A 54,232-nucleotide genomic window follows, 5' to 3' on the forward strand; every position below is an offset into this window, starting at 1 on the left:
ATGGCGCTCGACGGGCAAATTGCGTCCTGAGCGCGGGAAATGGGGCGAAAAAGGGCTGAAAAGCACGGATTCAGGGGGAAAAATCGGAAAATTGACCGATAATTTGCTTAAAAAATAGGCAATCGCGAAATTTGCGAGGCTCACCGGCTCAGATTGGCGCTTTATTCAGCGTTTCCCTAGTCTCATTACGCCAGGGATAGGTAAATGCGATCTTTTGCAAGTCGTTGTCCGAGAACGTTATGAGCTCTCCGCTCATGGTCGTATGCGTGCCAGCCCGGAAAATCTCAAAGAGTCTTGCAGTCATGAACTTTACCCTTCGGCTTCCAGCCCTTGCACTTTGGCTGCCGGCGAGCGTTTAAGAATGTTGAATATGTTCCTCGTCGTCATTCCGTAATCCTTTGCCAGTTGCGCGACCGTCCGCCCTGCATCCGCTTCGGCGATGATGCGCAGGTCTCGTTCATCGCGTAAGGCGGCCGCGCAGCGTGGAATCGTCATGCGCTCGCCACCATAGACCGCCATAAACCGCTTGGCAGGGTAAGCCCCCATGATTTCAATCAGGCGCGAATAGATGGGGCATTGCTGGTGGACTTTCCGCCCCATCGGAACCATGAGTTCTCGCCCGCCATACTCGCGCACGATTGCAATAGTTGCCGGCAGGCCGACATGGAGCGCAAGCTCTTGCATTGATCTGGGAAGATTTCTCATTGGTTTCCTTCGCCGGCTGAAACGCTTCACAAGTTACGCGCGCGCGCGTCGGTTAAGGCTAGTGAAGCCTTTCACGCCATCGGTAAGCGTCGGAGCGAGCGCCGCGAATCTGGAACATGCGCACCTCTGGCGATAGCGTTAAAAGCGCGTTATCCGGCGCTCTGCCGCGTTGCTGGCCTCTTGGTGATACGGATGCGCCACCTTCCAAAGAAAAACGCCCTGCGGGCTGCGCAGGGCGTTTCAGAGTGTTGGCGGCGCGGGCTTCGCCGCGCGGGTGTTCGGCTACCTTGCCATGGCCCGCGTAATGACTCGCCCGGCGTGGTGCTCAAGATCGCGCGTCGGCTGATAAAGGGCTTTGCCAAGGAACGTGAAGACGGCTGACGCCTCGCTGCGGCGGGTCATGTTCATCTGCTCATCCGCTGCATTGCCTTCCGGGAAAAGCATTGCGCCGATGCCGGCGAGCGCGTCACTTGCAAGCACGACAAGCTCAAGATTGCGCTGCATCTGTTCAAGCTCATCTTCAGTCATCAGCGGGGCGGCGTTCACTTGCTGGGGGTTCATGGTGTCATTCTCCGTTTCTTGGTTGTTGTTGGCGATCAGGGTCAGTCGCGCTTTCGGGCTTTGCTTGTCATCGCGGAACTCTTGCGCCATAAGTCGAGCAATCCGCTCCTTCATTACTTCATACTCGCTTGATCTACTCATGCTGCACCCGCCAAGGCGCCAACCACCTCCGCAGCCACCTCGAACGCTTCAAAGTCAACCGGCTTGCCTTTGGCATGGGCGAGTTTTCCCGCCATGCTCACGGCGTCGTGCAGCTTGCGCAATCCGCCATCCTGCAAGCCGATCATCAAGGCGAGTTCGCGCAGCTTCCTACCGCGCATCTCCCAAGCGTCGAGAAGCGCGTCCACGTCGCCTTCCTTCGGGATGTCGATAACCACTCTTGATCCGCCCACTCGGCTCATCATCTGCGCCATCTTCGCGTCGATCAGTTCCTTGTAGCCCGTCAGATTGCCCATGAAGGCAATAGCGATGCCGCATTTATCGGGAAAGTAACGCAGCTCATCCATCCGCTTTGCATGCAGTAGCTGCGCCTCGTCGAAGATAATCAGTCCGCCTTGCGGGACGTGATCGAGGATGGAATCCCGAAGCTTTGAATGGGGTTGCAGGTAAAAGCCGCGCCGCTCCATGCTGCGGATGATCGCGCTGTGCACCGCGTGCAGGCTCTTTTCTTCTCCGGTGCAGCGCACCAACACGGTAGGCCAAACCCCAGGAACGCGCAGGCTGTTTTGCTGGCGTTCGTACCATTCCGCAGTAGCCGTTTTGCCGACTGCGGAAGCGCCGAAAATCAGCGCGATACCGCGCTGCTGGATCACGTCGCCATCCAGATTGGCCGCCCCCCCTTTCGGCGCTCTCGCCCGGTCGAAGGCTTTAACGATCTCGCGCGCCGTGGGCGTCATCACATGCCCGGCGTCCACCATGCCTGCCGCTTCGGTTTCTGCGCGCCATGCTTCAAGCGGGGCGATGATTTCCGGGTCTTCGTTGCCGGCGTGCCAGAGCTTCAGCCGAGTAACGGCAACGCCGGCTTCAACGGCAATGCGGGACATTGGCACGCGCGCGCCGATCATGTCGTCCACGTAGGTGCGGAGTCCCTGAACTTCAGGCGCTTCAAAGGTGTCTCGTGCTTTTGCGGTCGCGTTCATTTATACTTCCTTCCCGTTTTTTGGTTGTCTGTGGCTTGGGGGGCGTGGCGCATCCCAAGCCTTTTTTCTTCAACGTGCGGCGAGCTTGCGGAGTTCGGCGGCTTCGATCTCTTCAAGCTCTTGCCTGAGCTTCGCGCGCTTGGCTTCTTGGTCCGGGTCGGGCGGCGTCGTTTGCTTCCCAGGGCTGACGCGGTTTTGCACCATCTGGACAACCTTCCCGACGGGCAGAATCTCGCCCGTTTCCTTGTCGATGGCTTCGGGGAACTTCTCGGCGGTCAGCCTGGCGATATGGCCGCCGCGCGCCGACTGGATGGCGCCAAGTGCCTCCGCTTGCGCCTTGGTGGCTTTGTTGAATCTCGCCCGTTCCTTCATGATGCGGGCCGCCGCCTCCTTGGAATTGCCCGGCGTCCGCTCGATCTGCTTGACGCCTTCGGCCTTCTTCGTTTCGCCTCGATAGACGGTGACAGGCTCGGCAAGGTCGTTCGGGTTGTAGGTCGCCCAGTAGCCGCGCCCCCTGGCAAGTTCAGCCGTCCGGGGCGAGTAGTAGCGCGCGCCGTGGATCGTGAACGAACCATCCGCGCGGATCGTGATTTCGGTACGCGACAGCGCGCACATGCGACGCTGACTCTCCGTTATCCGGCGGGGAACATAGCCCGGCTCGCTCATCAACTCGCTGTATAGCAACGCGGGGCTTTTCCCGTTCATGCCGTGTCCGCGATGCGGCCGGCGATGGTAGGAATCGAGTACCTCGCGGAAGAGTTTTTCGACCAGCTCAACCGGAACAGCCTTGCTGCGTTCGAACTCTTCCGGGCGGTCTGGCGCGTTGCTGCCCAGGTAGGCTCCGCGAAACTCGGGGCGGGTTTCCATGTTCTCCTTCAGCGTTCTGAAGGCACGCTCTACCGGCTTCGCTTGTCCGTGCGCAACCGTTGCCCATTCAACTTCAATTCCAAGCTGCGGAAAGGTTCCGATCATTTCCCCGTCGCGTACCTTGCCCCGGCGGCGCCACGGTGTGCCCCCGGTGTGTTCCTTGGTGGCAACCTCCATCCCGTTGTCCGGTGCAATGCGCTGAGGAACAACCCTGTCCGTGGTGCGGAGGGCATCCAGGAAGGCGGCGCGCACCAGGTCGGCATTTAGGGTGCTGCCGATAGCGTAGCCGACGAAGTAGCGCGTCCGAACCTCCAGGAAGGCATAGAGCCACAAGCGCAGCAAGCGGCCTTTCTGCCCAAACCGTCCTTCAGTGTCGCAAACGGCAAGGTCGAGCTTGCGCCCGTCCGGACTCCAGACTTCATGCAGCGCATATGCCGTATAGTCGCGCTCCACGGTTGGCGCCCGCCGCTTTAACGCGGTCGGGCCTTCCTTGACCAGGTCCACCACCGTCTGTGGAAAATCCTCGATCGCCTGCCGCGCGGCCTTGATGTTCGGCAGCTTCGGCCAGCCTTGGCGCAGTCCCTCTTCCACCGTCTGCCGGTAGGCGATGCCGACCTTCGCGCGCGGCACCAAGGCGCGTTCAATGAAGAAGTCCCAGGCGTCACGATGCCAGTCGATGCGCTGGCTTCCGCCGTTGCCGGTGTAATCGGGCAGCAGGCGCAGCAGCCAGTCGGCACGGTCGAAGCGTTCGGTCGACGCGACGTATTTTTTCAGGGTGTTACGCGATACCCCGTAGTCGGTCTGGATCGTCTCGTAAGCCTTCATCAGCCCGCATCCGGCGTCACGCAGCTTCACGAAGGCGAGCAACGCGGCAAGGGCGTGCTGCGCCCGGCGCTTGCTCGTTTCGGATGCGGCCTCATACTTGGCTGCGAGCGTTTCGCGCTCGGCGTCGGGAACTTGCAGCGGATCAGGGCGAACCCCGGCGGCCTTCTGGCGTTCGACGTAGTAGGCGGCTTGGGCTTGCGGCGGCAGGGAGTCGAGAAGGATTTCGTACTCGGCACGCCCCAGGGCGTCTTTCGGGCCGGCGCGGGTGACGAGCTTTCCCTTGGCGCACTGGTCGCGCAGCGTCCTGTCTGGGATGCCGGACAAGGCACTGGCGCGGGCGGTCGATAGCCATACTTCCGGCGCTCTGCGCTTGTCATTCGATTGCCGCGTCCCGCCAGAGGATGCAGGGCAACTGTCAGAGCGGATTTCGTCTGTAAGGTGCTGATCTACATGACTATCCACTGAGGCGGCAATGGTTTCTTGCGTCTCGCGTTCGATTGCCGCGCAGGAACCTGCACTGGCGGCAATGTCCGGGGCTGTGTCAGGTTTGGTTTCCCTCGTTTCAGGCATGGAAAGCCTCCCAGGTCGTGCCGGAAAACTTCTTGCTCATGCGGGCCGCGATGCGTGCGGCGGCGTCGCGGCTGTCGTAGTTGGCCGCGCGCTCGATCTTGTGAGCGACCACGGCGCCGGTAGTGGACAGGGCAGCGACCCAGCGCCCAACGAGGCGCCCGTAACGGTCGGCGGTGCATTGCACCAGGAAGCGTTCACTCATGGTCGCCACCTTCGATGATTTCGCCGTCCTTCAGGCCAAGCATGACGGCGATCTTGTGGCCTTGACCACGGCTGGCGTCGTTCTTTCCGGTCATGACTTGGCTTACAGTCGCAGGAGAAAGACCGTTCTTGCGCGCCCAACTGGCTATGCTGATACCCTTGCGTAAGAACTCTTCCCGGACTTGCTGCGCTGTTCGCGTGGCTGCTTGCTTCATGTTCAACCCCTTTCAAAACAGTTCAAAACGGTTCCAAACGGAACCTATTTTAGAGGTCCAAAATGAGCCAGTCAACAGGTCGATCGAGCATCGGGCAAAGAATTTTCGATGAGAGAAAGCGCCTAGGGTTGAGCCAGAGCGCGTTTGCTTTGGCGGCTGGTGTGTCGCTAAGTACCCAGAAACGCTACGAAAAATCGGAGCGGAATCCAGACGCGGCCTATCTGGAATCCATCCGTCGCTTAGGCGTCGACGTGAATCGCGTTCTGTTCGACATCAGCCCCGGCCAGGTCGTGGACTGCCCTTTCTCCGCTCGAATGGGTACAGGCGGAGAAGGGCGAATCGTCAAGCCAATCACGATTGACGAGTGTCGTGATATGGCTACAGGCGTAAAGATGCGGCAGTTGTGGAAGGGCGAAGGGATCGGCGGTCCTCTCGGGCCTTGGTATGAATATTGTCAAGCGTGTGCACTTCATCCAGCCAAGACGGGCGCTCAGGTCACTCATCGTCCGGAAAGCATTGATGTAGCTTTGCTGACCGCCATTCTTGAAGGAATTGACGCGGCCTTGTCTGGTCTCGAAGCCAGCGTACCCCCGACGAAGAGAGCCCAGGCGGCGGCGATGCTTTACCGCTCCTTCAAAGCCAGCGGCAAGGTCGACCCGGCGATGATCGAAGAAGCCGTCAAACTGGCGGCGGGCTGAGTTCAACCAGGAAGGGCGCCCAGGTCGAACCGGCGACGGTCGAAAAAGCCACCAGGCCGGCTCCGGCTTGCGTTCAACCAGGAAGCGCGCCCAGGTCGGCGCGCGTTAAGCCTGCCGCGTCGATTCTCACGATATTTGGCACGGTCGGCAAATCGTCGCGGCGCTGCGGCTGCCGGTTCTCCGGCGCCCCGCTTTAGGGCTTCAGCGGCAGCGCCGGACGAAAAAACCGGGCTTCCGCATGGCGCCCGTTCGTTCCTGTCTATTCGCCGTCTGCATGTGTCAGGTTTCTGTTCACTCGGCGGGGCTTTTTTTCCATTCCCGCGCGTTTTTCCGGGGGCATCCGTTTTTCGCCGTCGTCCCGTCAATCCCTTGCGGCGCTTGGGTTTCTCGCCTTCTTCGCGGGCCGGTCGTCTGGTCCTGCCAGTGTCAGAATGAACACCCCCCTCACAGCAACGCCGGCATGAAGCCCGGGCGTTTTCCGGGGCGACGCCGCCGCCATGAAAAACGGGAGCCCGAGGCTCCCGTTGTCGGATCGGCGTTGAGGTCCTGCTCAGTGGCAGTCACCCTGTGCCGAGTGCGTCGGCGTGCTCTGGACGGGGGCTCCGGCCTTGCGGGCCTCGCGCAGGCACGCTTGCGCGGAAGCGGCGCACAGGCCGCAGTCGCTGGTGACGCCGAGTTCGCGGCGCAGATCCTTGAGCCGGCGCGCGCCGGCCAGGGCTGCTTCCCGGATATTTCTTTCGGTCACCGCCTTGCACACGCAGACGTACATCGGGAGCCTCCACGGGCTGCTTTTAATGAGAATAATTCCCATAATAGACTTGTCTGGCCGACTGTCAAGCGCTTGCAAGGAGCGAGTGGATTGCCCTCGACCTGCAGTCGGCAAGCAGCGGCCGGCGTTCGTTGCCGCGAATGCCGGACTCGCCGTCCATCCCCGAATTTCGCCGCTGCGGGCCGCTCAGTCGTCGTCCCCGATGTGCGCCTGCAGGTAGTTGGGCAAGCTCACGTCGTCGATCAGGGCGAGTTGTGTTTCCAGCCAGTCGATCGTCTCCTCGCAGGCTTCGAGCAACTCCTGCAACAGGTCGCGGCTGACGTAGTCGTGTTCTTCCTCGCACAGCGCGATGGCCTCTAGCAAGATCGGACGCTGCGTGTCACGTTCGCGCTGCAGATCGCCCGCCAGGCACTCGACGACGTTCTCGCCGATCAGCAACTTGCCGAGGCTCTGCACGTTGGGCAGTCCTTCGAGGAAGAGGACGCGTTCGATGATTGCGTCGGCTTCCTTCATGACGCGGATCGACTGCTTGTAGTGGTAGCCGTTGAGTTTTTCGAGACCCCAGTTGCGGAAGATGCGCGCGTGCAGGAAATACTGGTTGATCGCGCTCAGTTCGTTCCTCAGCACCTTGTTCAGCGCGTCGATGGTTTTCTTGTCGCCTTTCATACCTTGCTCCTCAGTCTGCCGGCGTCGCCGCGTCCATCTGGCTCTGCAGGTAGTTCGGCAGGCCGATGAGTTCGATCAGGCGCAACTGCTTCTCGAGGTAGTAGGCGTGGTCGACTTCGGTGTCTTCGAGTTGCACCAGCAGCATGTCGCGGGTGACGTAGTCCTGCGCCTTCTCACACGCGGCGATCGCCTTCTTCAGATCGCCGACAACCTTGTATTCGAGCCCGAGGTCGGCCTTGAGCATTTCGGGAACGGTCTTGCCGATCTCCATTTCCTCGCGCTTCGACAGGTCGGGCGTACCTTCGAGGAACAGGATGCGCTGGATGATCGCGCGCGCGTGCAAGCGTTCGTGCTCGGACTCGTGCAGCGCCTTCGCCGCCAGTTTGGTGAGACCCATGTCGGCGTAGGTTTCGCCGTGCGTGAGATACTGGTCGACCGCCGTCAACTCGCCGGTGAGCAGCTTGTTCAGGATGTCGAGGATCTTCTTGTCGCCTTTCATGACTCATTCTCCTGGGCTATGTGGGGCAGTGCTTTCCTGGGTACCTGCATGGCATTATCGCACGCAGGCTCCCGGTGTCCAGCGCCGCCGCCGCTGTTACCGGGCGGTGCCGGCGACAACAAATGAATTTCCTTGCGCGAAATCTGGATAGAATCGTGACGTTTGCAGTCAATTTCCGTCTGGTTCATTCGCCGATGAGTCCGTTTGCCCACTTCCCCTTGCCGAAGCTCGATTGGCGCCTCGTCGTCCGCGTGGCGCCGGGGTTCGCCTGGGGGCTGGTCATGGTGCTCGGCGCGGCGGTCACGGTCGACCTGTTCTGGCGCTTTGCCACGCCGCGTCCGTTCGCGGCTCCGCTCGCTTCTTCTGCCGATCCGCAGCTTGCCGGCGCGGCGATCGCCGGTCGCCATCTGATGGGAATCGCCAGCAGCGAGGGCCAGCTGGCCGAGGCGCAGGCCTTGGCCAGTGCCTTCACCTTGCAGGCTGCGGTGAGCGGTGCAGGCGGACGACCGGGCTGGGCGGTGATCGCTTCCGACAACGGCAAGCAGCAGGCTTACCTCGAGGGGGAAGAGATCAAGCCCGGTGTGATCCTCGCCAAGGTCGTCGGCGACCACGTCGAGCTGGCGATTGGTGGCGCTCGCCTCTCCGTTGCGCTCGCCGTCCCTACGGCAGGCGATGACGGCGTCGGCGCGGCAGCCGATTCCGCGCTGCCTGCGGATTCGCCAGTGAATTCCGTACCATCCCCCAACGTCGCCGATCCGGCGGTAGCAGCAGGCAGAAGCCAATGAATTCCCTTTTTCAGCGTATCCAGCGTTTTCGGCGTCGTGCCGGTCGGCTCGCTTGCGCCATCGCGCTCGTGGGCTGCGCCGTCGGCGCGCCTTTCGCCGCGGCAGGCGACAAGGCCGAACTGGTGACGCTGAATTTCGCCAATGCAGACATCGTCGCGGTCATCCAGGCAGTGTCGAAGATTTCGGGGCGAAATTTCGTGATCGATCCACGCGTCAAGGGGTCGATCAACATCGTCACCGCGACGCCGGTCGATGCGAAACTGACTTACCCGATCCTGCTTTCGGCGCTCCGCCTGCAGGGCTATGCGGCGATCGAGGGGCAGGAGTTCACGAAGATCGTCCCCGAAGCCGAGGCCAAACTGCATGCGGTGAGCGTCGGCCGGGGCGAGGGACGCAGCCGCGGCGACCGTCTGGTCAGCGAAGTGATCACGCTCAGGCACGAGTCTGCGGCGCAGATGCTGCCGGTCGTCCGGCCGCTGGTGTCGCCGAACAACACGGTGGCCGCCTACCCCGGCAACAACACGCTGGTGATCACCGACTATGCCGAGAACGTCAGGCGCATCGCGCAGATCGTCGCCGCGATCGACGTCCCGCAACACGAGGCAACGGTGATCCGGCTCCAGCACGCGGCGGCACTCGAGCTCGCTGCATCGATCAACCGCCTGATGAACGAGGGATCGGCTGCCGCGACCGGCGACGCCAGCCAGCGCATCACGGTGATCGGCGAGGCGCGCAGCAACAGCCTCCTGGTGCGTTCGGACAATCCCTCGCGCATCAACGCCGTGCGTCACCTGGTCGCCACCCTCGACCAGCCGGGTGCCGCCGACAACATCCACGTGATCTACCTGAAGAATGCCGACGCGACGCACGTCGCGCAGACCCTGCACGCGGTGCTCTCCGGCACGCCGGTCACCTCGACGAGTCCGGGCGCAGGCAGTTTCGCGCCGACTCAGCCGCAGGGAACGACGACCGGGATGACGCAGGCCGGCTCGACAGCTCAGTCGAGCTTCGCCGGTGCCGGCGGCACGCTCTCCGGCTCGCTGGCGGGTGCTGCTTCCCCCCTCACGCCGGCCAGTGGCGGGATCGTTCAGGCCGATCCCCACAGCAATGCGTTGATCATCACCGCGCCGGAAGCGATCTACAACAACTTGCGCCGGGTCGTGGACCAGCTCGACCGGCGGCGCGCGCAGGTCTATGTGGAAGCCCTGATCACCGAGATCACGACCGAGAAGGCGGCTGAAATCGGTATCCAGTGGCTCGGCGGCAGGGTCGGTTCGACCACCGTCATCGGTGGCACCAACTTCACTACGGGCGGCAACAACCTGCTCACCCTGGCCGCCGGTCTGGCCGCAGGCACCTTGCCCTCCGGCACCACACCGACGCTTCCCGGCACCGGACTCAACCTGCTGCTCGGTGGCGGCAGCATCAGCGTCGGCGGCAGGGAAATCCCCAGCCTCAACGTGCTCGCCCGCTTCCTGGAGACGGATTCGAGGACCAACATCCTGTCCACCCCCAATCTGGTGATGCTCGACAACGAGGAAGCCAAGATCGTCGTCGCCCGCACCCTGCCTTTCGTCACCGGTCAATACACGACCAGTACCGGCGGCAGCAGCGGCACCGTCGGCAATCCGTTCCAGACGATCGAACGCAAGGACGTCGGGCTGACGCTGAAGGTCAAGCCGCAGATCTCCGAAGGCGGTACGGTTCGCCTGCAGATCTATCAGGAAGTTTCGAACCTCCTCGACACCACGGTCGCCAGCCCGAACGGCCCGACCACGAGCAAGCGCTCGATCGAATCGAGCGTGCTCGTCGATGACGGTGCGGTGATCGCGCTCGGCGGGCTGGTCGACGACAGTTTCAGCGGCAGTGAGCAGAAGGTGCCGTTGCTCGGCGACATCCCGCTGATCGGCCAGTTGTTCCGCTACGATTCGCGCAAGCGTTCCAAGAACAACCTGATCGTTTTCCTGCGCCCGGTGATCCTGCGCGACGCGGCCAGCAGCGAGGGCATCTCGGCCGAGCGCTACAACTACGTGATCGGCCAGCAACGCGCCATCAATCGCCCGCTACCGGGCAATGAAACCCCGGCCGAGTTGCCGCCGCTCGTCCCCGGCCAGCGCCCGGCTGTGCCGGCCGCCGCCGACAACGCCGAGCATCCGGCGCAAGCGCCTGCCGCGACCTGGGGCGATGCCGCAGTTCCACGATGAGCAGGCCGCCCCTACCTTACGCCTTTGCCAAGGCGCACGGAATCCTGATCGCCAGCCAGGGGCCGACGCAGGCGACCCTGCTCGTCCGCGATGATCTCCGCACGGAAAGCCTTGCCGCGCTCGCCGAGGTCCGGCGCACGCTCGCTGTTCCGGTGAACATCGACTGCGTTCCGCTCGCCAGCTTCCAGGCGCGGCTGGCCGAAGCCTACTCGGGAAGCGAAGACAACGCCGCCGAAATCATCGCCGACGTCGGTCAGGAGGTCGATCTCACCCAGCTGATGACCGAGTTGCCGGCGGTCGAGGATCTTCTCGAAACCCAGGACGACGCGCCGATCATCCGCATGATCAACGCGCTCCTGAGCCAGGCGGTGCGCCAGGCAGCGAGCGATGTGCACATCGAGCCTTTCGAACACAGTTCGCTGGTGCGCTTCCGGCGCGACGGCGTCCTCGTCGACGTCGCGCACCCGCACCGTGCGCTGCACGCGGCGATGGCCTCGCGCATCAAGATCATGGCCAGCCTCGACATCGCCGAAAAGCGGCAGCCGCAGGACGGCCGTATCTCGCTGCGCCTGGCCGGGCGCGAGGTCGATGTGCGCGTGTCGACCTTGCCGACCACCTGGGGCGAGCGGATCGTGCTGCGCCTGCTCGACAAGGGCAGCAGCCAGCGCAGCCTCGACGGGCTGGGAATGGCTGCCGATACGGTCGAGTACTTCGCTGCACTGTTGCGCGAACCGCACGGAATCGTTCTCGTCACCGGGCCGACCGGTTCGGGCAAGAGCACCACGCTCTATGCCGCGCTGCAGGCGATGGACGCGCAGAGCAGCAACATCGTCACCGTCGAGGACCCGGTCGAGTACGACCTGCCCGGCGTCGCGCAGCTGCAGGTCAATGCGCGCATCGGGCTCACTTTCGGCAAGGCGCTGCGCGCGATCCTGCGCCAGGACCCGGACGTGATCATGATCGGCGAGATTCGCGACCTGGAGACCGCGCAGATCGCGGTACAGGCGAGCCTGACCGGCCATCTGGTGCTGGCGACACTGCACACCAACGACGCGGCGTCGGCGGTGACGCGACTGGTCGACATGGGCGTCGAACCCTTCCTGCTCGCTTCGAGCCTGCGTGGCGTCCTCGCGCAGCGCCTCGTGCGCAAACTCTGTCCTGCCTGTCGGCGTCGCCAGGCAATCACAACCGCCGAGCGCGAGCTGCTCGGCAATTCGCTTCCAGACCACCTTTGGCACGCGCCCGGCTGCGCCGAATGCGCCGGGAGCGGCTATTCCGGGCGCACCGGCATCTACGAACTGATGGTCGCCGACGATTCGCTGCGCAGCCTGATCCATTCCGCTGCCGACGAGACCAGGCTGCGTACCCATGCGCGTGCGCAGGGCGCGCGCAGCCTGCGCGAAGACGGTCTGCGCTTTCTCGCCGACGGCATCAGCTCGGCCGAGGAACTCTTGCGGGTGACGCGCGAGTGAGCGGGCGGCTGCACGACGAGGATCGCCGCGCATGACTGCCTTCCGCTACCGTGCGCTCGACGCTGCCGGGCGGGAAACCCCCGGCGTGGTTGAAGCCGACACCGCTCGCGCCGCGCGCGCGCTGCTGCGCGAACGCGGGCTTTTCCCGCTGGAAGTGTCGTCGGTCGGCCAGGAAGCTGCCGGCAAGCGCAAGGTATCGCGGCGCAAGCTGCGCGCAGCCGACCTGACGCTGCTGACCCGCCAGTGGGGAACGCTGCTTGCTTCGGGGCTGACCGTCGAGCAGGCGCTGGCGGCGCTGATCGAGCAGTCGGAAAGCGAGTTCCTGCGCCAGTTGCTCGCCGGCGTCCGCTCCGAAATCCTCTCCGGCTACAGCCTGCGCGCGGCGCTCGATCGCTACCCGCAGTCGTTCGACGCGCTCTACCGCGCGTCGGTCGCCGCCGGCGAGAAGTCCGGCGAGCTCTCGCTGGTGATGAACCAGCTCGCCGACTACCTCGATCGCCGGCATGCCCTGCGCGCGAAGACCTTCCAGGCCTTGCTCTATCCGCTGATCGTTGCCACCATCGCGCTGCTGGTGATCGTTGGCCTGATGACCTACGTCGTCCCGCAGGTGGTGTCGGTCTTCCAGCAGGGCCGGCAGGAGTTGCCGCTGCTCACGCGTTCACTGATCGTGGTCAGCGATCTGCTGCGCGCTTGGGGCTGGCTGATGCTGCTGATGCTCGGCGGCGCCTTCCTCGCCGCTCGCCGGGCGCTGCGCGCGAAGGCGCTGCGGCGGCGCTGGGACGCCTGGCTGTTGCGCTTGCCGCTGCTCGGTCGCCACCTGCGCACGCTCGATGCGACGCGCTTCGCGAGCACCCTGGCAATCCTCGCCGGCAGCGGCGTTCCGCTGCTCGCCGCGCTGGAAGCGGGGCGCCAGGTGATCACCCGGCTGCCGCTCGCCGAGGCCGTCGCCACGGCCGCCGAGCGCGTTCGTGAAGGGTTGCCGCTGTCGCGCGCGCTCGCCACCAGCGGCCAGTTTCCGCCGCTTTTGATCCACATGATCGCCAACGGCGAGGCGACCGGCCGCCTCGACGAGCTGCTCGAACGCGCCGCGCGCCTGCAGCAGGCCGAACTGGAAAACCGCACCGCGACCCTCACCACGCTGCTCGAACCGGTGCTGCTGCTGGTGATGGGCGGGTTCGTCCTGCTCATCGTGCTCGCGGTCATGCAGCCGATCATCGAACTCAACACCTTGATGAAATGAGGAAAACCATGTCTCCAATCGCACTCTGCCGGCGCGGCGGCTTCACCCTGATCGAAGTGATGGTCGTCATCGTCATCCTCGCCATCCTCGCCGCGCTGATCGTTCCCAAGGTGATGAGCCGCCCCGACGAAGCGCGCGTGGTCGCCGCGCGGCAGGACATCAGCTCGCTGATGCAGGCGCTGAAGCTGTACAAGCTCGACAACCGCCGCTATCCGACCAACGAACAGGGGCTGCAGGCGCTGGTCACCAAGCCGACGATCGTGCCGATTCCCGAAAACTGGCAGTCGTACATCGAGAAGCTGCCCAAGGATCCCTGGGGCAGCCCGTATCAGTACGTGCAGCCGGGGCTCCGGGGCGAGGTCGATGTGATGAGCTACGGCGCCGACGGGCAGGCCGGCGGGACGGGCTTCGATGCCGACATCGGCTCCTGGGACCTGTGAGCGAAGCCCGCGCTGCCGGCAGCGGTCGGCGGGCGGCTTCACGCTGATCGAGGTCATGGTCGTGCTCATCGTCATCGGCGTGATGAGCACGGCGCTCACGCTCGGCGTGGACAGCCTGCGTGCGCGCGACGACACGCGGGCGCTGCAGCGTCTGCGCCTGGTGCTCGAAGCCACTGCCGAGCGCGCCGCGGTGCGCGGTCGCCCGCTCGGCGTCGAGTTCGTCACCGATGCCTACCGCTTTGCCGCGCTCGACCTCGACGAGCGCTGGCGCCCGCTGGTCGATCCGCCGCTGTTCGTCGAACGGATCCTGCCCGACGGCCTGCACTGGGCCGGCTTGCGCGTGGCCGGCAGCCGCGAGGAGAACGCGACCCGCCTCCTGTTCGGCACCGAGGCGCCGGAATTCGAGCTGCGCGTCGCGACGCCGCGCGGCGAGGCGCTCCTGGTCGGCGGGGCCAATGGCGAGGTCCAGCTGCGGCTGCCCGGGGCGCCGGCGGCGGGCGCGCTGCCCGGCCCTGGATCCGGGTGATGAAGAGGCGCGGCTTCACCCTGCTCGAGACGCTGGTCGCGCTGGCGATCCTGGCGGTTGCGCTGGCCGCCGCCTTCCGCGCCATGGGCGTCGCCACGCGCTCGGCCGCCGAACTGCGCGAGCGGACGCTGGCCGAACTGGTCGCCGACAACCGTCTCGCCGAACTACGTGCGAGCCGGGCCTTCCCGCCGCCCGGAGGCAACGAGGGCGAGGCGCTGCAGGCCGGACAGCGCTTCCGCTGGCGGGAGGACGTCAGCGCGACGCCGGACCCGCTGTTCCGCCGCGTCGAAGTCCGCGTCTTCCGCGCCGGGAGCGGCAGCGAGGGCGCTGCGCTGGCGCATCTGTCCGGCTTCGTCGTACAGCCGCTGCGATGAGCGCGCCGTATTCTCCCGGCTCGGCGCGCGTGCGCGGACTGACGCTGATCGAGCTGCTCGTCGCGCTGACGATCTTCGCCATCCTCGGCGTGATGTCTTATCGCGCGCTGAGCGAGATCGGCATGAGCCAGACCCGGCTCGACGACGGCTACGCGCGCTGGCGCGCGATCAGCCGCTGCCTGCAGCGAATCGACGCCGACCTGTTGCAGGTGGTCGCGCCTTACGCCGCTGCCGGCGGACGTCCCGAAGCGGGCCTCGCGCTGCTGCCCGGCCCCGAGCTGCAGCTGCTGCGCGGTGACGCCGGTCGCGGGGTCCGGCGCGTGGGGTTCCGTCTCGCCGGCGAGCGGCTGGAGTGGTTGCGCTGGCCTGGCCGTGACGCTGTCGGCGCGCCGCAGGCCGAGCTCCTGCTCGCCGGCGTGCGCGGCCTGCGCTGGTCGTTCCTGCACGAGGGAAAGCGCGTCGATTCCTTGCCGATTGCAGCAGACGCGCCTGAGGCGCTTCCCGACGCCGTGATCCTCGAACTCGAGCTGGCCGACATCGGCCGGCTCACGCGCATCGTCGCGCTGCGCTGATGCGACACCCCTGCGCTCACCCTTACGCGTCGAGCCGGCGCTCTGCCGTGAGCGGCGCCGCGCTGATCATGGCCTTGCTGACCATCGCGCTGGTCGCCGGACTGGCCGCGGCGGCGCTGGGACGGCTCGCCGTCGCGGTCGACAGTGCGCTCGGCCGTCACGACCAGGCGCAGGCCAGACAGCTCGCGCGCGCAACGATCGACTGGGCACGCATGCTGCTCGCCGAGGACGCGCGCACGAGCAGCGTCGATCACCTGCGCGAGTCCTGGGCGACCCTGGCGCCGCCGACCCCTGTCGCGGAGGGTGAGGTCGCCGGCGGCATCCACGACCTGTCGGGGCGGATCAACCTGAACGATCTCTTGACGGGCAGTGGCGACGACGAGGCCGCGATCGCGCGCTTCGGTCGCCTGCTCGAGATCGTCGGCGTCGCCCGCGCCGACACCGCACCGCTCTTGGCGGCGCTGCTCGACTGGCTCGACGCCGACGATCTGGCGCGCTCGCCCGGTGGCGCCGAGGCCGCGTGGTACGGCGTCCAGCTTCACCCGCGCCGACCGGCCAACGCGCCGCTCGTGCGCGTCGAGGAACTCGCCCAGGTACGCGGCTATACTGCAGAATTGATCGCACGTCTGGCGCCGTTCGTCGCGGCACTGCCGGCAGGCGGCAGGGTCAATGTCAACACGGCGCCGGCCGAGGTGCTCGCCGCCTCGGTGCCGGGGCTGACACTCGACGCCGCGCGCGTTCTCGTCGCCGAGCGCGAGCGCGCGTGGTTCAGGGACGTAGCCGATTTCAGGGCACGCCTGCACCGTGACGACTGGGGGCTGGAGGCCGACACGACGCAGATCGACGTCAGGAGCAAATATTTTGTCGCCAGCGTGCGGGCGCGCTTCGGCGTCGCGCTGGTGCGCCTGGACGTGCTGCTCGACCGCAGCGAGAATTGGCCTGCCATCGTCTGGCAAACACTACCCTGAGCACCGAGCCCATGAGCGACCGACTGCTTCTCGCCCTCGACGAACACTGGCCGGCGCGGCCCGCGTGCCCGTGGGTCGTGCTCGGTGCTGACGACCAGCCGCTGGCCGAAGGCTGTTCCGAGCCGAGCCACTGGCCGCCCGCCGACAGCTGCGAGGTGCTGCTCTGCGGCGCGCAGGTGTTGTGGCTCGAGGTGCCGCTGCCGGCACAGAATCGGCGCAGCGAGCTGCCTCGCCTCCTCGCTTACGCGCTCGAAGACCGCCTGCTCGCCGATCCCGATACCCAGCACCTGACCCTGGTGCAGCTTCGCCGCGAGGGCGAACGTGCGCTCGCCAGCGTTCTCGTCGTCGACAAGGAGAGGCTGCGCACGCTGCTCACCCGCCTCGCTGCGCTCGGCCGCGCGCCACGGCGCGTCTTCGCCGAATTGGAAACCGCGCCGGCCGGCAGCGACGGGTGGCACCTCAGCCTTGCTGCGCACGGAGCGACGCTGCGCAGCTGCCCGCGTGGCGGCGTGGCGATCGATCGCGAATTCGCCGCGCCGCTGCTCTCCCGCCACCTCGCCAGCGCGCTGGCCGCCGGGAAGGCGCCGCCACGTGTCTGCGTCCACGTCGAGGCGGGACAGCCGCAGGCGGATCTGGCCGGCCTCGCGGAGAGGCTCGGCGTCGCGGTCGCCGCCGGGGAGAGCTACCGCTGGTGGGATTTTCCGACGCGCGCCGCGACCGACCTGCTGCACGACGAGTTTGCGACGCGCGAAACGCGCGGCGGCACGCTCGCCGGCTTGCGTTTGCCGCTCTCGGTCGGCGCCGCGCTGCTCGGCGTCTGGCTGATCGTCGCCGTCGGCGAGGTCTTCTGGCTGCGCCATCAGCACGACGAACTCGCCGCGCGCATGGCGCGCATCTACCAGGCGACTGTCCCGAACAGCCCGCTGGTCGCCCCGGCCGCGCAGATGCGCCAGCAACTGGCGCAGGAGCGCATGCGCCATGGCCTGCTCCGCCACGACGACGCGCTGGCCTTGCTGGCACAGGCCGCCGAAACACTGGGCAGCGAGGCGAACGAAAGCGTGCTCGCGCTGCGCTTCGAGGACGGCGTGCTCGACCTCGCCCTGGCCGGCCCCGCGCTGGCGCGCGCCGACGCGCTGCCTGCGCTGCTGGGCGCGCGCGGCTTGCTCGCCCAGCAGCGCCGGGACGGCGAGGGCGTCCACCTGCTCTTGCGCGCGGAACTGCTGCAATGAACCTTAAAACCTCTTTTCATCCACGAAAAACACGAAAGCCACGAAACAAAACATAGGGTTGCGGTCGTTCAGTGTCTAAGCCATCGGGTTGTTTCCACTGAGCGTCAAACCGCATCAACGATTTCGTGTTTTTCGTGCATTTCGTGGCCCACTGCTTTTTTCAGGATGAACTCCTTGTCTTCTTCTACCGCTTCTCCCGGTTCTGCCACTTCTCCGCCCGAGCCGCCGGACGCTTCCGGGTTTCCCACGGCGAACGAGCGCACGGGCTTGCCGGCTGGCGTCGGCGCGACGCAGCCAACTCCGGAGGCGGCAAGCCCTCGACCGGCAGCGCGGGGGGCAGCGCTGGCACTGCTGGCGCCGCTGCGCGAGTCCTGGAGGGCGCGCAGTCAGCGCGAGCGCCTGCTCGTCGCGGGTGCCGGCATGCTGGTCGCGCTGGCGCTGCTCGTTGCCCTCACCGACTGGCTGCGCGGCGAGCGCAGCCGCCTCGATCGCGTACTGCCGCGGCTGCAGGTGCAGCTGGCGCAGGTCGAGCGGGCGGCCAGCGAGATCGCCGATCTGCGTGCGCAGCCGCCGCTCGCTCGCCCCGCATCGATCCCGGCGCAGGTGGCGGTGGTCGATGCCGCGGCGCGTAGCCGTGGGCTCACGCTGACGGTGCAGCCCGTCGCCGATGGCCTGCGCGTGAGCGGCAGCGCCGGCTTCGACCCCCTGCTCGAATGGCTCGCCGGCCTGCAGCGCGAACAGGGACTGCGCGTGCAGCGGGCACTGATCGAGCGCACCGGCAACGAGGCCAGCGTCGACATCACGCTGGTCGGCGGCGGCTGAAGCTGACGGCCGGGCGGTAGCGTCGGGGAAATGCAAAAGACGCCCCGGAGGGCGTCTTCCTGGCTGCGCGTGACGGGAAGGACTACAGTCCGAGCAGGGTCTGCGCGTGGTAGGCGATCATCCACTCCTCGTTGGTCGGGATGACCAGCACGTCCACGCTGCTGTTCGGCGCGCTGATGCGCAGGTCGCGGCGGGCGTTGGCTTCCGGGTCGAGGTAGATGCCCAGCCACTCGCACTGCAGGCAGACGCGGCGGCGGACTTCGGCGGCGTTCTCGCCGATGCCGCCGGTGAACACCAGCGCGTCGAGACCACCGGCTGCCGCTGCCAGCGAACCCAGTTCGCGGACGATGCGGTAGCAGAACAGGTCGACCGCCAGCTGGGCTTCGGGTTTGTCGCTGGCGAGCAGCGTGCGCATGTCCTGCGAGATGCCGGAGACGCCGAGCAGGCCCGATTCCTTGTACAGGATCTGCGTCATGTCGGCGACCGAGAGGCCCCGGTTTTCCATCAGGTGCAGGATCACGCCGGGGTCGATCGCGCCGACGCGGGTGCCCATCACCAGTCCGTCGATGGTCGAGAAGCCGAGCGTGGTGGCGACGCACTTGTGATTGACGACTGCGGACATGCTGGCGCCGTTGCCGAGGTGGGCGACGACGACGCGGCCGTCGGCACGCGGCGAGTGCTCGGGCAGGGTGCGCGAGATGTATTCGTAGGAAAGGCCGTGGAAGCCGTAACGCTTGTAGCCGTCGGCGGTGATCGAGCGCGGCAGCCCGAACATCTGCGCGATTTCCGGCTGGCTGCGGTGGAAGGCGGTGTCGAAGCAGGCGATCTGCGGCACCTCGGGAAGCAGCGCCTCGAGGGCGCGCACGCCGGCGAGGTTGTGCGGCTGGTGCAGCGGTGCGAGCGGGATGTAGCGGGTCAGTTGTTCGAGCGCGACGTCGTCGAGGCGGATCGGGCGCGAATAGCGGTCGCCGCCATGCACGACGCGGTGGCCGACGGCGACGATCTTCCAGTCGGCGTGGCTGCCCGTGAACCAGTTCAGCAGGGCGTCGATGGCGATGTCGTGGTTGGTTTTCTCGCCGTCGAGATGCACGTCGGCGATGCGTTCGCCGGCGCCGTTCTTCGCCACGAGGCGGGTGTGCTGGGTGCCGATGCCGTCGATCTGGCCGGAAACTTCGGCCTGTTGCGAAAGCTCGTCGGCGAGGGAGAAGAGCGCGAACTTCAGCGACGAGGAGCCCGCGTTGATGGTCAGGATGCCTTGTTTCATTCTTGAGGGAGCGACTGTTTCTTGCGGTTGGCGTGGGCGACGAGGACGGCGATCACGCACGAGGCCATGCGTGTTTCGGTCGTATCGGCGCGACTGGTCAGCACGATCGGCACCCGCGCACCGAGGACGACGCCGGCGGTGAGCGAATTGGCCAAGTATTCGAGCTGCTTGGCAATCATGTTACCCGATTCGAGGTCGGGAACGACGAGGATGTCGGCCTGCCCGGCCACCGCCGAGCGGATTCCCTTGGTCCTGGCCGCGTCGAGCGAGATGGCGTTGTCGAAGGCGAGCGGGCCGTCGAGGATGCCGCCCCGGATCTGGCAACGGTCGGCCATCTTGCACAGGGCCGCGGCGTCGAGCGTCGATTGCAGTTTCGGATTGACCGTCTCGACCGCCGAGAGGATTGCCACCTTCGGTTCGGGGACGCCGAGGATGTGCGCGAGGTCGATCGCATTCTGGATGATGTCGGCCTTTTCCTCGAGCGTCGGCGCGATGTTGATCGCCGCGTCGGTGATCAGGATCGGTCGCGGGTAAGTCGGCACGTCCATCACGAAGACGTGGCTGATGCGCCGCGAGGTGCGCAGGCCGCTCGCCCGGCGCACGACCTCGGCCATCAGCTCGTCGGTGTGCATGCTGCCCTTCATCATGGCCTCGGCGTCGCCGTTGCGCAGCAGCGTGACTGCCATCGCCGCCGCATCGTGGCTGTGGAGGACGTTCACGATACGGTGCCGGCCGAGGTCGAGGTCGTTGTCGCGGGCAACCGCGCGGATCTTCGCTTCCGGGCCGATCAGGACAGGATCGATCAGCCCGGCCTCGGCAGCGGCGAGGGCGCCTTTCAGCGACTCGCGATCGCAAGGGTGAACCACCGCCATGTCGATCGGCGGCAGCCCCCTGGCGCGCTCCAGCAGCGTCAGCAGGCGCGCATGACGGTCGGAGATCTTGACTGCGGGTACGGCGCTGCGCAGGGTCCGGTACTTCCTGGCCGGCGCCAGCACCTCGACCGACCCGCGCAGCACTTCGCAACCGTCCTGGTTCGCGCAACTGCAGTCGAAGACGACGTGCCGGTTGTGGGCGAACTTCTGGCGGACGGTCAGGGTGAGCGTGATCGTGTCACCCAGGCTCACCGGCAGAGTGAAGTGCAGCGACTGCTCGACGAGGATCGTTCCCGGTCCCGGGAACTGCGTCGCCAGCGCAGTCGACAGCAGCGACGAGGTCCACATGCCGCGCGCGAGGAACTCGCGAAAGCCGCCGCCGTGCCCGATCTCGGGCTCGACGATCGACCAGCCGACGTCGCCGGACATCACCGAGCAGAGATGGATGTCGTCGGGGTGCAAGGTGCGCGTCAGCGTCGACGTCTCACCGATCCCGATCTCGTCGAAGGTCCTGCTTTCGAGGATCTGCTGCTCTGCTTCACTCTGCATGCTGTGCCTCGCTCAGTTGACGATGTTGTAGCCCCCGTCGATGTAGATCGTGCCGCCGGTGAGCGACTTGGCGAGGTCGCTGACGAGGAAGGCGGCCAGCGCGCCGACGTCGTCGGTCGACACCAGCTTGTGCAGCGGCGCGCGCTCGATCGCGTCCTTCATGAGTTCGTCGAACTTCAGGATTCCCGAGCCGGCGCGCGTCGCCAGCGGTCCCGGCGAAATGGCATGGACGCGGATGTCCTTGCTGCCGAGTTCGGCGGCGAGGTAGCGCGAGGAGGACTCGAGCGCAGCCTTGACCGGACCCATGATACCGTAATTTTCGACGACTTCGTCGGCGCCGTGGTAGCTCATGGTGAGCAGGCTGCCGCCTTCCTTCATCAGCGGTTCGGCCAGCTTGGCGAGACGAACGAAGGAGTGGCAGGAGATGTCCATCGCGCGTGCGAAGCCATCCTTGCTCGAATCGACGACACGGCCGTGCAGGTCGTCACGCGGCGCGAAGGCGATCGAGTGCAGCACGAAGTCGAGCTTGCCCCACTTCTTGTCAATCTCTTCGAACACCGCTTCCATCTGGCCGTCCTGCTCGACGTCGAGCGGCAGGATCAGCGGTGCGCCGAGCAGTTCGGCAAGCGGACGCACGTGCGGCTCGGCCTTCTCGTTGAGGTAGGTGACGGCGAGTTCGGCGCCGCAGAAGCTGAAGGCCTTGGCGCATCCGTAAGCGATGCTCTTGTTGTTGGCGACGCCGACGACGAGGCCTTTTTTGCCTTGAAGATTGAACATGAAGTTCTCCTGGTTGATGTGGCTAAATTTGCCGGATGCTGCAATGCAGCAACCGAATGCCGCCATTAGATCAGGAAAACGACGCCTTGTCTTGAAGAAATTGTTGCAGTGCAGTAACCGGGGCTGACGCTGTCAGCAGCGGCTGCGCCGCCGGTGATGACGTGCGAGTGAGCGCTGCAGACTTGTGCGCGAGCGCGGAAGACGATGCGCGCCGGCGAAATTCCTGTGACAATTACGGATTTTTGAAACTATTCCGGCGCGCCGCACTCTGAGTCACCCATACCGCACCCATGCCGCCGGCGGGCGCCGACGGGGGGCGAAGCGGGGGCCGGGCTTGCCGCGGCCGGGACTGATCATTTCATGCGCGTTTTCAAGGCTTTCTTCTTCTCCCTCAGCGGCATGGGTTTCGCCTGGCGCGACGAGGCGGCGTTCCGCGAGGTCGTGCTGCTGGCGATCGTCGCCATCCCGGCTGCCTTCCTGCTCGGTTTCAGCCCGGTCGGGATCGCCCTGCTGGTGCTGGTTCATCTGCTGAGCCTGGTGGTCGAACTGCTGAACACCGCGATCGAGGCCGCCGTCGATCACACCTCGCTCGCGCACAGCATGCTGGCGAAGAAGGCGAAGGATTGCGGCAGTGCGGCCCAGTTGATCACGCTGGGCGGCCTCGTCGTCCTCTGGGGCGTGAATCTTTCGGGGTATCTCTGAAGTGAAGGCCTGGCGTCCGCGCTGCGTGCGCGGCCAATGATTCCGCTGGGATGCGGGCAAAGGATATGCAATGAGAGTGAGTAAGTTGTTCGGTGCGTCGACGCTGCACCGGTTTGCGCTGGTGGCGTGGATGGCCGGCGTCTATCTCTGCATCAACTTCGTACTGCGCGTGCTGCTGCTCTGGCATACCGGCAGCGAGGCGCTGCCGGCGAGTGTGGCAGGCTGGCTGCAGATCTTCCTGGTCGGTCCGGCCTACGACCTCGTGACCCTGCTCGCGCTGGCGGCGCCGCTCGGCCTGCTGCTCTGGCTGCTGCCCGAGCGGGTGCTGCGCAGCCGGGTCTGGCGCGGCGTGGATTTCGTCCTGCGCTTTGCCATCGTTTTCGGCATGCTCTTCATCGCCATGTCGGAATGGACCTTCTGGGAAGAGTTCGGCAGCCGCTTCAACTTCATCGCCGTCGATTATCTCGTCTATACGCACGAGGTGATCGGCAACATCCGTGAGTCCTACCCGGTCGGCCTCTGGCTGTCGGCGCTGGCGCTGCTGGCGCTCGTGATCACTGCGGCGACCTGGCGCTGGCCGCGCGTTCCTGCCGAGGTGCAGCCGCTGCCGTTTCGGTCGCGCACCCGCCTGATTGCGCTCTGGGCGGCGCTCGGCGCCCTGACTGGCGGACTGGTCAACGCCGAGGAGAAGGACTTGTCGGCCAACACCTACGTCAATGAGCTGTCGGGCAACGGCGTTTACCAGTTCTTCCACGCCTTCCGCGCCAACGAACTCGACTACGAGCGCTTCTACCCGAGCCTGCCGCGCGCGGAGGCGTTTGCCACGATGCGCCGCTTGCTTGCCGAACCGGGCGCCCGCTTCGTCAGCGACGATCCGCAGGATCTCACGCGCCAGATCGTCCATACGGGGCCGGAAAAGCACCTCAACGTCGTCCTGATCAGCGTCGAGAGCCTGTCGGCGGACTTCATGCAGGCCTTCGGCAACACGCAGGGAATCACACCCAACCTCGACCGGCTGGCGAAGGAAGGCGTTTTCTTCACCGGCCTCTACGCCAACGGAACGCGCACCGTGCGCGGCCTGGAGGCGCTGTCGCTGTCGGTGCCGCCGACGCCCGGACAGTCGATCGTCAAGCGCCCGCACAACGAAGGGCTATTCACGCTGGCCACCGTATTCAACGACAAGGGCTACCGGTCGAAGTACGTCTATGGCGGCTACGGCTATTTCGACAACATGAACGCCTACTTCTCGGCCAACGGCTACGAGGTGGTCGACCGCAGCGCGCTCGCAGACGAGGACATCCACTACGAGAACATCTGGGGCGTCGCCGACGAGGACTTGTTCACGCTGACCCTGCGCCAGATGCGTGCCGACGCCGCCGCCGGCAAGCCCTTCTTCATGCACGTGATGACCACCTCGAACCATCGTCCCTTCACCTATCCGGAAGGGCGGATCGACATCCCGTCGAAGTCGGGGCGCGAGGGCGGCGTGAAATACACCGACTGGGCGATCGGCAAGTTCATCGACGAGGCGCGCAAGGAGCCGTTCTTCGCCGACACGGTTTTCGTCATCACCGCCGACCACTGCGCTTCGAGCGCGGGCAAGACCGACCTGCCGGTCAACCGCTATCACGTGCCGATGATCGTGTACGCGCCTGCCCAGTTCAAGCCGGCCAGCGTCGACCGGCTGATGAGCCAGATCGACATCGCGCCGACCCTGCTCGGCATGCTCAACTTCAGCTACCGCAGCAAGTTTTTCGGCCACGACATCACCAAGCTCGAGCCCGGCCGTGAAAACGCCTTCATCGGCAACTACCAGGAACTCGGCTACATCCACGACGGCAAGCTCGCGATCCTGGCGCCCGGCCGCAAGTCACGCGTGGTCGTCCCCGACTTCGCCGACGGCAGCGCGGCGCCGGGCACTGCCGATCCGGAACTGGTCCGCGATGCCGAGAGCTATTACGAAGTGGCGAGCTGGCTCTTCCACCACGGCGGCATGCGCGCGCTCTGAATCAGCGATAGACGAGCACCGGGATCTTCGAGTGTGTCAGCACCTTGTTCGTCTCGCTGCCGAGCAGCAGGCCGCTGAAACCGCGGCGACCGTGTGAGGCCATGAAGATCAGGTCGCAGCCGGCTTGCGCCGCAGCGTCGATGATCGCCTCGTAGGGGACGTCGCTGACCAGCGACAGCGCCTGGCATTCGATGCCGGCTTCGTGGCATAGCTGTTCGACGAAGCCTAGATTCTCGCGCGCCTGCTGCTCGGCCAGTTCGGCGAATTTTTCCGGCGAGGTCGGGTCGATCAGCGCGCCTTCGCCGTAATAGGTCACCGGGTAGCCGGGCTTGGCGAAGAAGGCGGTGACGCGCGCGCCGGTTTCCTTGGCGAAGCTGACTGCGCGACGAGCATTTTCCTGCGAGAGCGGGGAGCCGTCGGTCGGTACGAGGATGTTTTTGAACATGGCATCGATTCCTTGTCTGGAAAGTCGGCAGGAAGCCGTGGGACAATCGTACGCCAAGCGCTGCTTTCCCGACAACCGGCTGCATGGAGGATGCATAAATCATGAAGATCAGTTTCCACGGCGCGGTCGGCGAGGTGACCGGTTCCTGCACCCTAGTCGAGACAGCGTCGCTGCGTTTCCTGGTCGACTGCGGCATGTTCCAGGGCGGCGGCGAGGCCTACGGCAAGAACGTCGCGGCGCTCCCCTTCGACCTGCGCAGCCTCGATTTCGTCATCCTCACGCACGCGCACATCGACCATTCGGGACTGTTGCCAAGGCTCTCCATGCTCGGCTACCGCGGACCCGTGTATGCGACGCCGGCGTCGATCGACCTGGTCGAGGTGCTGCTGCAGGATGCGGCCTTCATCCAGGAGCGGGAGGCGGAATGGCAGTTGAAGCGCCGCCACCGCCAGGGCAGCCCGGCGCGTGCGTTGCAGCCGCCGCTATATACGGTGACCCAGGCGCAGGCGAGCCTGCGCCAGTTGCGCCCGGTGGCTTACGACGAGACCTTCTCGCCGGCGGCCGGAGTCAGTTGCCGGCTGCGCGACGCCGGGCACATCCTCGGTTCGGCGATCGCCGAGATCTGGGTCGAGGAGGGCAGGACGACCAGGAAGCTCGTCTTCTCGGGCGATCTCGGCCAGCCGGAGCGGCCGGTGCTCAACGACCCGACGCCGATCGACTCGGCCGACCTCCTCTTCGTCGAATCGACCTACGGCAACCGCCTGCACCGGCGCATGGACGAAACCGAGGACGAAATCGTCGACGTCTTCCAGCGCACCCTGCACCAACGGCGCGGCAACGTCATCATCCCGGCGTTCGCGGTCGGGCGGACGCAGGAAATCCTGTTCGTCTTCGCCGATCTCGTGCGTCGCGGGCGTCTGCCGCCGCTGACCGTCCATGTCGATTCGCCGATGGCGACGCGGGCGACCGAGATCACCCTGCGCCACCTCGAATTGCTCGATCAGCCCACCCTCGACCTGCTCGACTGGATGCGTGCCCATCCCGACCACATGCGCGTCGAGTTCGTCGCCGACGTCGAGGAATCGATCGCGCTGAACCAGGTGCGTTCGGGGGCGGTGATCATCTCGGCGAGCGGCATGTGCGACGCCGGCCGGGTCAAGCATCACCTCCAGTACAACCTGTCGCGCCCGGAGTGCGCGGTGCTGATCACCGGCTTCCAGGCGGCGGGAACGCTCGGCCGCCGCCTGGTCGATGGCGCCCGCATGGTCCGCCTGTTCGGCGAGCCGACCCCGGTGCGCGCCGAGATATGCACCATCGGCGGCCTCTCGGCGCATGCCGACCAGGCCGCGCTGCTGGGCTGGCTCGGCGCGTTCAGGAAGCCGCCCGAGCGCACCTTCGTCATGCATGGCGAGGCGGAGACGGCCACCGCCTTCGCGCGCGTCGTCCGCGAACAACTCGGCTGGGAGGGGGTCGAGGCGCCGCTGTACCGGCAGAGCGTGACCGTGGATGGCCCATGACGTCAGCAGCGGTGAGCGCACGCGTCCGGGACCCGTCTTGCATCGAAAAAAGCGATCGGTAGTTCCGCTTAATCCGAATTTACTTGATGATTGAAGCCTTGTAGAGTGCGCGACTGGCAGCTTGCGCGAATGAATGGTCGTCGCCGGCCGGCGCAGGTCTCAACCCATCGTTCCTTCATGGAGGTCGTTCCTATGAACATGCAAAGACAGTCGTCGCTCGCCGCGAGCATCGAGCGCGCCAGTCCGTCGCTGCTGTCGACGCACCGCGTGTTGCGCAACACCTACGCGCTGCTGGCGCTGACCCTGCTCTTTTCGGGCGGCATCGCCGCCCTCACGGCGTCGCTGAAACTGCCGCACCCGGGCATCATCGTCACCCTGGTCGGTTACTTCGGCCTGCTCTTCCTCACCACCAAGCTGCGCAACAGCGGCTGGGGCCTGCTCTCCGTCTTCGGCCTGACCGGGTTCATGGGCTACACGCTCGGCCCGATCATCGCCCACTACCTCGCGCTGCCGAACGGCGGGCAGACGGTGGCACTGGCGATGGGTGGCACCGGCGTCATCTTCCTCGCCCTGTCGGCGTACGCGCTGGTCAGCCGCAAGGACTTCAGCTTCCTCGGCGGCTTCCTGATGGTCGGCGTGCTCACCGTCTTCCTGGCCAGCCTGGCCGCCGTCTTCTTCACCCTGCCGGCGCTGTCGCTGGCGGTGGCGGCCGCCTGCGTGCTGCTGATGTCGGGACTGATCCTGTTCGAGACCTCGAACATCATCCACGGTGGCGAGACCAACTACATCATGGCCACGGTCAGCCTGTTCGTGAGCCTCTACAACCTCTTCGCCAGCCTGCTGCAACTGCTCGGCATCTTCGGCGGCGACGACTGAGCCCCGCCGCCAGCATCGACAGCGGCGACGCGCGGGTTTTCCGCGCGTCGCCGTTTTTTTGTGTGCGCCCGGCGCGCCTTGTCCGAATTTCTTGATTCGGCTCAAGGCCGCGCGCACCGGCATTTGCGCACAATGAGCATCCTTTTTTCGTGGAGAGCGAGCATGGCAACGGCGTCGATTCGGGATTTCATGGCTGGCGACCACCGGCATTGTGACGATCTTTTCGCGGCGGTCGAGGCCGCCTTGGCCAAGGGCGGAGCCGATGCACTGACGGCGGCGCAGGTGGCGTTCGAGGCCTTCCGCGCGGCGATGGAAGCCCACTTCGGCGCCGAGGAGACGCAGCTTTTTCCCGCCTTCGAGCAGGCGACCGGGATGAGCTCGGGACCGACCGCGGTAATGCGCGGCGAGCACGAACAGATGCGCGAGCTGATGAGCGCGGCGGCGGCGGCGCTGGCCGCCGGCGAGCCCGACGACTACGCGGGCGAGGCCGAGACACTGCTGATCCTGATGCAGCAGCACAACGTCAAGGAGGAGAGCATCCTCTATCCGATGTGCGACCGCCAGATCCCGGCGGCTGCAGCGCTCGTAGCCGGTCTCGGCAAGACGCTCGGCGGAGGCGCGCAATGACGGCAGCTGCCGTCGTGCCGCCGACCTGCGCCGACTGCTGTGGCCAGACGCCCGCGGTCTCCCCCGACTGCGCCGAGGCCTTCGCGCAGTCGGGCGGCAACACGGCTGCGCTCAGCGGCGCGGCGCCGACGCTGGCCGAGCGTCCCGGCGTCGACCTCATCGTCGACGCCTGCGGGCTGGAGCCGCCCGAGCCCTTCGTGCGCACCATGGAGGGACTCGACGCGCTGCCGCCGGGAGGGCGCCTGCTTCTCCTGCTGCCGCGGCAGCCGCATCCACTCTACCGTGTGCTCGAACAGAACGGCTACGCCTGGCAATGCACACCGACCGCGCGCGGCGTCTTCGAGATCCTGATCTGGCACGCCGACGCCGACGGCAAGGCGGGTTGAGCGTGGCCGTCTCGCTCTCGCTCGAACAGGCGCCGCCGTTTGCTGCGCCGCTGCGTTTTTTCCTGACCGCGCCCCTCTTCGGCATGGCCGCCGGACTTCTCGTCGTCGTCTCCGGCGACGAGATCTTCGCCTCGCGCTGGACCCCCGCAGCGCTGGCGCTGACGCACCTCGTCACCGTCGGCTTCATGCTGCAGGTGATGATCGGCGCACTGTTCCAGCTGCTGCCGGTGGCCACCGGTGCGACCATGCCGCGGCCGCTGTCTATTGCGCGCTTCGTCCATGCCGCGCTCGCCACCGGCGCGCTGCTGCTGGCGGCGGCCTTTCTCACGCACGCGGCGCTGCTGTTCGCGCTCGCCGCCACTGCACTCGGCGCCAGCGTCCTCGTCTTCGTCGCCGCGGCGGGCTGGGCCCTGAGCCGCATCGACACTGCCACTGCCAGCGTGCGCGACATCAGGCGCGCGCTGTTCGCGCTGACGCTGACGCTCGCCCTCGGCCTCGCGCTGGCCGCAGGCCTCGCGGGTGTGCTCGAACTGCCGCTGCTGCAGCTGGTCGATATCCATCTCGCCTGGGGGCTGGCCGGCTGGGGCGGCCTCCTGCTCGCCGGCATCGCCTACATCGTTGTCCCGATGTTCCAGCTGACGCCGGCTTATCCGGCCTGGTTCGAGCGCTCGTATTCGCTCGCCGCGCTGGCTTTCCTGCTCGCCTGGAGCGCGCTCGAACTGGCCGGCCGGCATCCGCTGGCGCAGCTGTTCGCGGCGGCGACAGCGCTCGGCGCCGGCACGCTGGCGGCGATCACCCTCTGGCTGCAGACGCAGAGCAAGCGCGCCAAGCTCGACACCACGCAGCAATGCTGGCGTTTCGCGATGGCCGTCACCATCGGCGGCTGCGTCCTCTGGCTGCTCGCCAGCGCGCTGCTGCGTCTGGGTGAGGCGCGTCCGCAGTGGATGATCGAATCGGCGGCCTGGTCGCAGTTTGTCGACGGCTCTAACTGGACGCTCCTCTTCGGTGTCCTCATCCTCGCCGGCGGCTTCATGACCGCGATCAACGGCATGCTCTACAAGATCGTCCCCTTTCTCGTCTGGCTGCACGCACGCAACGCAGCGCGGCGGGTCAAGGCGGTGCCCAACATGCGCCAGGTCCTCGGCGAGCCGCTGATGCTGCGTCAGGCGCGCGCGCACTTTCTCGCCTGTGCGCTGCTGGCGCTGGCTGCCCTCTGGCCGTCCCACTTTGCGCTGCTCGCCGGCTTGGCGCTGTTCGTCGCGCAGGCGCTCCTGCTGGCGAACCTGCTCAAGGCGACCACTGTCTATCGCCGCTACCTGCAGGAACCGCTGGCCTGAGCGCGCAGCGGGCAACCCGGGTCGGGTCAAGCGGTTTAGAATAGTGGGGCAGCGCAGCCCGTGCTTTCATCACCCGTTCAGACGGAGGTTCCTTCATGGCGACTCGTAATCCGCAGGCTGAAGTGGCGCAGAAGACGAGCGCCGACCCGGCGCCCGGCGCCGCAGGGCGCAAGGCCGCCATCGAGCGTCCGCGCCGCGCCGTCGCCGGCGACACCGCGCCCGCTCTAGGCGAGCAGGAGATCGAGCGCTTCGAGGTCGCTCAGGCGATCGACGCGGCGACCGGAAGCAAGGTCGCGGCGGTCACCGACATCCTGCAGTCGGGCGCCCAGGACGTCCAGGCCAAGAAGCAGGCGCTCGACGCGATCCTCGCCGGCGCCTCTGCCGAGGACGTCGCGGTCTTGCGCGAGGCCTTCCTGCAACAGGAATCGTTGATCGTCGCCAAGCGACCGAAGAGCCCCGACGACGAGCTGTCCGATGACTGGCGCAGCGGCGGCTATCCGTACCGCAACCTGATGTCGCGCAAGAACTACGAGAAGCAGAAGTACCAGCTGCAGGTCGAGCTGCTCAAGCTGCAGGCCTGGGTCAAGGAAAGCGGCCAGCGCGTCGTCATCCTGTTCGAAGGCCGCGACGCCGCCGGCAAGGGCGGGACGATCAAGCGCTTCATGGAGCACCTCAACCCGCGCGGTGCGCACGTCGTCGCGCTGGAAAAGCCGACGCCGACCGAGCAGGGGCAGTGGTACTTCCAGCGTTATATCCAGCACCTGCCGTCTTCCGGCGAGATCGTGATGTTCGACCGTTCGTGGAACAACCGCGCCGGTGTCGAGCGCGTGATGGGCTTCTGCTCGCCGGACGAGTACGCCGAGTTCATGCGCCAGTGTCCGGAGTTCGAGCGCAACCTGGTGCGCAGCGGCATCCACCTGATCAAGTTCTGGTTCTCGGTCAGCCGCGAGGAACAGCGCCGCCGCTTCCTCGAGCGCGAGGCGCACCCGCTCAAGCAGTGGAAGCTGTCGCCGATCGACTTGGCCTCGCTCGACAAGTGGGACGACTACACCAAGGCCAAGGAGGCGATGTTCTTCTACACGGATACGGCCGACGCGCCGTGGACGGTGGTGAAGTCCGACTGCAAGAAGCGCGCGCGCCTGAACGCGATGCGCTACGTCCTGCACAAGCTGCCCTACACCAACAAGAACCTCGACCGCATCGGCCCGCTCGACCCGCTGATCGTCGGCCGCGCCAACGTCGTCTATGAGCGCGGCGAGAAGGACAGCATGGCGATCCTGTAGCGCCGGCGCCGCCGTCGGGAAGAGGCGTTCCCGGCAGCAAGACGTATCAAGCGAAAGGATGCACGGGAAAAGATGCTGGCAGCGCTGACAAACCTGTTCAAGGGCCGCAACACCCAGGACGATTCGATGGCGATCGCGAAACGGATCGCCGTCGAGGCCGAACGCAGCTTCTCGCCGCTGGCCGCGTCCGGCTTCGATTATGCGGCACTCCCGGCCAGCCGCGAGTCGCGCTTCTTCATCGGTTTCGTCCTCGGCTACTGCCAGGGCATGGCCCAGCAGCAGCGCGCCGAGGACATCCGCAGCGTCGCCATCAGTGCCGCGCTGTGTTTCTTCGAGACCCTGTTCGAGCGGGACAAGGCGCGCCGCTTCATCGATCTCGCGCTCGACTGGATCAATGCCTGCGACAAGGAACTGATCGCCGCGACGCAAAGCGGCGGGGTGTTCGCGCAGAAGAAGCTGGGCGACGAGGAGGAGGCTACGCGCTTCCTGTTGCGCGAGCTGGCCGGCAGCGCGTCGGCCTAGTACGCCGCCGGGCGCAGTGCGTGCTCAGCCGCGCTGGTGCGACATCAGCTTCTTCAGCCCCTCGGTGCTGAGGATGCGCACGTACTTCTGCTGCACCGCGATCAGCCCCTCTTCCTGGAACCTGGAGAAGGCGCGGCTGACCGTTTCCAGCTTGAGCCCCAGGTAGCTGCCGATCTCGTCACGCGTCATGCGCAGGTAGAACTCGGCCGGCGAGTAACCGCGCGCGGTGAAGCGCTGCGACAGGTTCAGGAGGAAGGCGGCGAGGCGTTCTTCGGCGCGCATGGTGCCGAGCAGCATCATCACGCCATGGTCGCGCACGATCTCGCGGCTCATCACCTTGTGGAAATGGTGCTGCAGGGTGTGCATCTCGCGCGAGAGGCCTTCGAGGTGAGAGAAGGGGATGACGCAGACTTCGCTGTCCTCGAGCGCGACCGCGTTGCACGAGTGCGCTTCGGTGCTGATGCCGTCGAGGCCCAGGAGCTCGCCGCTCATCTGGAAGCCGGTGACCTGGTCGCGGCCGTCCTCGATCAGGACGTCGGTCTTGAAGAAGCCGCTGCGGATCGCGTAGATCGCGTCGAAGTGCTGGCCGGCGCGGTAGAGGTGCTCGCCGCGCGCGACACGGCGGCGCGAGGAGACCAGTTCGTCGAGCTTTTCCATCTCGCGGCGGTCGAGTCCGGGCGGCATGCACAGCTCGCGCAGATTACAGTTGGAGCAGGCGGTCTTGACCACCTCCAGCATGACTTTCTTCGTCGCGGTGCGCTGCGGCATGGGTTTCCTTCGCTAAAGCGGGGCCGTGAGGCCGTTTGATCCACGTCAAACTTGGCGTTTTCCAGGCGCCGCATAATCCGGGCCACTCAAGCCGGCCGACCCCTGTGGCCGACCCTGCTTCACCGAGATGTCCTGATCAACGCGCAGAGAGACACCATGACGAACCCCGTTGCCAACGTAGTTTTCGATCCCGACATGCTTCGCCGCTTCGACGTGAACGGCCCGCGTTACACGTCGTACCCGACGGCCGACCGCTTCGTCGAAGCCTTCGGCGCCGATGCATACACGGCTTGGCTCGGCAAGCGCAACATCGGCGGTGTCAAGAAACAGCTCTCATTATACTTTCACATCCCCTTCTGCAACACGATCTGCTACTACTGCGGTTGCAGCAAGATCATCACCAAGGATCACAGTCGCTCCGCCAAGTACCTCGAGTACCTCGACAAGGAGATGGCGCTGACGAAGAGCTTCATGGAGGAGGGCGACAACGAGGTCGCGCAACTGCACTGGGGCGGCGGCTCGCCGACCTTCCTCAACGACGAGGAAATCGCGCGCCTGATGGGCAGCATCAAGAAGCACTTCAAGCTGATCGACGATGGCGAGTACTCGATCGAGATCGACCCGCGCAAGGTGTCCCGCGCGACCGTCGAAATGCTCGGCCGGCTCGGCTTCAACCGCATGAGCATCGGCGTCCAGGACCTCGACGAGGACGTGCAGAAGGCCGTCAACCGCATCCAGAGCGAGGACGAAACGCGCATGGTGATGGAGGCGGCGCGTGACAACGGCTTCAAGTCGATCAGCGTCGACCTGATCTACGGCTTGCCGAAACAGAGCTTGAGCACCGTCAATCGTACCCTCGACCGCGTCCTGGCGATGAGCCCCGACCGCCTGTCGATCTACAACTACGCGCACCTGCCGAGCCTGTTCAAGCCGCAGCGGCGCATCCTGCAGGAAGACCTGCCGACCGCCGACCAGCGCATGCAGATCCTGGCGCTGGCGATCCGCCGCCTGACCGAGGCCGGCTACGTCTTCATCGGCATGGACCACTTCGCCAAGCCCGACGACGAACTCGCCGTCGCGCAGCGCCAGGGCCGCCTGCACCGCAACTTCCAGGGCTACTCGACGCACGCCGACTGCGACCTGCTCGCCTTCGGCGCCACCTCGATCGGCAAGGTCGGTCCGACCTACAGCCAGAACGTGAAGACGATCGAGGAGTACTACGACCGCCTCGACCATAACCTGCTGCCCGTCTTCCGCGGCATCGAACTGAACGCCGACGACCTGGTGCGCCGTTCGATCATCCAGTCGCTGATGTGCCACTTCGAGCTGTCGATCGAGTCGATCGAGATCGCCCACCTGCTCGACTTCAAGACCTACTTCGCCCAGGAACTCGAAGACCTGCGCGAGCACGAGAAGGCGGGCCTCCTGCGCATCGACGACAAGTGGATCACCGTGCTGCCGGCCGGCCGCATGCTGGTGCGCGCGATCTCGATGGTGTTCGACCGCTACCTGCGTGCCGACCGCCAGCGCACGCGTTACTCGAAGGTCATCTAAGCGCCGTCTGCCGCGGCCGCCCGATCGATGCCGGAAAGCGGCCTGCTGGCGCTGTTTCTGGTCGGCCTGCTCGGCGGCGGGCACTGCGTCGGCATGTGCGGCGGCATCGTCGGCGCTCTGTCCCTGGGCGGCGCCGCCACTCCGCTGCGCCGTGCCGGGGCGGCCGGAGGGGGCTTCTCGGCGCTGCCGCTGCACCTTGCCTACAACGCCGGGCGCATCGCCAGCTACGTGCTGGCGGGGGCGCTTGCCGGCGCGCTCGGCGGCGCCAGCCTGGTCCTCGCCGGCCAGTTGCCGCTGCGCCTCGTCCTGTCGACGCTGGCCAACCTGATGCTGATCGCGCTCGGCGCGCATCTCGCCGGCAGCAGTGGTGTCATCGCCTTCGTCGAGCGCGGCGGACAGCGCCTGTGGCGCTTCGTCAGTCCGCTCAGCGGGCGCTTCCTGCCCGTGCGCGGCGTCGCCCAGGCCTTCCCGCTCGGGCTGCTGTGGGGCTGGTTGCCGTGCGGACTGGTTTATAGTGCACTGGTGACCGCGCTCGGCAGCGGTTCGGCGCTGAACGGCGCGCTGGCCATGCTGTCTTTCGGACTGGGGACGCTGCCCAACCTGCTGCTTGCCGGCCTGCTGGCGGCGCGCCTTCGGCACTGGCTGGCGCGTCGCTGGCTGCGCCTTGCCGCAGGACTGATCGTCGCCGGCTTCGGCGTCCATGGGCTGCTCGGCGTCCTGCGTCTTTGGCTTGAACTCTAGGAGATGGCGATGAAGGTACTGATTCCGGTCGATGGTTCCGCCCACTCGGAGCGTGCGCTCGAGCGCTTCATTGAACTGGCGGCCGAGCTGGCGACGCCGCCCGAGGTGCATCTGCTGCACGTGCATCTGCCGATTCCGGTCGGCCACGTGCAGAAGCATCTCGATCGCGGTGCGCTCGACGCCTACTACCGCAGCGAGGGCGACGCGGTGCTCGTCGCTCCCTCGGCGCGCCTCGAAGCTGCCGGGATCGCGTTTCAACGCCACCTGCACGTCGGCGAGCCCGCGGTGGTGATCAGGCATGTCGCGCAGGAGTTCGGCATCACGCTGATCGTCATGGGTACCCACGGCCGCGGTCGCGTGGCGACGGCGATGCTCGGCTCGGTCGCCGCCGAGGTCCTGCATCAGCTCGACTGCCCGGTGCTGCTGACGCGATGAAGCCAGCGGCCGGCGGTCCCCGCCGGCTCGATCTGCCGGTCGCCGGGATGAGCTGTGCCGCGTGTTCGGCGCGGCTGGAGAAGGTCCTCAACCGGCTGCCGGGGGTCAAGGCCTCGGTCGATCTCGCCGGCGAGCGCGCACGCGTCGAGCTGGCTGCGGCCGAAGGCGGCGCCGCCGCACCCGTGACCACGCCGCAGCAGGTGCTGGGGGCGATCGAGAGGGCGGGATTCCGCGTTCCCGAGCAGACGGTCGAACTCGCCGTCGAGGGCATGAGCTGCGCCGCGTGTTCGGCGCGCCTGGAGAAGGTGCTCAACCGCCTGCCGGGTGTCGTCGCCACGGTCGACCTGGCCAGCGAGCGCGCGCGCATCCGCTACGTTCCTGGCCTCGCCGACCCGGCGAGCCTGGCGCTGGTGATCGCCGCTGCCGGCTTCGTCGGCCGCGTCCCCGAGGGCGACGCCGGGCGCGCGCGTGCCGAGGAGAAGGCGCGCAAGCTCGCCGCCTGGCAGGCCGAGCTGCAGACTTTCTTGATTGCCGCCGTGCTGACCTTGCCGCTGCTGCTGCCGATGCTGGTGATGCCGTGGTCTCTTTCCGGCGGCGGGCAGCATGGGATGGCGGCGATGGAGTGGCTGCCGCGCTGGTCGCAGCTGCTGCTGGCGACGCCGGTGCAGTTCTGGGCCGGCTGGCGCTTCTACGCGGGCGGCTGGAATTCCCTGCGTGGCGGCGGTGCCAACATGGACGTGCTGGTCGCGCTCGGCTCGACCATGGCCTGGGCGTTCAGCGCGGTGGTCACCGTGTTCGGGCTCGACACGCTGCACGTCTATTTCGAGGCCTCGGCCGCGGTGATCACGCTGGTGCTGCTCGGCAAGCTGCTCGAGGCGCGCGCCCGGCTGCGCATGTCGGAGGCGATCGAGGCCTTGCTGCGCCTGCAGCCGAAGACCGCGCGCGTCGAGCGCGACGGCCGCCTGGTCGACATCGACGCGGCGCTGCTGCTGCCGGGCGACGTTTTCGTCGTGCGTCCCGGCGACAGCATCCCGGTCGACGGCGAGGTGATCGACGGTGCCTCCAGCGTCGATGAGGCGATGCTCTCCGGCGAGAGCATGCCGCTGCCGAAGCGCGCCGGCGACCGCGTCTTCGCGGCGACGGCCAACGGCGAGGGGATGCTGCGCTGCCGCGCGACCGGCGTCGGCGAGCATACCCTGCTCGCCGGGATCATCCGCCGCGTCGCCGAGGCGCAGGCCTCGAAGGCGCCCGTGCAGCAGCTGGCCGACCGCATCTCGGCGGTGTTCGTCCCGGTGGTGTGCGCGCTGGCGCTGTTCACCTTCGTCGGCTGGCTCTTCTTCGTCGGTGATTTCACGCAGGCGCTGGTCAATGCCGTCGCCGTCCTCGTCATCGCCTGTCCGTGCGCGCTGGGTCTGGCGACGCCGACCGCCGTTGCTGTCGGCGTCGGCCAGGGCGCGCGCGCCGGCATCCTCGTGCGCGACGTCGGCGCGCTCGAACGCGCGGCCGATCTCTCGGTGCTCGTCATCGACAAGACCGGGACGCTGACGCGCGGCGAGCCGGCACTGACCGACATCGTCGCCCTTGCCGCAGAGCACGACGAAGGCCGGCTGCTCGCGCTTGCTGCAGCGCTGGAGCAGGGCTCCGAACACCCGCTGGCGCGCGCCATCCTGCGTCATGCCGAGGCCGATGGGCTGATCGCGACGGACCGCCGGGGCGGGGCGCTGCCTGCGCTCTCCAGCTTCGTCGCCGTCCCCGGCCGCGGCGTCGAGGGCGTGGTCGATGGTCGTCGCCTGCGCCTGGGGGCGCCCGACTGGTTCGCGGGCCTGGACCTGCCGGAAGACGCGATCGCCGCGCTGGCCGGCACCGGCAAGACCGTCGTCGCCCTCGCCGACGACGAGCGCGTGCTCGCGCTGTTCGCCATCGCCGACGCGCTGCGCGAGACTTCCAAGGCCGCCGTCGCCCGCCTGAAGGCGCGCGGGCTGCGCCTCGTCATGCTCACCGGCGATAACGCGGCGACCGCCGCGGCGATCGCCGCCCAGGCGGGCATCGACGAGTTCCGCGCCGGCGTCCTGCCCGGCGACAAGGCGGCTGCGGTCGAGGCACTGAAGGCTTCCGGCAAGGTGGTCGGCATGGTCGGCGACGGCATCAACGACGCGCCGGCGCTGGCCGCGGCCGACGTCGGCTTTGCCATCGGCGCCGGTTCCGACGCTGCGATCGAGGCGGCCGATCTGACCCTGGTGCGCAACGACCTCGCCGGTGTCGGCGACGCGATCCTGCTCTCGCGCGCGACGCGCAGCAAGATTCGCCAGAACCTATTCTTCGCCTTCGTCTACAACGCGCTCGGATTGCCGCTGGCGGCGCTCGGTTTCCTCAACCCGGTGATCGCCGGGGCGGCGATGGCGATGAGTTCGGTCTCGGTGCTCAGCAACTCGCTGCTGCTGCGCCGCTGGCGGCCGCGCTGATCGTCCACAAGCCTGGCGTCGGCGCGGCACCGGGGACGGCGTTCGCGTTATCATTGTGGCTGGTGTTCAATCTGGAGTTTCTTGCATGGCAACCATCACCCTCAAAGTCGACGGCATGATCTGCGATACCTGCACGCAAAACCTGCACGGAATTTTCCGTGCGATGGCCGGGATCAACGACGCCGTGGTCACGCTGAACCCCGGTCAGGTGACGATCGACTACGATCCGGAGATCATCGGCATGGAAGATTTCCGCGAAGCGATCGAGCTGGCCGGTTTCGATCTGGTCGCCTGAGTTCGCGACTCCCCGGGCCGATCACGCAGCCAGGCTGATCACGATGCGCGCCACGGCCGACGCCCCGGGTTCCGCAATCGCTGGCGACGAGGCGCTGGCGCTCGCCAGCGAGCTGCTGCAGCTGGCGCGCGCGCATGGGGAACTGCCCGCGTCGATCGACGAACTCGACGAGCGGCGGCTCTGCGCCGAACTGGCTGCGGTGATCCGCGCCTGGTCGGCGGGCGAAGGACGCTCGGCGCGTCTCTTCCGGCTCGGTGCCGAAGGCGCGCTGCTGCTCGGGATGGCGGCGCTGCCCCGCCTTCCCCTCGCCGCGGCCTGCAGGATCGCGGCGAATGCGGCGCTGGCCGCGGTGTCCGGCGCCGGGGTCCGTCCGGCCCTGCTGCTGGCGGCGGCCGGCGCCCTTTTAACTGAAGAAGAAGCTGCCGCGCTGCTCGCCGCCGTCGGCGCCGACACGCCGTCGGCACTCCATCGCCTGCCGGCGAGTTGCCTCGACAGCCTCGTCCTCGCGCTCGCGCATCAGCCCGCGGCGCGCTTCGGCTGGCGCGGGGCACTGCCCGGTGACCGGCTGATCCTTTCCCAGGCGCTCGGTGGCGGCATCCTGCTCGACGCCTGGCGTTCCGGTGAGCTGGCGAGCGAGGCCAGGGAGGCCCTGCTCGGCGAGCTGACGCAGCCGCCGACAGCGGGCCCGGTGCTGGCCTGCATGGAGCACGTCCATGCGCAGAGCGTCGCCAGCGAGCGCGGTCTGCTCGGCGCCCTGCTCGAACTGTGCAGCGATGCCCCCGCAAGCGTCGGCGCGCGCATCGACCTCGCCGCCTTGCCCGTGCTGCACGGTGCCCCCGAGCATCTCGCCGCATCGCCGGCGCTGGGCAGCGCTGCGCGCCGCAACCTCGATCGCGATGCTGCGTCGTTGCGCCAAGATACCGATGTCCTGGTTGCACATCAGGCCACGCCCGCGCGCGAGTTGGCGCGACTCCTCGTCGCCGATCCCGTCCCCGGCGGCGGCTTGCTGGTCTGCTGTTCCCCGGAATCGGTCACCGAAGTGCTGGCGACCCTGCTCGAGCTCGATTTCGGCCACGCCTCGCTGATCGGCGAAGTGGTCGCCGGTGAGCGCCGGGTGCAACTCGTCGCTCAGCGGCTGGCGGGCGAGGAGACCGAGGCGGGCAGGTAGGAAGCGCGCTGCTCCTGTGCCGACCCAGCAACGGGGCTGCCAGGCGGCGTGGTGTTCGACGCTGTCGCCTCGCTCCGCTGCGCGCCGGCACCCGCATCGACGATGCCCTTGATCGTGTCGTAGATGAGCATGGTGAGCACGCCGAAGACAAGCGCGAGGAGCAGCGCCGTCGTCTTGCCGATGTGGTCCGCGTGGATCTGCTTCAGTTTGCTGCCGATGCCCATGGTTCCTTCCCCGAGATCGTCGCCGGCGCGGGCGACTTGGCCAAAAACGAAATTCTAACTGCTGGGCGGCGTGAAGGCGCGGCAGATTGCCCTGCGCCGACGGCCGCGTCTGGCGGCAGCCGAAGCGACGGCCTTGAGCTTGCGGCGAACTCGTCGATAATGAAGATGGCGGGCAATGGCCGCGGGGTGCGTGGGAGTGGCGAACCGGGCCTTGCAGCGCGTGGCGGAGTCCGCCGCCGGCATCAAACTGGAGACAGATCATGCGTATCCTGCCGTGGCTTTTCAGCGTGTCCTTCCTGCTCGCCGGCCCTGTCGTCGCCGCAGACGGGGATGGGGCGAATTCGGGATTCCTCGGCGACAGCTATTCCCGGCTGGAAGACGCCCGCTCGCCCTCGGGGCATAAGGTCAGGCGCTGGATCTCACCGGCGCTCGGCGCGCGGAGCTACGAGGCGATGCTGCTGGAAAGGACGGTCCTCTGGCCGCAGCCCGCTGACTCGGCGCAGATCAGCGTGGCAACCCTGAACGAGATCGCTGCCTGCCTCGACGAGACGCTCGCGCGCGAACTGGGCGCGGTGCTCACCCTGAGCCCCGTGGCTGGCGCCAGGACCCTGCGCTTCAGGCCGGCGATCACCGCGGTCGCCGGCAAGGACATGGGTTTCAAGGCCTATCAGCTGTTGCCGATCGCCTTCATCGCCACCCTCGGCAGGACCACGAAGAAGGCCACCCTCTCGGTCGAGTACCAGATCCTCGATGCCGAAAGCGGCGAGGTCCTCGCCGCCGGGATGCGCGAAGATGCCGGGGAAGACATTGGCTCGGTCGGCGACCGGCTGACGCTGGACAGCGTCAGGCCGGCCATCGAGCGCTGGGCGAGGGATGCGCGCGCCTTCGTCGAGGCCGCCAGATCCGGGAAATAGACCTGCCGAGCCCTGCCGACCGATCGCGGCGGAGAGCGGTCCGCGCTCAGTCCGGCTTGTGGATGAAGCTCGCGCGCTCGACCGTCGTCATCCAGACCAGCCCGTCACCGACGTGGCCGGTCTGCGCGAAGCGCGCGATGGCGTCGAAGATCGCATCGGCCACGTCGTCGGGAACGACGATCTCGATGCGCACCTTCGGGCTGTAGTCGGTCAGGTCCTCCTTGAACGACTGCGGCGTGTGCCGCGCCGGCGCCGAGCAGCCCTCGGCCTTGCTCACGGTCATCCCGGGAAAACCCTTGATCTCGCGCAGCGCGTCGCGCAGCGCGGGCAGCTTGTTGGGACGGACGATGGCCTTGATTTCCTTCATGCAGGGCTCCTTTACGCTTCGGCCGGTTCTTCGTCGAACCAGCGGTAGAGGGTGGGGAGGACGACGAGGGTGAGCAGGGTCGAGGTGATCAGGCCGCCGATGACGACGATCGCCAGCGGGCGCTGCACTTCCGATCCTGGTCCGGTGGCGAAGAGGAAGGGGATCAGACCGAGCATCGCCACCGTCGCCGTCATCAGCACCGGCCGCAGCCGCAGTTGCGCGCCTTCGATCACTGCCTCGCGGATCGTGCGTCCTTCGCCGCGCAGGGAGCGGATGCAGGAGATGAGCACGACGCCGTTCAGCACCGCGATCCCCCACAGCGCGATGAAGCCCACCGATGCCGGCACCGACAGGTACTCGCCGGAGACGAACAGCGCCACCAGCCCGCCGATCGACGCGAAGGGCAGCACGGTGATGATCAAGGTCGCGTAGCGCAGTGAACCGAAGAGCAGGAAGAGCAGGAAGAAGATCGCGGCGATGGTGATCGGGACGATGATCGACAGGTGCGAGAGCGCGCGTTCCATGTTCTGGAACTGGCCGCCCCATTCGAGGTAGTAGCCCTCGGGCAGTTCGACCTCGCGCGCGACCTTCTGCTGCAATTCGGCGACGAAGCCGCCCAGGTCGCGGTCCTTCACGTTCACGCCGACGACGATGCGCCGCTTGGCGGTCTCGCGCGAGATCTGCGCGGGGCCGTCGGCGACCTTGATCTCGGCGATGTCGGTGAGCCGCAACTGCGCGCCGTTCGGCGCCGAGACGAGGATGTCGCCGATGCGCTCGACGTTGTTGCGGAAGTTCTCGGGCAGACGGACCACCGCGGCGAAGCGGCGTTCGCCCTCGAACACCTGCGTCGCCACCTTGCCGCCGATCGCCGTCTCGATCACGTCGTTAACGTCGGCGACGTTGAGGCCGTGGCGCGCGATCGTCTGCCGGTCGATCTCGATCTGCAGGTACTGCTGGCCGCTGATGCGCTCGACGCGCATGTCCTGCGCGCCCTGCACCGACTGCGCGACGCGCGAGATTTCCTCGGCCTTCTGGCGCAGCGTGTCGAGATCGTAGCCGAAGATCTTGACGGCGACGTCGGAGCGCACGCCGGTCACCATCTCGTCGACGCGGTCGGAAATCGGCTGTGCCATGACGATCTGCACGCCGGGCAGCGTCTTCAGCTTCTCGCGCATCGCTTCGGCGATGTTGTCCTGCGTCCAGCCGGAAGGCCACTGGTCGCGCGGCAGGAGGCTGACGATCGGCGTCGATTCGTTGGGGCCCTGCGGGTCGGCGGGCGACTCGCCGCGGCCGACGCCGGAGATCGCCGACTTGACGCCGGGGACCTCCATCACGCGCTTCATCGCCTCCATTTCCATCGCGATCGACTCGTCGAGCGAGATGTTCGGGACGCGGTTGATGCCGGGGACGACCGAGCCTTCCTTCATCTCGGGGATGAACGCGGTGCCGAGGAAGGGGAACAGCGCCAGTGCACCGACGAAGGCGGCGATCGACAGCGCGACCGTGCGCTTCTCGTTATCGAGCGCGCGGTCGAGCAGATTGCGGAAGAAGGGCTTGACCTTGGCGATCACCCAGGTGTCGTGCTCGGCGCCGCCCTTGAGGAGGTACGAGGAGAGCACCGGCGTCAGCGTCAGCGACAGGATCAGCGACATGCCGAGCGCGATGGCGATGGTGTAGGCGAGCGGGGCGAACATCTTGCCTTCCATGCCTTCGAGGGTCATCAGCGGCAGGAAGACGAGGATGATGACGCCGATGCCGAAGATCACCGGCGTCGCCACCTCGACCACCGAGCGCAGGATGACGCGGATCGGTTTCTCGCCGGTGTCGCGGGCCTGCCCGAGCCGCGCGAAGGCGTTCTCGACGACGACCACCGAGCCGTCGACCATCAGGCCGATGGCGATCGCCAGTCCGCCGAGCGACATCAGGTTGGCCGAGAGGCCGTACTTGTTCATCACCAGGAAGGTGAGCAGCGGGGTGAGCACCAGGGTGGCGACGACGATCAGCGAGGAACGCACGTCGCCGAGGAACAGGAAGAGGACGACGACGACGCCGAGGACGCCTTCGAGCAGCACCTTGACCACGGTCCACATCGCCGCATCGACCAGCTCCGAGCGGTCATAGTAGGGGACGATCTTGAGCCCGTCGGGCAGCATCCCCTTCTCGTTGATCTCCTGGACGCGTTCCTGGACGCGCTTGACGATTTCCTTGGCGTTGCCGCCGGCCATCATCATGACGATGCCGCCGACCGACTCGGTCGTCCCGTTCTTGACCAGCGCGCCCTGGCGCACGTCGTGGCCGAAAGTGACCTCGGCGACGTCGTGCACATGGATCGGGACGCCACCGACCTCCTTCAGGACGATCGAGCGGATGTCGTCGAGGCTGCGCACGAGGCCGATGCCGCGGATCAGGTACTGCTCGGCGTAGTGCGGCAGGATGCCGCCGCCGGTGTTGGCGTTGTTGCGGCCCACCGCCTGATAGACGTCCTGGACGGTCAGCTGGTAGTAGCGCAGCTTGTCGGGATTGACCAGCACCTGGTACTGCTTGACGTAGCCGCCCTGCGAGTTGATCTCGGCGACGCCGGGGATCGAGCGCAGCAAGGGTCGCACCACCCAGTCCTGCGCGGTGCGCCGCTGGGTCAGTTCCTCGACCGACAGCGTGCGCTCGCCATCATCGTCGCGGTCGAGCGTGTATTGATAGACCTCGCCGAGGCCGGTCGACACCGGGCCGAGCACCGGTGTGACGCCCTCGGGCATGCGGCTGCCGACTTCGAGCATGCGCTCCATCACCAGTTGCCGCGCGAAATAGACCTTGGTGTCGTCGGTGAACACCAGGGTGATCAGGGATAGCCCCGGCTTGTTCAGCGAGCGCATCTCGGTCAGGCCGGGCAGGCCGGTCATCGCGATTTCGAGCGGCACGGTGATGAAGCGTTCGACCTCCTCGGGCGAGCGACCGGGCGACTCGGTGGCGATCTGCACCTGGACGTTGGTGACGTCGGGGAAGGCGTCGACCGAGAGCTTGCGCGCGGCGTCGATGCCGAACGCGAGCACGATCACGGCGATGACGAGGACGATCAGGCGCTGCTTGAGCGCAGCGCGAATCAGCGATTCGATCATGATCCCTCGAGTTCCTTGCGCTTGCGCTCGTTGTTGAGGTGGAAGGCGCCGTCGACGACGATGCGCTCACCGGGCTTGACGCCGGAGAGGACCGCACGCCGGCTATCGTTCTCGGGGCCGAGCTGGACGCGGGTGAGGCGGAAGCGGGCGCCGGGGGAGGGCGCTGCCTGCATCGTGTTCACCGCTTCCTCGCTGCTCGTCGCGGTGGCTTCCGGCTGAGCGAGGGCGACGAAGACGTGGTCGGCGTCCTTCTCGCGCACCACCGCTGAGGCCGGGATCACCGGCCGCTCGACCGGCTTGTCGGCGATCAGCATGGTCGCCAGCATCGACGGCTTCAGGCGGCCGTCGCGGTTGTCGATTTCGCTGCGCACGAGGACCGTGCGCGTGTCGGGGTCGACTGTCTGGCCGACGTAGATCAGCTTGCCGAGGACATGCTCGTGGTCGAGCGCCGGCACCTCGATGGTCACGGTCTGACCCTGCCTGACCTTGGTCGCCTGCTCCTCGGGCACCTGCGCGACGGCCCACAGGCGCGACAGGTCGGCGACCGAGAACAGCGGGTCGGTCGGTTCGACCACCTGGCCCTTCGCCACCTGCCGGTCGACGACGACGCCGGAGATCGACGCGACCACGGTGCTCATCGAATTGATCGCGCCTTCCGTGTCGAGGCGGCTGAGCGCGGCGGCCGACAGACCGAGCACGCGCAACTGGTCGCTGGCGGCGCGGCGCTCGGCGGCGGCGACCGCCTGTTCGCTCTCGCGCCGCTGCAACTCGGCGGCGCCGATGACGTCGCCCTTGTACAGCGTCTGCGCGCGTTCGGCGGCGCGGGTCGCCAGTTCGGCCTGCGACTTGGCCTTCAGATAGGCGAGTTCGGCGGCGCCGAGCTCGGTGCTGTTGAGCACTGCCAGCGCTTCGCCGGCGCGCACCGACTTGCCCGGTGCGGCGAGCACCTCGGTGACGCGGCCGGTGACGCTGGCGCCGATGCGCGCGAAGCGCTGCTCGTCGAAGTCGATCTTGCCGGCGACGCGCACCGTGTCGGCGATCGGCGCCGTCTTCACCGCCTCGATCTTCAGTTGCGGCATCAGCGTCGGCGGTGCCGTCACCAGCATCGGGTCGGCGGGCGGAACGGCGACCGCCTTCGGTTCTTCCTTGTCGCAGGCGGCGATGAGGACGAGCGAGCAGAGCAGGATGGGGAGCTTTTTCATCACCGGGGAATCTCCGGGAGTTGTTCGTTGGCAGGCGCTGCGACTGCGGCGCGGTTGGCACGCAGGCGTTCGATTTCGATGACCGCCGCGGCGAGTTCATAGCGCGCGGCGATGCGTTCGTTGCGCACCGCGCGGTATACGCGCTGGGCGTCGAGGTATTCGAGGATGCCGCGTTCACCGGCGCGGTAGGCGGCTTCGGCGATGCGCTGCGCTGCTTCGGCCTGGCGGATGATGCCGGCTTCGAGCGCGCCGAGCTGCGCCTTGGCGATCTCGTACTGGCGATACGCGGTTTCGACCGACTGCGCGAGCGTGAATTCCTGGGCCGCGAGCTGGTTGCGCGCGCGCGCGAGCTGGGCCGCGGCTTCGCCGACCGGACCGCTGCGCTGGTCCCAGAGCGGGATGCTCATGACCACGCCGACGCGCGACGAGCGCAGCTCGGGGTCCTGTTCCTCGCTCGCACGCACGGCCAGCGTCGGCAGGCGCAGGCTGCGTTCGAGCGAGAGCTGGCGTTCGGCGCGCTGCACCTCGGCACGCGCGCGCGCGATTTCCGGGTTGCGCGCGAAGACTTCGGCGCGCAGCTGATCGAGCTCGGGCAGCGGGGTCGCCAGCACCCGCTCGACATCGCCGCGCAGCCTGAAGCTCGGCGGCAGCGTGTCGCCGACCGACTGCCTGAGCAGGGCGCGCGCCTGCTGCGCACGCAACTCGGCGCTGGCCGCGGTCTTGCGCGCGGTGAGCAGTTCGGTGTCGGCCTTGATCAACTCGTAGCGCGGCGCTTCGCCGGTGCTCACGCGCAATTCGATGCGGCTGCGGATCTGTTCCGAGAGCGACGCGTCCTCGTTGGCGGCCCGGATCTCGGCGTCGCGGCGCAGCACGTCGTAGAAACCGCGTTTGACGCGCGCTGCGGTGTCGGCCTCGAAACTGGCGAGTCCCGCCCCGGCGGCCGCCGCGTACGCGCTCGCCGCCTCCTGGCGCAGCCCGAGCTGGCCGGGCAGCGGCAGCGGCTGGGTGATGGTCACCGTGCGCAGGTCGCCGGGAACCCCGCTCGCCTGGCGCAGCCGCGACTTGCCAGACAGGTATTCGACTTCGGGGTTGGGGAAGGCGCCGGCGGTGCGAATTGCGGATTGCGCCGCGGCGACTTGGTCGCGCGCGGCGAGCACCTCGCGGTTGCCCTCGCTGGCCATCTGCAGCAGTTCGTCGAGCGTGAACTCGTTCTCGGCGGCAAAGGCCGGCGGCACGAGCAGGACGCCGAGCGTTGCCAGAAGCAGCGCACCGCGTGCCAGGTGCCGTTGGCCTCCAGGCCGGGCGTTGCCCGGGTGTGACGACGAGGGCATGGTGCTTCCTTCCTTTCGGTTACCGGGCTCAGCCACGCGCTGCCTGCAGTGCGGCGATGCGGTCTTCGAGCGAGGGGTGCGACATGAACAGCGCAGCGAAACCGCCGCCGTTCTTGCCCGATATGCCGAAGGCGGCCATCTGCTCGGGCAGCGGCGCGGGTTCGGCACCGCCCAGGCGGCGCAGCGCGTTGACCATTTTCTCACGTCCGGCGAGCGCAGCGGCACCCGCGTCGGCGCGGAACTCGCGCTGGCGGCTGACCCACTGGACGATGATCATGGCCAGCACGCCGAGGACCAGTTCGGCGGCGATGCTGGCGACCCAGTAGCCCACACCCTGGCCTTCCTCGTTCTTGAGGATGACACGGTCGACGAAGTAGCCGAAGATGCGCGCGAAGAAGAAGACGAAGGTGTTGACGACGCCCTGCACCAGCGCCAGCGTCACCATGTCGCCGTTGGCGACGTGGCTCACCTCGTGCGCGAGCACCGCCTCGACCTCGTCGCGCGTCATGCTGCGCAGGAGGCCGGTGCTGACCGCGACCAGCGCCGAGTCGCGGCTCATGCCGGTGGCGAAGGCGTTCGGTTCGGGCGCGTCGTAGATCGCGACTTCCGGCATGCCGATGCCGGCGGCGTCAGCCTGGCGGCGGACCGTGTCGACCAGCCAGCGCTCGGCCTCCGAGCGCGGCGTCTCGATCACCTCGGCGCCGGTCATGCGCTTGGCCGACCACTTGGAGATGGCGAGCGAGATGAACGAGCCGCCGAAGCCCATCACGAAGGCGAATACGAGCAGCGACGAGAGGTCGAGTCCGTTGGCGGTGAGATAGCTGTCGACGCCGAGCAGGCGCAGCGAGATGCTGAGGACGGCGACGATCGCGAAGTTGGTGAGCAGGAAGAGGAAGATCCGTTTCATGGTCCGGCTCCTGTGGATGAAGTGAGTGACGACAGCGATGATAAAGGATTGCGTCTGTTAAAATAAAATCGAATGTATGGAATTGTTTCATCCATAAATACGAATAATTGCCTGGTCCTGAAAAGCCCTTGCGCGCCGTCCGCTTGGGGGAGAGACGATGAACTTCAAGCACTTGCACTACTTCTGGGCGGTTGCCAAGTGGGGCGGCATTGCGCGCGCTGCCGAACGCCTGCACCTGACGCCGCAGACCCTGTCGACCCAGCTGCGCCAGTTCGAGGAACGCTGCGGCGTCAAGCTGTTCCGTCCGGCGGGCAAGGGGATCGAGCTGACCGAGGCCGGCCGCATGGCCTTCTCCTACGCCGACGAGATGTTCTCGATCGCGGGCGAACTGGCCGATGCGCTGCACAACCTGCCCGCCGGACGGCCGCGCAATTTCCGCGTTGGCGTCTCCGACGCGCTGCCGAAGAGCCTCGCCTACCGCATGCTGGCACCGGCTTTGACCATCGCCGATCCGCTGCGTTTCGTCTGCCGCGAGGGCAAGCTCGAGCACCTGCTCGCCGAGCTTGCCTTGCACCGGCTCGACCTCGTCCTCGCCGACCGTCCCTTGCCCTCAGGGATCAACGTGCGCGGCTACAACCACCGGCTCGGCGAGAGCGCTACCGGCTTCTTCGCGGCGCCGCGGTTGGCCCGCCAGCTGGCCGGCGAGTTTCCGACTTCGCTGCACGGCCAGCCGCTGCTTCTGCCCGGTGACGACTCGGCCCTGCGCCAGCGCCTGCTCGCCTGGTTCGAGCGCGAGCGGATCGTCCCGCACGTCGTCGGAGAGTTCGACGACAGCGCGCTGATGAAGGCCTTCGGGCGCGCCGGTGCCGGCGTCTTCCCGGTGGCGCTGGCGGTGCGCGACGAGGTTGCCGCCAACTACGGCGTCGAACTCGTCGGCCGCACCGACGCCGTGCGCGAGGCCTACTTCGCGATCTCGGTCGAGCGTCGCGTCACGCACCCGGCGGTACGCGCGGTGATCGACGGCGCTTGCGCGCGTCTCGACCGGCCGGTGGCGAAATCCTGAGCATGCTCCGATCGCCGGCGCTCACTTGGTGAGGATCAGCTTGCCCTGGCGCGTCTGGCGCAGGCGATATTCGGCACCCAGGTGGTGGATGACGATTTCGTCGCTGCCGGCGAGCAGGGTGCGGCTGTCGATCGCCTTGCGCGCAGGCGTGGGGCTCGCCGCGACGGGCGGCGGCAGGGTCGGTGCAGGAACTGTGCTCATGGTCGGGGGATTTCGGCGTCGTGAGAGTCAGGGGCGGCTGCCCGGGTCGGTGATGAAGCCGATGCGCGTCAGCCCCTGCCGGGAAGCCTCGGACATCACCTGCGCGACCTTCTCGTACGGCGTGCTGCGGTCGGCGCGGATGTGCAGTTCGGGCACGGGGCTCAGCGTGGCGGCTTGCGCCAGGCGCGCCGTGAAGGCGGTCGGTTCGAGCTTCTCGCCGTTCCAGAGCAGCTGTCCCTGCGCGTCGATCGCCAGTTGCACGTTTTCGGCGCGCGTTTCGTTCACGGTCGAGGCGGCGCGCGGCAGCTCGACCTTGACCGCGTGCGTGAGCAGCGGTGCGGCGACGATGAAGATGATCAGCAGCACCAGCATCACGTCGATCAGCGGCACCATGTTGATTTCGGCGAGCGGCGCGTTGTCGTCGCCGCCGTCCAGGCTGGCAAAGGCCATCGTCGTCTCCTAGCGCAGTGCAAGGCCGGGGTGGCCGGGCGCGCGACCGGCGTCGCCGCGCGTCATGGCGATCACCTTCTCGCTGGTGGCGCGCGCGTCGGTGAGCATCGGCGAGGTCTTGACGCCGGTGGCGAGGAAGGCGAACACGTCGTAGGCAAAGGCGTTCAGCTGCGCCAGCGTGTTGCGGTTGGCGCGGGCGAAGGCGTTGTAGGCGATGGCGGCCGGGATCGCCGTCGCCAGGCCGATGCCGGTCATGATCAGCGCCTCGCCGACCGGGCCGGCGACCTTGTCGAGCGTCCCCTGTCCGGAAATGCCGATCGCGACCAGCGCGTGGTAGATGCCCCAGACGGTGCCGAACAGGCCGACGAAGGGCGCGCTGGAAGCGACGGTGGCGAGGAAGGTCTGGCCGAATTCGAGGCGGCTGCGGTCCTCGTCGATGGCGCGCTTGAGTGCCCGCGTCAGCAGGTCGTCGGGGGCGCCGGCCTCGATCAGGCTCGCCGCTTCGCCGCCGACGTGCCGCCGCTTGTACTGCTCGATGGCGGTGAAGCCGTGGTGCACCAGGTGCGAGAACGGCTCGGTCGTGCCCTGCTCGCGGATGCGCGAGGCGACGGCCTCGAGGTTGGGCGCGTCCCAGAACGCCGCGATGAAGGAAGCGCTGGCGCGCTGCATGCGCAGGACACGAATTCCCTTGCTCACGATCAGGTACCAGGTGCCGACCGAAGCGATCAGCAGCAGGACGAGGACGCCCCAGGCGACGCCGTCGGCATTGTTGAAGAAGTGGGCCAGGCCCAGCGGATTTTCCATGTCAGCCTCGCAGATTAAAAACGATGGGAACCATCACCCAGGCGTCGACCGCCTCGTCGCCACGGCGCGCGGGAACGAAGCGCCAGCGCCAGACAGCTTCCTGGGCGGCCCCGTCGAGTCGCGGCGAACCGCTGCTGCCCTGTACCTCGACCTGGCCGGCGCGGCCGCTGGCCTCGACGAAGACACGCAGCATGACGCGGCCTTCCTCGCCCATGCGCCGCGCCATCGCCGGATAGACGGGTGTCGGATTGTGCAGATAGTCGGCGTCGAAGCGCGGTGCGCTGACGGCGCTCGTCGCTTCGCTGGCAGCCGCCTTGGCCGGCGTCCCGGGGCTGCTCGCCCTGAGCGGTGTCGGCGGCTCGCTGACCGTCGCGATGGAAGCGGCTTCTTTGGGGGCCGCCAGCTGCGCAGGCTGCGTGCGCGGCTGTGGTCGTGACGGTGCCGGCGGCGTCGGCTTCGCCGCGGCGGCCGGCTCGGCTGCTATCAGGTCGACCGTCAGCGTCGCCGAGGGCGTCGCCAGCGGCGGCGTGTCGAAATTCATCAGGAGACCGAGCAGGGCAAGGTGGGCGAGGGCGACCAGCGCGACGCCGCGCGCGGAAACACGCTGCGCTGCCGGATGGCTAGACGCGGCCAGGCTTGCCGATGCGGGGATTGAGACGGACATCCTGTTTCCCTTGAAACGCGAATGATTCTCATTTTAGATGAAAATGATTCGCAATGGTAGACAGGATGAACGATTTTTTCGCTACTGCGGCAGCACTTCGAGGGTGGCCGAGTAGCTCAGTCGCCGTTCGCTGGCCTCGGGATGCGTGGTCTTGCGGTCGGTGGTCTCCGCTTCCAGCCAGTACATCCCCGGCTGCGGCCAGGTGACGGCGAAGCGACCTTCGCCATCGCTCTTCACCCTGATCTCTTCCGGGTGGTTGCGATAGCGGCTGCCGCCGCGCAGCACGCTGACCTCGATGCCGGCTGCGGCCTGGCCGTCGATGGTCAGGCGGAAGCGCGTCGTCTCGCCGCTGAAGAGATCGTGTTGCTCCGGCAGCACTTCGAGGCCTCGGCCCTCCGCGCGCAGCGGACTGGGGGCGCCCAGCGTGACGAAGGTCTCGACGCGGCTGAACATTTCGCCGAGCTTGAGCGCGCTCGCATCTGGCGGCAGCGCGCGTGCGAAATCGGCGGCGCTGCCGCGCCAGCGCTTGTTTTCGCCATTGAGCTTGTAGCTCGCGAGCAGTCCTTCATTGATCACGGCCAGGCGGTAGCTGCCCTTGTCGCGCAGTTCGACGTCGAAAACGCTGCGCAGGCGGCCGCGCAGGAGGTTCTCCGTGGCCCGCGGCGCGCCGTCGGGTCCGGTCACGCGCAGGTGCTCGAGCGCCAGCGGCTGGTGGTTGAAGAAGAAGAGGTCGTTCGCGACTGCCGCATCGACGGTGATCCACTGCGCCTTGGAGACGACCGTAGACGAAGGCAGCAACCAGGCGCTGTGGGCGTGCGCGGCGGAGGAGAGCAGGGCGCTGCCGAGCGAGGCGAGAACGAGCAGCGGGCGAAGGCGTGGCATGATGGTTCTCCTTTTGCGTGGGCTCAGGGGACGAGTTCGAGGGTGACGGCACCGAGTTCCTGCCCGCCGGAAGTTTCGCTGCGCAGCGCTTCCTTGGGCGGCCAGGCGAAGGGCAGCGCGACCAGTTCGCGACCGCCGACTTCACGCACGGCTTCAACGACCAGCCGGTAGTCCCCGCGCGGGAGGGCGGCGATCCGGCTGTCGGAGGCGGCGATGCGCAGGCGCTGTTTGCCGACCGCCGGCGTCGCAGCGGTGATCGCGTCGACCGGCATGTCGAGCTCGCGACCGCCGCGTCGCCACCACTGGCGCAGGTCCTTCAGCCACTGGTTGCCCTCCTGGTTCTTCTTCTTCGCGTCGTAGAGCACGGCGAGCGGGGTGAAGGACGGCTTTCCAGCCTCGGCGCCTTCGATCCATACCGCCACATAGGGGCGGTGGTATTCGGCGACGGCGAGGCGCGGAATCTCGAAGTCGATCCTGAGTTCGGCGGCGTGGGCGGAGAGGCTCAGCGCGAGCAGCGGCAGGGCAAGGCGCAGTGGCTTTTTCATGTCAGTGCAGGATGAGGAAGGCGAGCAGCGCCGGGACGGCGACCCCGGCCAGGACGCTCGGCCAGGTGGCCGGGCGCTTGCCGGCGTGGCGGTGGAGCAGGAGCAGTCCGGTCAGGGCGAAGATGAGGCAGGCAACGGAAAAAATATCGATGAACCAGCGCCAGGCGACCCCGGTGTGCCGCCCCTTGTGCAGATCGTTCAGCCAGGCGATGACGCCGCGTTCGCTCAGTTCGTACTCGACGGCGCCGCTGTCGCGCTCGATACGCAGCCAGGCGTCGCCGCCGGGGCGCGGCAAGGGCAGGTAGATCTCGTCGGCAGCCCATTCGGCGACGAGTTCGCCCGGCTGTCCGCCGATGCCGATCTCCGCGTCGAGCCAGGCGCGCAGGGGCGGCGGCAGCGGCGCCCGGCGTCGCTGCTCGTCGGCCAGTCCGGCGAGCAGCGCATCCGGCAGCTGCGCCGTGCGCTGGGTGACTTTCGGCGTCGCCTGGATGTCGACGGCATGGTTGAGGGTGATTCCGGTCGCCGCGAACAGCAGCAGCCCGGCGAGACAGATCGCCGAACTGATCCAGTGCCAGCGGTGCAGGGTCTTGGTCCAGCGCGCAGCGCCGGCCTTGGTGTCGGGAGTCATTCGGAAGCAGCGCCTCTGATGAGGGGCCGGCGACCCGGCGCGTTCGCCCCGGATTGCCGGCGGTTTTGGCTGAAGGTTTCGGCTAGAAACGCGTGCTCAGGCTCAGCATCGCCGTGCGCGGCGCACCGACGCTGATGTTGTTGTCGTTGTGCGCGGTCGGGTAGTACTTCTTGTCGAACAGGTTCTCGATGTTGAGCGCGAGCCGGGTCTTGTTGTCGGCAAAGCGATAGTAGAGGGCACCGTCGGCGCGCACGAACGAGGGAAGCTTCACGGCGTTGCTGAGCGAGGTGTACACCTCCGCCTGATGGACGAGGCCGAAGCCGAGCCCCCAGCCGCCGCCAAGGTCGAACTTGTTCCAGATCGACGCCGCCTGCTTGGGCACCAGCGCGACGCGCGCGCCGGCCGGCGTTGCCAGGCTCGTGCTGCTGCCGCCGATTGCCGTCTCGGTGCGCGCGTCGAGCAGGGCGAAGCCCGCGTAGATCTGCCAGTTCTTCCTCACTTCGCCCTGCAGGCTCGCCTCGACGCCTTCGGTACGCTGCAGGCCGGAGAGTGCGAGTTTGGTCGGATCGCCCGGGTCACGCGTCTTCACCTTGTCGCGGTCGGTGCGGAAGACGCTGGTGGACAGGGTGAGGCGCGGATTGAGGTCCCAGCGCGCGCCGACTTCGTAGTTGAGCGCCTCCTCGGGGCCGAGTTCGGCATTGTTGGTCGCCAGCGTCAGCCCGTCGCCGGAGGGCAGGAAGGAATAGCTGTAGCTCGCGTAGTAGGTCTGCGTTCCGGTCGGCTGGTACACCAGGCCAAGGCGTGGGCTCAGCTTGCTGTCGGTGCGCGCGAGGTCGTTGCTGCCGAACTGGTCGTTGAAATTGACCCGGAAGCTGTCGTAGCGCAGGCCGGCAGTCACTTTCCACTGCTTGTTGAGCGCGATCTGGTCCTGTACATAGGCAGCGAAGAGGTCGGCTGTCGAGCGGCTGTGTGCGCTCAAGGTCCAGCTCGCATTGGCATAGGGGCTGGAGGCGGCAACGCTCGTTGTCTTGTTGCCGTTGAACCTGCCGTCGTTGCGGTAGCTGTCGTTCTCCTGGCGGCCGATTTCGATCCCGGTGAGCAGCGTGTGTTCGAGGCCGCCGGCGACGAACCTGGCGATGAGGTCGCTCTGGTTGAAGAAGTTCAGCCGGTCGATACCCTGGTTGTAGGCCGAGAGCGTGAGATTGTCGGCGGCGTTGACCGCGCTGCTCGCATAGACGTTCTGGTAGAACTTTTCGTACTGCGTGACGCGGAAGTTGTTGCGGAACTGCAGGCCGTCGCCGAGCTGGTGTTCGAGCAGCGCGTACACGCCGTTGACCGTGTTTTTCGAAATGTTCTGCTGCGGGCTGCCGAAGAACTGGCCGCGCGAAGTTTGAAAGGGGCGACCGTTCTCCGAGGGAATGCCGCGGTCGGCTGTGCGCTCGTCGTTCAAGTATTCGTAACCGAGGGTGAGCAGCGTGTCGGGACCGGGCGTCAGCGTCACGGTCGGGTTGATCGCCTGGCGCCTGAGGCTGAAGAAATCGCGGAAGCTGTCGGAGTCCTCGCCCATGCCGGTGATGCGCCACGATGCCGCGTCGTTGATGCGAGCGCCGGCGTCGAAGCTGCCGCGCCGCTGGCCTTCGCTGCCGAGGGTGAGGTTCACGTCGCTATGCGTCTGGAAATCGGCGCGTTTGGTGACGCGGTTGACCACGCCGCCGGCGCCACCGCGACCGAAGGCCATGCCCCCGGGACCCTTGAGCACCTCGACGCGCTCGAGGTTGTAGAGGTCGCGCTGGTACATGGCGTCGTCGCGGACGCCATCGACGAAGAAGTCGGAAGTGGTGTTGATGCCGCGCAGCACCGGCTGGTCGCGGTTGCCTTCGCCCTGGCCCATCAGCGTCCCGGGGACATAGCGCAGGACGTCACCCATGCTGCTCATCGCCTGGTCGCGCATCAGCTCGACGGGAACCACCTGTACCGAGGCGGGAATGTCCTTGAGCGGCGT

Annotated in this window: 58 protein-coding genes (1 of these 58 cut by a window edge); 29 read left to right on the forward strand and 29 right to left on the reverse strand. The window is 67.0% G+C overall.

Translation table 11 applies throughout. The features are described from left to right. Nucleotides 1-309 precede the first annotated feature (309 nt). The 6 genes from CCR84_RS13795 to CCR84_RS13820 form a co-directional block, all read right to left on the reverse strand. Nucleotides 310-705, reverse strand: a complete 396-nt coding sequence (locus CCR84_RS13795) for a Mor transcription activator family protein (protein ID WP_201213430.1) — start codon at nt 703-705, stop codon at nt 310-312. 282 nt (nt 706-987) lie between these two features. After that, nucleotides 988-1,380, reverse strand: a complete 393-nt coding sequence (locus tag CCR84_RS13800; protein ID WP_207186294.1) for a hypothetical protein — start codon at nt 1,378-1,380, stop codon at nt 988-990. 23 nt (nt 1,381-1,403) lie between these two features. Next, a complete protein-coding gene (locus CCR84_RS13805; protein WP_201213434.1) occupies nt 1,404-2,405 on the reverse strand; it encodes an AAA family ATPase in 1,002 nt (333 codons plus the stop codon). 69 nt (nt 2,406-2,474) lie between these two features. Continuing rightward, entirely contained in the window at nt 2,475-4,667 is a 2,193-nt protein-coding gene (locus tag CCR84_RS13810; protein ID WP_201213436.1) for a transposase domain-containing protein, read from the reverse strand. Beyond that, nucleotides 4,660-4,869: a hypothetical protein gene (locus CCR84_RS13815; RefSeq protein ID WP_201213438.1), complete on the reverse strand. Its 210-nt coding sequence runs from the start codon at nt 4,867-4,869 to the stop codon at nt 4,660-4,662. The genes CCR84_RS13810 and CCR84_RS13815 overlap by 8 nt, the downstream gene beginning before the upstream one ends. Then, a complete protein-coding gene (locus tag CCR84_RS13820; RefSeq protein ID WP_201213440.1) occupies nt 4,862-5,083 on the reverse strand; it encodes a DNA-binding protein in 222 nt (73 codons plus the stop codon). The genes CCR84_RS13815 and CCR84_RS13820 overlap by 8 nt, the downstream gene beginning before the upstream one ends. Nucleotides 5,084-5,145: 62 nt before the next feature. Between CCR84_RS13820 and CCR84_RS13825 the strand changes: the two genes are divergently transcribed. Next, nucleotides 5,146-5,781, forward strand: a complete 636-nt coding sequence (locus CCR84_RS13825; RefSeq protein ID WP_201213442.1) for a helix-turn-helix domain-containing protein — start codon at nt 5,146-5,148, stop codon at nt 5,779-5,781. Nucleotides 5,782-6,331: 550 nt separating this feature from the next. Here CCR84_RS13825 and CCR84_RS13830 read toward each other — a convergent pair. The 3 genes from CCR84_RS13830 to bfr (CCR84_RS13840) all read right to left on the reverse strand — a co-directional run bounded on the left by CCR84_RS13830 (nt 6,332) and on the right by bfr (CCR84_RS13840) (nt 7,715). Beyond that, entirely contained in the window at nt 6,332-6,550 is a 219-nt protein-coding gene (locus CCR84_RS13830) for a (2Fe-2S)-binding protein (RefSeq protein WP_201213444.1), read from the reverse strand. A 186-nt stretch (nt 6,551-6,736) separates the two neighbouring features. Further along, nucleotides 6,737-7,216, reverse strand: coding sequence for a bacterioferritin (gene bfr, locus CCR84_RS13835; protein WP_201213446.1), 480 nt, complete (start codon nt 7,214-7,216; stop codon nt 6,737-6,739). A gap of 10 nt (nt 7,217-7,226) precedes the next feature. Continuing rightward, nucleotides 7,227-7,715, reverse strand: a complete 489-nt coding sequence (bfr, locus tag CCR84_RS13840) for a bacterioferritin (protein ID WP_201213448.1) — start codon at nt 7,713-7,715, stop codon at nt 7,227-7,229. Between the two features lie 74 nt (nt 7,716-7,789). Between bfr (CCR84_RS13840) and CCR84_RS13845 the strand changes: the two genes are divergently transcribed. Genes CCR84_RS13845 through gspL form a run of 10 tightly spaced genes read left to right on the forward strand, consistent with a single transcriptional unit; the run spans nt 7,790 to nt 17,525 of the window. Beyond that, on the forward strand, nt 7,790-8,500 hold the full coding sequence (locus CCR84_RS13845) for a type II secretion system protein N (RefSeq protein ID WP_201213450.1): 711 nt from the start codon (nt 7,790-7,792) through the stop codon (nt 8,498-8,500). Further along, nucleotides 8,497-10,704 (forward strand): type II secretion system secretin GspD, encoded by a 2,208-nt coding sequence (gene gspD, locus CCR84_RS13850; RefSeq protein WP_201213451.1) that lies wholly within the window; start codon nt 8,497-8,499, stop codon nt 10,702-10,704. The genes CCR84_RS13845 and gspD overlap by 4 nt, the downstream gene beginning before the upstream one ends. Further along, a complete protein-coding gene (gene gspE / locus CCR84_RS13855; protein WP_201213453.1) occupies nt 10,701-12,176 on the forward strand; it encodes a type II secretion system ATPase GspE in 1,476 nt (491 codons plus the stop codon). The genes gspD and gspE overlap by 4 nt, the downstream gene beginning before the upstream one ends. Before the next feature lie 31 nt (nt 12,177-12,207). Continuing rightward, entirely contained in the window at nt 12,208-13,416 is a 1,209-nt protein-coding gene (gspF, locus tag CCR84_RS13860; RefSeq protein WP_201213455.1) for a type II secretion system inner membrane protein GspF, read from the forward strand. Nucleotides 13,417-13,424: 8 nt separating this feature from the next. After that, nucleotides 13,425-13,856 (forward strand): type II secretion system major pseudopilin GspG, encoded by a 432-nt coding sequence (gspG, locus tag CCR84_RS13865; protein WP_201213457.1) that lies wholly within the window; start codon nt 13,425-13,427, stop codon nt 13,854-13,856. Then, nucleotides 13,828-14,382 (forward strand): prepilin-type N-terminal cleavage/methylation domain-containing protein, encoded by a 555-nt coding sequence (locus tag CCR84_RS13870; protein WP_274610836.1) that lies wholly within the window; start codon nt 13,828-13,830, stop codon nt 14,380-14,382. The genes gspG and CCR84_RS13870 overlap by 29 nt, the downstream gene beginning before the upstream one ends. Further along, complete coding sequence (gene gspI, locus CCR84_RS13875; RefSeq protein WP_201213461.1) at nt 14,382-14,756, forward strand: type II secretion system minor pseudopilin GspI; 375 nt, start codon at nt 14,382-14,384, stop codon at nt 14,754-14,756. The genes CCR84_RS13870 and gspI overlap by 1 nt, the downstream gene beginning before the upstream one ends. Then, nucleotides 14,753-15,328 carry a type II secretion system protein GspJ gene (locus CCR84_RS13880; RefSeq protein ID WP_201213463.1) on the forward strand — a complete coding sequence of 192 codons (576 nt, stop codon included), beginning with the start codon at nt 14,753-14,755 and terminating at the stop codon, nt 15,326-15,328. Before gspI ends, CCR84_RS13880 begins: the two co-directional genes overlap by 4 nt. A 47-nt stretch (nt 15,329-15,375) precedes the next feature. Next, nucleotides 15,376-16,296, forward strand: a complete 921-nt coding sequence (gspK, locus tag CCR84_RS13885; protein ID WP_201213465.1) for a type II secretion system minor pseudopilin GspK — start codon at nt 15,376-15,378, stop codon at nt 16,294-16,296. 11 nt (nt 16,297-16,307) lie between these two features. Beyond that, nucleotides 16,308-17,525 carry a type II secretion system protein GspL gene (gspL, locus tag CCR84_RS13890; RefSeq protein WP_201213467.1) on the forward strand — a complete coding sequence of 406 codons (1,218 nt, stop codon included), beginning with the start codon at nt 16,308-16,310 and terminating at the stop codon, nt 17,523-17,525. Between the two features lie 104 nt (nt 17,526-17,629). Here gspL and CCR84_RS13895 read toward each other — a convergent pair whose 3' ends face one another. Continuing rightward, complete coding sequence (locus CCR84_RS13895; RefSeq protein WP_201213468.1) at nt 17,630-17,788, reverse strand: hypothetical protein; 159 nt, start codon at nt 17,786-17,788, stop codon at nt 17,630-17,632. 4 nt (nt 17,789-17,792) lie between these two features. Here CCR84_RS13895 and gspM point away from each other — a divergent pair, with 4 nt between their 5' ends. Beyond that, the gene (gene gspM / locus CCR84_RS13900; protein WP_201213476.1) at nt 17,793-18,347 is read left to right on the forward strand and encodes a type II secretion system protein GspM; all 555 of its coding nucleotides are present in this window, start codon (nt 17,793-17,795) and stop codon (nt 18,345-18,347) included. Nucleotides 18,348-18,429: 82 nt separating this feature from the next. Here gspM and CCR84_RS13905 read toward each other — a convergent pair whose 3' ends face one another. The 3 genes from CCR84_RS13905 to fabI are packed head-to-tail and all read right to left on the reverse strand — an operon-like array spanning nt 18,430 to nt 21,809. Next, a complete protein-coding gene (locus CCR84_RS13905) occupies nt 18,430-19,611 on the reverse strand; it encodes an acetate/propionate family kinase (RefSeq protein WP_201213478.1) in 1,182 nt (393 codons plus the stop codon). Continuing rightward, a complete protein-coding gene (locus CCR84_RS13910) occupies nt 19,608-21,032 on the reverse strand; it encodes a bifunctional enoyl-CoA hydratase/phosphate acetyltransferase (protein ID WP_201213480.1) in 1,425 nt (474 codons plus the stop codon). The genes CCR84_RS13905 and CCR84_RS13910 overlap by 4 nt, the downstream gene beginning before the upstream one ends. A gap of 12 nt (nt 21,033-21,044) precedes the next feature. Beyond that, nucleotides 21,045-21,809, reverse strand: a complete 765-nt coding sequence (gene fabI / locus CCR84_RS13915) for an enoyl-ACP reductase FabI (RefSeq protein WP_201213482.1) — start codon at nt 21,807-21,809, stop codon at nt 21,045-21,047. A 360-nt stretch (nt 21,810-22,169) separates the two neighbouring features. Here fabI and CCR84_RS13920 point away from each other — a divergent pair, with 360 nt between their 5' ends. Together CCR84_RS13920 and CCR84_RS13925 are read left to right on the forward strand one after the other, a co-directional pair. Continuing rightward, entirely contained in the window at nt 22,170-22,511 is a 342-nt protein-coding gene (locus CCR84_RS13920) for a diacylglycerol kinase (protein ID WP_201213484.1), read from the forward strand. A 70-nt stretch (nt 22,512-22,581) separates the two neighbouring features. After that, nucleotides 22,582-24,519, forward strand: a complete 1,938-nt coding sequence (locus tag CCR84_RS13925; RefSeq protein WP_201213486.1) for an LTA synthase family protein — start codon at nt 22,582-22,584, stop codon at nt 24,517-24,519. Nucleotide 24,520: 1 nt separating this feature from the next. Here CCR84_RS13925 and CCR84_RS13930 read toward each other — a convergent pair whose 3' ends face one another. Next, nucleotides 24,521-24,964, reverse strand: a complete 444-nt coding sequence (locus tag CCR84_RS13930; protein WP_201213488.1) for a universal stress protein — start codon at nt 24,962-24,964, stop codon at nt 24,521-24,523. A 101-nt stretch (nt 24,965-25,065) separates the two neighbouring features. Between CCR84_RS13930 and CCR84_RS13935 the strand changes: the two genes are divergently transcribed. From CCR84_RS13935 to CCR84_RS13965, 7 genes are all read left to right on the forward strand, one after another. Next, nucleotides 25,066-26,481: an MBL fold metallo-hydrolase RNA specificity domain-containing protein gene (locus CCR84_RS13935; RefSeq protein WP_201213495.1), complete on the forward strand. Its 1,416-nt coding sequence runs from the start codon at nt 25,066-25,068 to the stop codon at nt 26,479-26,481. 192 nt (nt 26,482-26,673) lie between these two features. Further along, nucleotides 26,674-27,357 (forward strand): Bax inhibitor-1/YccA family protein, encoded by a 684-nt coding sequence (locus CCR84_RS13940; protein WP_420825401.1) that lies wholly within the window; start codon nt 26,674-26,676, stop codon nt 27,355-27,357. 189 nt (nt 27,358-27,546) lie between these two features. After that, nucleotides 27,547-27,984, forward strand: a complete 438-nt coding sequence (locus CCR84_RS13945; protein ID WP_242508739.1) for a hemerythrin domain-containing protein — start codon at nt 27,547-27,549, stop codon at nt 27,982-27,984. Then, nucleotides 27,981-28,370: a DUF2249 domain-containing protein gene (locus CCR84_RS16570; protein ID WP_201213499.1), complete on the forward strand. Its 390-nt coding sequence runs from the start codon at nt 27,981-27,983 to the stop codon at nt 28,368-28,370. Before CCR84_RS13945 ends, CCR84_RS16570 begins: the two co-directional genes overlap by 4 nt. Nucleotides 28,371-28,372: 2 nt before the next feature. Then, nucleotides 28,373-29,707 carry a hypothetical protein gene (locus tag CCR84_RS13955; RefSeq protein WP_201213500.1) on the forward strand — a complete coding sequence of 445 codons (1,335 nt, stop codon included), beginning with the start codon at nt 28,373-28,375 and terminating at the stop codon, nt 29,705-29,707. Nucleotides 29,708-29,802: 95 nt separating this feature from the next. Then, nucleotides 29,803-30,990, forward strand: coding sequence for a polyphosphate kinase 2 (gene ppk2 / locus CCR84_RS13960; RefSeq protein WP_201213502.1), 1,188 nt, complete (start codon nt 29,803-29,805; stop codon nt 30,988-30,990). Nucleotides 30,991-31,062: 72 nt separating this feature from the next. Next, on the forward strand, nt 31,063-31,512 hold the full coding sequence (locus CCR84_RS13965; RefSeq protein WP_201213504.1) for a hypothetical protein: 450 nt from the start codon (nt 31,063-31,065) through the stop codon (nt 31,510-31,512). A 24-nt stretch (nt 31,513-31,536) separates the two neighbouring features. On the opposite strand, the gene fnr is transcribed toward CCR84_RS13965, so the two are convergent. Beyond that, nucleotides 31,537-32,280 carry a fumarate/nitrate reduction transcriptional regulator Fnr gene (gene fnr / locus CCR84_RS13970; protein WP_201213507.1) on the reverse strand — a complete coding sequence of 248 codons (744 nt, stop codon included), beginning with the start codon at nt 32,278-32,280 and terminating at the stop codon, nt 31,537-31,539. A 156-nt stretch (nt 32,281-32,436) separates the two neighbouring features. On the opposite strand from fnr, the gene hemN reads away from it, so the two are divergent. The 6 genes from hemN to CCR84_RS14000 all read left to right on the forward strand — a co-directional run bounded on the left by hemN (nt 32,437) and on the right by CCR84_RS14000 (nt 38,935). Further along, nucleotides 32,437-33,834 (forward strand): oxygen-independent coproporphyrinogen III oxidase, encoded by a 1,398-nt coding sequence (hemN, locus tag CCR84_RS13975; RefSeq protein ID WP_201213509.1) that lies wholly within the window; start codon nt 32,437-32,439, stop codon nt 33,832-33,834. A gap of 27 nt (nt 33,835-33,861) precedes the next feature. Next, a complete protein-coding gene (locus CCR84_RS13980) occupies nt 33,862-34,575 on the forward strand; it encodes a sulfite exporter TauE/SafE family protein (protein WP_201213511.1) in 714 nt (237 codons plus the stop codon). Nucleotides 34,576-34,584: 9 nt separating this feature from the next. After that, entirely contained in the window at nt 34,585-35,010 is a 426-nt protein-coding gene (locus tag CCR84_RS13985; RefSeq protein WP_201213513.1) for a universal stress protein, read from the forward strand. Continuing rightward, nucleotides 35,007-37,472, forward strand: coding sequence for a heavy metal translocating P-type ATPase (locus CCR84_RS13990; protein ID WP_242508740.1), 2,466 nt, complete (start codon nt 35,007-35,009; stop codon nt 37,470-37,472). Before CCR84_RS13985 ends, CCR84_RS13990 begins: the two co-directional genes overlap by 4 nt. Before the next feature lie 85 nt (nt 37,473-37,557). Continuing rightward, a complete protein-coding gene (locus tag CCR84_RS13995) occupies nt 37,558-37,767 on the forward strand; it encodes a heavy-metal-associated domain-containing protein (RefSeq protein ID WP_201213514.1) in 210 nt (69 codons plus the stop codon). 43 nt (nt 37,768-37,810) lie between these two features. Next, on the forward strand, nt 37,811-38,935 hold the full coding sequence (locus tag CCR84_RS14000; RefSeq protein ID WP_201213516.1) for an AIR synthase-related protein: 1,125 nt from the start codon (nt 37,811-37,813) through the stop codon (nt 38,933-38,935). Here CCR84_RS14000 and CCR84_RS14005 read toward each other — a convergent pair. Continuing rightward, entirely contained in the window at nt 38,896-39,159 is a 264-nt protein-coding gene (locus CCR84_RS14005; protein ID WP_201213518.1) for a hypothetical protein, read from the reverse strand. The genes CCR84_RS14000 and CCR84_RS14005 overlap by 40 nt on opposite strands. A 260-nt stretch (nt 39,160-39,419) precedes the next feature. Between CCR84_RS14005 and CCR84_RS14010 the strand changes: the two genes are divergently transcribed. Next, nucleotides 39,420-40,073 carry a DUF3313 domain-containing protein gene (locus tag CCR84_RS14010; protein WP_201213520.1) on the forward strand — a complete coding sequence of 218 codons (654 nt, stop codon included), beginning with the start codon at nt 39,420-39,422 and terminating at the stop codon, nt 40,071-40,073. Between the two features lie 46 nt (nt 40,074-40,119). Here the strand turns inward: CCR84_RS14010 and CCR84_RS14015 are convergent, their stop codons facing one another. From CCR84_RS14015 to htpX, 5 genes are read right to left on the reverse strand one after another with little or no spacing between them, the layout of a single operon-like run. After that, nucleotides 40,120-40,440, reverse strand: coding sequence for a P-II family nitrogen regulator (locus CCR84_RS14015; RefSeq protein ID WP_201213522.1), 321 nt, complete (start codon nt 40,438-40,440; stop codon nt 40,120-40,122). 11 nt (nt 40,441-40,451) lie between these two features. Beyond that, complete coding sequence (locus tag CCR84_RS14020) at nt 40,452-43,553, reverse strand: efflux RND transporter permease subunit (RefSeq protein WP_201213524.1); 3,102 nt, start codon at nt 43,551-43,553, stop codon at nt 40,452-40,454. Continuing rightward, on the reverse strand, nt 43,550-44,755 hold the full coding sequence (locus CCR84_RS14025; protein WP_201213527.1) for an efflux RND transporter periplasmic adaptor subunit: 1,206 nt from the start codon (nt 44,753-44,755) through the stop codon (nt 43,550-43,552). The genes CCR84_RS14020 and CCR84_RS14025 overlap by 4 nt, the downstream gene beginning before the upstream one ends. Beyond that, on the reverse strand, nt 44,755-46,086 hold the full coding sequence (locus CCR84_RS14030) for a TolC family protein (protein WP_201213529.1): 1,332 nt from the start codon (nt 46,084-46,086) through the stop codon (nt 44,755-44,757). Before CCR84_RS14030 ends, CCR84_RS14025 begins: the two co-directional genes overlap by 1 nt. Nucleotides 46,087-46,114: 28 nt before the next feature. Then, a complete protein-coding gene (gene htpX / locus CCR84_RS14035) occupies nt 46,115-46,993 on the reverse strand; it encodes a protease HtpX (protein ID WP_201213531.1) in 879 nt (292 codons plus the stop codon). Nucleotides 46,994-47,150: 157 nt separating this feature from the next. Here htpX and nhaR point away from each other — a divergent pair, with 157 nt between their 5' ends. Continuing rightward, on the forward strand, nt 47,151-48,056 hold the full coding sequence (gene nhaR, locus CCR84_RS14040) for a transcriptional activator NhaR (RefSeq protein ID WP_201213533.1): 906 nt from the start codon (nt 47,151-47,153) through the stop codon (nt 48,054-48,056). Nucleotides 48,057-48,077: 21 nt separating this feature from the next. Here the strand turns inward: nhaR and hemP are convergent, their stop codons facing one another. The 8 genes from hemP to CCR84_RS14080 form a co-directional block, all read right to left on the reverse strand. Further along, entirely contained in the window at nt 48,078-48,257 is a 180-nt protein-coding gene (gene hemP / locus CCR84_RS14045; RefSeq protein WP_201213535.1) for a hemin uptake protein HemP, read from the reverse strand. A gap of 27 nt (nt 48,258-48,284) precedes the next feature. Beyond that, entirely contained in the window at nt 48,285-48,707 is a 423-nt protein-coding gene (locus tag CCR84_RS14050; protein WP_201213538.1) for an ExbD/TolR family protein, read from the reverse strand. 9 nt (nt 48,708-48,716) lie between these two features. Further along, nucleotides 48,717-49,511: a MotA/TolQ/ExbB proton channel family protein gene (locus CCR84_RS14055; RefSeq protein WP_201213540.1), complete on the reverse strand. Its 795-nt coding sequence runs from the start codon at nt 49,509-49,511 to the stop codon at nt 48,717-48,719. A gap of 1 nt (nt 49,512) precedes the next feature. Continuing rightward, a complete protein-coding gene (locus CCR84_RS14060; RefSeq protein ID WP_242508741.1) occupies nt 49,513-50,175 on the reverse strand; it encodes an energy transducer TonB in 663 nt (220 codons plus the stop codon). Nucleotides 50,176-50,256: 81 nt separating this feature from the next. Further along, entirely contained in the window at nt 50,257-51,057 is an 801-nt protein-coding gene (locus tag CCR84_RS14065; RefSeq protein WP_201213542.1) for a DUF4198 domain-containing protein, read from the reverse strand. Nucleotides 51,058-51,080: 23 nt separating this feature from the next. Next, nucleotides 51,081-51,602, reverse strand: a complete 522-nt coding sequence (locus CCR84_RS14070) for a DUF2271 domain-containing protein (protein WP_201213544.1) — start codon at nt 51,600-51,602, stop codon at nt 51,081-51,083. 1 nt (nt 51,603) lies between these two features. After that, on the reverse strand, nt 51,604-52,230 hold the full coding sequence (locus CCR84_RS14075; RefSeq protein ID WP_201213546.1) for a PepSY-associated TM helix domain-containing protein: 627 nt from the start codon (nt 52,228-52,230) through the stop codon (nt 51,604-51,606). A gap of 82 nt (nt 52,231-52,312) precedes the next feature. After that, a protein-coding gene (locus CCR84_RS14080; RefSeq protein WP_201213548.1) for a TonB-dependent receptor crosses the window boundary here: on the reverse strand, nt 52,313-54,232 show its 3' portion. The gene runs 228 nt beyond the window's last position; the window shows 1,920 of its 2,148 coding nt (coding positions 229-2,148); its start codon lies off the right edge, out of view — the gene reads right to left on this strand; its stop codon occupies nt 52,313-52,315.

It is taken from the genome of Rhodocyclus purpureus (assembly GCF_016653115.1).
Taxonomy (GTDB): domain Bacteria; phylum Pseudomonadota; class Gammaproteobacteria; order Burkholderiales; family Rhodocyclaceae; genus Rhodocyclus; species Rhodocyclus purpureus.

What these genes read in the sequence shown, in the direction of transcription:
- CCR84_RS13815 (WP_201213438.1), bottom strand. Translation starts at nt 4,869, where the DNA reads ATGAGTGAACGCTTCCTGGTGCAATGCACCGCCGACCGTTACGGGCGC.
- CCR84_RS13920 (WP_201213484.1), top strand. Translation starts at nt 22,170, where the DNA reads ATGCGCGTTTTCAAGGCTTTCTTCTTCTCCCTCAGCGGCATGGGTTTC.
- CCR84_RS13905 (WP_201213478.1), bottom strand. Translation starts at nt 19,611, where the DNA reads ATGAAACAAGGCATCCTGACCATCAACGCGGGCTCCTCGTCGCTGAAG.
- fabI (WP_201213482.1), bottom strand. Translation starts at nt 21,809, where the DNA reads ATGTTCAATCTTCAAGGCAAAAAAGGCCTCGTCGTCGGCGTCGCCAAC.
- bfr (WP_201213446.1), bottom strand. Translation starts at nt 7,216, where the DNA reads ATGAAAGGCGACAAGAAAACCATCGACGCGCTGAACAAGGTGCTGAGG.
- CCR84_RS13940 (WP_420825401.1), top strand. Translation starts at nt 26,674, where the DNA reads ATGAACATGCAAAGACAGTCGTCGCTCGCCGCGAGCATCGAGCGCGCC.
- bfr (WP_201213448.1), bottom strand. Translation starts at nt 7,715, where the DNA reads ATGAAAGGCGACAAGAAGATCCTCGACATCCTGAACAAGCTGCTCACC.
- CCR84_RS14055 (WP_201213540.1), bottom strand. Translation starts at nt 49,511, where the DNA reads ATGGAAAATCCGCTGGGCCTGGCCCACTTCTTCAACAATGCCGACGGC.
- CCR84_RS13995 (WP_201213514.1), top strand. Translation starts at nt 37,558, where the DNA reads ATGGCAACCATCACCCTCAAAGTCGACGGCATGATCTGCGATACCTGC.
- CCR84_RS13820 (WP_201213440.1), bottom strand. Translation starts at nt 5,083, where the DNA reads ATGAAGCAAGCAGCCACGCGAACAGCGCAGCAAGTCCGGGAAGAGTTC.
- CCR84_RS13985 (WP_201213513.1), top strand. Translation starts at nt 34,585, where the DNA reads ATGAAGGTACTGATTCCGGTCGATGGTTCCGCCCACTCGGAGCGTGCG.
- CCR84_RS13935 (WP_201213495.1), top strand. Translation starts at nt 25,066, where the DNA reads ATGAAGATCAGTTTCCACGGCGCGGTCGGCGAGGTGACCGGTTCCTGC.
- CCR84_RS14000 (WP_201213516.1), top strand. Translation starts at nt 37,811, where the DNA reads ATGCGCGCCACGGCCGACGCCCCGGGTTCCGCAATCGCTGGCGACGAG.
- CCR84_RS13825 (WP_201213442.1), top strand. Translation starts at nt 5,146, where the DNA reads ATGAGCCAGTCAACAGGTCGATCGAGCATCGGGCAAAGAATTTTCGAT.
- CCR84_RS13965 (WP_201213504.1), top strand. Translation starts at nt 31,063, where the DNA reads ATGCTGGCAGCGCTGACAAACCTGTTCAAGGGCCGCAACACCCAGGAC.
- CCR84_RS13930 (WP_201213488.1), bottom strand. Translation starts at nt 24,964, where the DNA reads ATGTTCAAAAACATCCTCGTACCGACCGACGGCTCCCCGCTCTCGCAG.
- gspD (WP_201213451.1), top strand. Translation starts at nt 8,497, where the DNA reads ATGAATTCCCTTTTTCAGCGTATCCAGCGTTTTCGGCGTCGTGCCGGT.
- CCR84_RS14060 (WP_242508741.1), bottom strand. Translation starts at nt 50,175, where the DNA reads ATGTCCGTCTCAATCCCCGCATCGGCAAGCCTGGCCGCGTCTAGCCAT.
- CCR84_RS13830 (WP_201213444.1), bottom strand. Translation starts at nt 6,550, where the DNA reads ATGTACGTCTGCGTGTGCAAGGCGGTGACCGAAAGAAATATCCGGGAA.
- CCR84_RS13910 (WP_201213480.1), bottom strand. Translation starts at nt 21,032, where the DNA reads ATGCAGAGTGAAGCAGAGCAGCAGATCCTCGAAAGCAGGACCTTCGAC.
- CCR84_RS13805 (WP_201213434.1), bottom strand. Translation starts at nt 2,405, where the DNA reads ATGAACGCGACCGCAAAAGCACGAGACACCTTTGAAGCGCCTGAAGTT.
- CCR84_RS14050 (WP_201213538.1), bottom strand. Translation starts at nt 48,707, where the DNA reads ATGGCCTTTGCCAGCCTGGACGGCGGCGACGACAACGCGCCGCTCGCC.
- gspF (WP_201213455.1), top strand. Translation starts at nt 12,208, where the DNA reads ATGACTGCCTTCCGCTACCGTGCGCTCGACGCTGCCGGGCGGGAAACC.
- htpX (WP_201213531.1), bottom strand. Translation starts at nt 46,993, where the DNA reads ATGAAACGGATCTTCCTCTTCCTGCTCACCAACTTCGCGATCGTCGCC.
- CCR84_RS14010 (WP_201213520.1), top strand. Translation starts at nt 39,420, where the DNA reads ATGCGTATCCTGCCGTGGCTTTTCAGCGTGTCCTTCCTGCTCGCCGGC.
- CCR84_RS13795 (WP_201213430.1), bottom strand. Translation starts at nt 705, where the DNA reads ATGAGAAATCTTCCCAGATCAATGCAAGAGCTTGCGCTCCATGTCGGC.
- CCR84_RS13800 (WP_207186294.1), bottom strand. Translation starts at nt 1,380, where the DNA reads ATGAAGGAGCGGATTGCTCGACTTATGGCGCAAGAGTTCCGCGATGAC.
- gspG (WP_201213457.1), top strand. Translation starts at nt 13,425, where the DNA reads ATGTCTCCAATCGCACTCTGCCGGCGCGGCGGCTTCACCCTGATCGAA.
- CCR84_RS13870 (WP_274610836.1), top strand. Translation starts at nt 13,828, where the DNA reads ATGCCGACATCGGCTCCTGGGACCTGTGAGCGAAGCCCGCGCTGCCGG.
- CCR84_RS14030 (WP_201213529.1), bottom strand. Translation starts at nt 46,086, where the DNA reads ATGCCCTCGTCGTCACACCCGGGCAACGCCCGGCCTGGAGGCCAACGG.
- hemP (WP_201213535.1), bottom strand. Translation starts at nt 48,257, where the DNA reads ATGAGCACAGTTCCTGCACCGACCCTGCCGCCGCCCGTCGCGGCGAGC.
- ppk2 (WP_201213502.1), top strand. Translation starts at nt 29,803, where the DNA reads ATGGCGACTCGTAATCCGCAGGCTGAAGTGGCGCAGAAGACGAGCGCC.
- CCR84_RS16570 (WP_201213499.1), top strand. Translation starts at nt 27,981, where the DNA reads ATGACGGCAGCTGCCGTCGTGCCGCCGACCTGCGCCGACTGCTGTGGC.
- fnr (WP_201213507.1), bottom strand. Translation starts at nt 32,280, where the DNA reads ATGCCGCAGCGCACCGCGACGAAGAAAGTCATGCTGGAGGTGGTCAAG.
- gspE (WP_201213453.1), top strand. Translation starts at nt 10,701, where the DNA reads ATGAGCAGGCCGCCCCTACCTTACGCCTTTGCCAAGGCGCACGGAATC.
- CCR84_RS14065 (WP_201213542.1), bottom strand. Translation starts at nt 51,057, where the DNA reads ATGCCACGCCTTCGCCCGCTGCTCGTTCTCGCCTCGCTCGGCAGCGCC.
- CCR84_RS13925 (WP_201213486.1), top strand. Translation starts at nt 22,582, where the DNA reads ATGAGAGTGAGTAAGTTGTTCGGTGCGTCGACGCTGCACCGGTTTGCG.
- CCR84_RS13945 (WP_242508739.1), top strand. Translation starts at nt 27,547, where the DNA reads ATGGCTGGCGACCACCGGCATTGTGACGATCTTTTCGCGGCGGTCGAG.
- CCR84_RS14075 (WP_201213546.1), bottom strand. Translation starts at nt 52,230, where the DNA reads ATGACTCCCGACACCAAGGCCGGCGCTGCGCGCTGGACCAAGACCCTG.
- CCR84_RS13980 (WP_201213511.1), top strand. Translation starts at nt 33,862, where the DNA reads ATGCCGGAAAGCGGCCTGCTGGCGCTGTTTCTGGTCGGCCTGCTCGGC.
- CCR84_RS13880 (WP_201213463.1), top strand. Translation starts at nt 14,753, where the DNA reads ATGAGCGCGCCGTATTCTCCCGGCTCGGCGCGCGTGCGCGGACTGACG.
- CCR84_RS13810 (WP_201213436.1), bottom strand. Translation starts at nt 4,667, where the DNA reads ATGCCTGAAACGAGGGAAACCAAACCTGACACAGCCCCGGACATTGCC.
- CCR84_RS13990 (WP_242508740.1), top strand. Translation starts at nt 35,007, where the DNA reads ATGAAGCCAGCGGCCGGCGGTCCCCGCCGGCTCGATCTGCCGGTCGCC.
- gspI (WP_201213461.1), top strand. Translation starts at nt 14,382, where the DNA reads ATGAAGAGGCGCGGCTTCACCCTGCTCGAGACGCTGGTCGCGCTGGCG.
- CCR84_RS14015 (WP_201213522.1), bottom strand. Translation starts at nt 40,440, where the DNA reads ATGAAGGAAATCAAGGCCATCGTCCGTCCCAACAAGCTGCCCGCGCTG.
- hemN (WP_201213509.1), top strand. Translation starts at nt 32,437, where the DNA reads ATGACGAACCCCGTTGCCAACGTAGTTTTCGATCCCGACATGCTTCGC.
- CCR84_RS14005 (WP_201213518.1), bottom strand. Translation starts at nt 39,159, where the DNA reads ATGGGCATCGGCAGCAAACTGAAGCAGATCCACGCGGACCACATCGGC.
- CCR84_RS14070 (WP_201213544.1), bottom strand. Translation starts at nt 51,602, where the DNA reads ATGAAAAAGCCACTGCGCCTTGCCCTGCCGCTGCTCGCGCTGAGCCTC.
- CCR84_RS14025 (WP_201213527.1), bottom strand. Translation starts at nt 44,755, where the DNA reads ATGAAAAAGCTCCCCATCCTGCTCTGCTCGCTCGTCCTCATCGCCGCC.
- nhaR (WP_201213533.1), top strand. Translation starts at nt 47,151, where the DNA reads ATGAACTTCAAGCACTTGCACTACTTCTGGGCGGTTGCCAAGTGGGGC.
- gspL (WP_201213467.1), top strand. Translation starts at nt 16,308, where the DNA reads ATGAGCGACCGACTGCTTCTCGCCCTCGACGAACACTGGCCGGCGCGG.
- CCR84_RS14020 (WP_201213524.1), bottom strand. Translation starts at nt 43,553, where the DNA reads ATGATCGAATCGCTGATTCGCGCTGCGCTCAAGCAGCGCCTGATCGTC.